General features: G+C 73.5%; 53 protein-coding genes (2 of these 53 running past the window's edge). 22 read left to right on the forward strand and 31 right to left on the reverse strand.

What is annotated here, in order from left to right; translation table 11 throughout:
- Positions 1 to 504: the 5' portion of a GntR family transcriptional regulator gene (locus AC3RJ7_RS14635; protein WP_491456579.1), read on the reverse strand. 168 nt of this gene lie to the left of the window's left edge; the window shows 504 of its 672 coding nt (coding positions 1-504); the start codon lies at positions 502 to 504; its stop codon lies off the left edge, out of view.
- Between the two features lie 125 nt (positions 505 to 629).
- On the opposite strand from AC3RJ7_RS14635, the gene AC3RJ7_RS14640 reads away from it, so the two are divergent.
- Both AC3RJ7_RS14640 and sufU read left to right on the forward strand, forming a co-directional pair.
- Positions 630 to 1,943, forward strand: coding sequence for an aminotransferase class V-fold PLP-dependent enzyme (locus AC3RJ7_RS14640; RefSeq protein ID WP_491456580.1), 1,314 nt, complete (start codon positions 630 to 632; stop codon positions 1,941 to 1,943).
- Positions 1,940 to 2,407, forward strand: a complete 468-nt coding sequence (sufU, locus tag AC3RJ7_RS14645; protein WP_491456581.1) for a Fe-S cluster assembly sulfur transfer protein SufU — start codon at positions 1,940 to 1,942, stop codon at positions 2,405 to 2,407. Before AC3RJ7_RS14640 ends, sufU begins: the two co-directional genes overlap by 4 nt.
- Here sufU and AC3RJ7_RS14650 read toward each other — a convergent pair.
- A complete protein-coding gene (locus AC3RJ7_RS14650; protein ID WP_491456582.1) occupies positions 2,404 to 3,453 on the reverse strand; it encodes an enoyl-CoA hydratase/isomerase family protein in 1,050 nt (349 codons plus the stop codon). The genes sufU and AC3RJ7_RS14650 overlap by 4 nt on opposite strands.
- A gap of 128 nt (positions 3,454 to 3,581) precedes the next feature.
- On the opposite strand from AC3RJ7_RS14650, the gene AC3RJ7_RS14655 reads away from it, so the two are divergent.
- The gene (locus AC3RJ7_RS14655; RefSeq protein ID WP_491456583.1) at positions 3,582 to 3,968 is read left to right on the forward strand and encodes an ArsR/SmtB family transcription factor; all 387 of its coding nucleotides are present in this window, start codon (positions 3,582 to 3,584) and stop codon (positions 3,966 to 3,968) included.
- A gap of 287 nt (positions 3,969 to 4,255) precedes the next feature.
- Positions 4,256 to 4,894, forward strand: coding sequence for a LysE family translocator (locus tag AC3RJ7_RS14660; RefSeq protein ID WP_491456584.1), 639 nt, complete (start codon positions 4,256 to 4,258; stop codon positions 4,892 to 4,894).
- 117 nt (positions 4,895 to 5,011) lie between these two features.
- On the opposite strand, the gene AC3RJ7_RS14665 is transcribed toward AC3RJ7_RS14660, so the two are convergent.
- Entirely contained in the window at positions 5,012 to 5,569 is a 558-nt protein-coding gene (locus AC3RJ7_RS14665; RefSeq protein ID WP_491456585.1) for a YbhB/YbcL family Raf kinase inhibitor-like protein, read from the reverse strand.
- A gap of 69 nt (positions 5,570 to 5,638) precedes the next feature.
- On the opposite strand from AC3RJ7_RS14665, the gene trhO reads away from it, so the two are divergent.
- Positions 5,639 to 6,547, forward strand: coding sequence for an oxygen-dependent tRNA uridine(34) hydroxylase TrhO (gene trhO / locus AC3RJ7_RS14670; RefSeq protein WP_491456586.1), 909 nt, complete (start codon positions 5,639 to 5,641; stop codon positions 6,545 to 6,547).
- On the opposite strand, the gene AC3RJ7_RS14675 is transcribed toward trhO, so the two are convergent.
- A complete protein-coding gene (locus AC3RJ7_RS14675; protein WP_491456587.1) occupies positions 6,536 to 7,117 on the reverse strand; it encodes a TetR/AcrR family transcriptional regulator in 582 nt (193 codons plus the stop codon). The genes trhO and AC3RJ7_RS14675 overlap by 12 nt on opposite strands.
- Before the next feature lie 107 nt (positions 7,118 to 7,224).
- Between AC3RJ7_RS14675 and AC3RJ7_RS14680 the strand changes: the two genes are divergently transcribed.
- Positions 7,225 to 8,481 carry an FAD-dependent monooxygenase gene (locus AC3RJ7_RS14680; protein ID WP_491456588.1) on the forward strand — a complete coding sequence of 419 codons (1,257 nt, stop codon included), beginning with the start codon at positions 7,225 to 7,227 and terminating at the stop codon, positions 8,479 to 8,481.
- Positions 8,482 to 8,511: 30 nt separating this feature from the next.
- On the opposite strand, the gene AC3RJ7_RS14685 is transcribed toward AC3RJ7_RS14680, so the two are convergent.
- The gene (locus AC3RJ7_RS14685) at positions 8,512 to 9,957 is read right to left on the reverse strand and encodes an LssY C-terminal domain-containing protein (RefSeq protein ID WP_491456589.1); all 1,446 of its coding nucleotides are present in this window, start codon (positions 9,955 to 9,957) and stop codon (positions 8,512 to 8,514) included.
- Positions 9,958 to 10,024: 67 nt separating this feature from the next.
- Between AC3RJ7_RS14685 and AC3RJ7_RS14690 the strand changes: the two genes are divergently transcribed.
- From AC3RJ7_RS14690 to AC3RJ7_RS14710, 5 genes are all read left to right on the forward strand, one after another.
- On the forward strand, positions 10,025 to 10,795 hold the full coding sequence (locus tag AC3RJ7_RS14690; protein ID WP_491456590.1) for an isocitrate lyase/PEP mutase family protein: 771 nt from the start codon (positions 10,025 to 10,027) through the stop codon (positions 10,793 to 10,795).
- Positions 10,796 to 10,943: 148 nt separating this feature from the next.
- On the forward strand, positions 10,944 to 11,843 hold the full coding sequence (locus tag AC3RJ7_RS14695) for an ATP-binding cassette domain-containing protein (RefSeq protein WP_491456591.1): 900 nt from the start codon (positions 10,944 to 10,946) through the stop codon (positions 11,841 to 11,843).
- A complete protein-coding gene (locus AC3RJ7_RS14700) occupies positions 11,840 to 12,673 on the forward strand; it encodes an ABC transporter permease (protein WP_491456592.1) in 834 nt (277 codons plus the stop codon). Before AC3RJ7_RS14695 ends, AC3RJ7_RS14700 begins: the two co-directional genes overlap by 4 nt.
- Positions 12,674 to 13,837 (forward strand): winged helix DNA-binding domain-containing protein, encoded by a 1,164-nt coding sequence (locus AC3RJ7_RS14705; RefSeq protein ID WP_491456593.1) that lies wholly within the window; start codon positions 12,674 to 12,676, stop codon positions 13,835 to 13,837.
- Positions 13,838 to 13,929: 92 nt separating this feature from the next.
- Positions 13,930 to 14,313, forward strand: a complete 384-nt coding sequence (locus tag AC3RJ7_RS14710; RefSeq protein ID WP_491456594.1) for a DUF1304 domain-containing protein — start codon at positions 13,930 to 13,932, stop codon at positions 14,311 to 14,313.
- Positions 14,314 to 14,356: 43 nt separating this feature from the next.
- On the opposite strand, the gene AC3RJ7_RS14715 is transcribed toward AC3RJ7_RS14710, so the two are convergent.
- From AC3RJ7_RS14715 to hemQ, 17 genes are all read right to left on the reverse strand, one after another.
- Positions 14,357 to 14,959, reverse strand: a complete 603-nt coding sequence (locus AC3RJ7_RS14715) for a hypothetical protein (RefSeq protein ID WP_491456595.1) — start codon at positions 14,957 to 14,959, stop codon at positions 14,357 to 14,359.
- Positions 14,956 to 15,795: a PP2C family protein-serine/threonine phosphatase gene (locus AC3RJ7_RS14720; protein ID WP_491456596.1), complete on the reverse strand. Its 840-nt coding sequence runs from the start codon at positions 15,793 to 15,795 to the stop codon at positions 14,956 to 14,958. Before AC3RJ7_RS14720 ends, AC3RJ7_RS14715 begins: the two co-directional genes overlap by 4 nt.
- Positions 15,792 to 17,249 (reverse strand): DUF5684 domain-containing protein, encoded by a 1,458-nt coding sequence (locus AC3RJ7_RS14725; RefSeq protein ID WP_491456597.1) that lies wholly within the window; start codon positions 17,247 to 17,249, stop codon positions 15,792 to 15,794. The genes AC3RJ7_RS14720 and AC3RJ7_RS14725 overlap by 4 nt, the downstream gene beginning before the upstream one ends.
- Positions 17,246 to 19,807, reverse strand: coding sequence for a transglutaminase domain-containing protein (locus AC3RJ7_RS14730; protein WP_491456598.1), 2,562 nt, complete (start codon positions 19,805 to 19,807; stop codon positions 17,246 to 17,248). Before AC3RJ7_RS14730 ends, AC3RJ7_RS14725 begins: the two co-directional genes overlap by 4 nt.
- Entirely contained in the window at positions 19,804 to 21,192 is a 1,389-nt protein-coding gene (locus tag AC3RJ7_RS14735; protein WP_491456599.1) for a DUF58 domain-containing protein, read from the reverse strand. The genes AC3RJ7_RS14730 and AC3RJ7_RS14735 overlap by 4 nt, the downstream gene beginning before the upstream one ends.
- Positions 21,189 to 22,154 carry an AAA family ATPase gene (locus AC3RJ7_RS14740; protein WP_491456600.1) on the reverse strand — a complete coding sequence of 322 codons (966 nt, stop codon included), beginning with the start codon at positions 22,152 to 22,154 and terminating at the stop codon, positions 21,189 to 21,191. Before AC3RJ7_RS14740 ends, AC3RJ7_RS14735 begins: the two co-directional genes overlap by 4 nt.
- Before the next feature lie 68 nt (positions 22,155 to 22,222).
- Complete coding sequence (locus AC3RJ7_RS14745; protein ID WP_491456601.1) at positions 22,223 to 28,177, reverse strand: Ig-like domain-containing protein; 5,955 nt, start codon at positions 28,175 to 28,177, stop codon at positions 22,223 to 22,225.
- The gene (locus AC3RJ7_RS14750) at positions 28,177 to 29,316 is read right to left on the reverse strand and encodes a serine/threonine-protein kinase (RefSeq protein ID WP_491456602.1); all 1,140 of its coding nucleotides are present in this window, start codon (positions 29,314 to 29,316) and stop codon (positions 28,177 to 28,179) included. The genes AC3RJ7_RS14745 and AC3RJ7_RS14750 overlap by 1 nt, the downstream gene beginning before the upstream one ends.
- Before the next feature lie 219 nt (positions 29,317 to 29,535).
- A complete protein-coding gene (locus AC3RJ7_RS14755) occupies positions 29,536 to 29,931 on the reverse strand; it encodes a hypothetical protein (RefSeq protein ID WP_491456603.1) in 396 nt (131 codons plus the stop codon).
- A gap of 21 nt (positions 29,932 to 29,952) precedes the next feature.
- Positions 29,953 to 31,293 carry a glutamate-1-semialdehyde 2,1-aminomutase gene (gene hemL, locus AC3RJ7_RS14760; RefSeq protein ID WP_491456604.1) on the reverse strand — a complete coding sequence of 447 codons (1,341 nt, stop codon included), beginning with the start codon at positions 31,291 to 31,293 and terminating at the stop codon, positions 29,953 to 29,955.
- Positions 31,290 to 32,288, reverse strand: coding sequence for a porphobilinogen synthase (hemB, locus tag AC3RJ7_RS14765; RefSeq protein WP_491456605.1), 999 nt, complete (start codon positions 32,286 to 32,288; stop codon positions 31,290 to 31,292). The genes hemL and hemB overlap by 4 nt, the downstream gene beginning before the upstream one ends.
- Before the next feature lie 171 nt (positions 32,289 to 32,459).
- Complete coding sequence (locus tag AC3RJ7_RS14770; protein ID WP_491456606.1) at positions 32,460 to 33,815, reverse strand: heparan-alpha-glucosaminide N-acetyltransferase domain-containing protein; 1,356 nt, start codon at positions 33,813 to 33,815, stop codon at positions 32,460 to 32,462.
- Positions 33,812 to 34,852, reverse strand: a complete 1,041-nt coding sequence (locus AC3RJ7_RS14775; protein ID WP_491456607.1) for a DMT family transporter — start codon at positions 34,850 to 34,852, stop codon at positions 33,812 to 33,814. Before AC3RJ7_RS14775 ends, AC3RJ7_RS14770 begins: the two co-directional genes overlap by 4 nt.
- Positions 34,849 to 35,649, reverse strand: a complete 801-nt coding sequence (locus tag AC3RJ7_RS14780; RefSeq protein WP_491456969.1) for a uroporphyrinogen-III synthase — start codon at positions 35,647 to 35,649, stop codon at positions 34,849 to 34,851. The genes AC3RJ7_RS14775 and AC3RJ7_RS14780 overlap by 4 nt, the downstream gene beginning before the upstream one ends.
- A 14-nt stretch (positions 35,650 to 35,663) precedes the next feature.
- Positions 35,664 to 36,623, reverse strand: coding sequence for a hydroxymethylbilane synthase (gene hemC, locus AC3RJ7_RS14785; protein WP_491456608.1), 960 nt, complete (start codon positions 36,621 to 36,623; stop codon positions 35,664 to 35,666).
- Complete coding sequence (locus tag AC3RJ7_RS14790) at positions 36,620 to 37,702, reverse strand: ferrochelatase (protein WP_491456609.1); 1,083 nt, start codon at positions 37,700 to 37,702, stop codon at positions 36,620 to 36,622. The genes hemC and AC3RJ7_RS14790 overlap by 4 nt, the downstream gene beginning before the upstream one ends.
- The gene (gene hemQ, locus AC3RJ7_RS14795) at positions 37,702 to 38,439 is read right to left on the reverse strand and encodes a hydrogen peroxide-dependent heme synthase (protein ID WP_491456610.1); all 738 of its coding nucleotides are present in this window, start codon (positions 38,437 to 38,439) and stop codon (positions 37,702 to 37,704) included. Before hemQ ends, AC3RJ7_RS14790 begins: the two co-directional genes overlap by 1 nt.
- A gap of 74 nt (positions 38,440 to 38,513) precedes the next feature.
- Between hemQ and AC3RJ7_RS14800 the strand changes: the two genes are divergently transcribed.
- Complete coding sequence (locus AC3RJ7_RS14800; protein WP_491456611.1) at positions 38,514 to 38,972, forward strand: pyrimidine dimer DNA glycosylase/endonuclease V; 459 nt, start codon at positions 38,514 to 38,516, stop codon at positions 38,970 to 38,972.
- Here the strand turns inward: AC3RJ7_RS14800 and AC3RJ7_RS14805 are convergent.
- Positions 38,963 to 39,562 carry a MarR family winged helix-turn-helix transcriptional regulator gene (locus tag AC3RJ7_RS14805; RefSeq protein ID WP_491456612.1) on the reverse strand — a complete coding sequence of 200 codons (600 nt, stop codon included), beginning with the start codon at positions 39,560 to 39,562 and terminating at the stop codon, positions 38,963 to 38,965. The two genes, AC3RJ7_RS14800 and AC3RJ7_RS14805, sit on opposite strands and share 10 nt — an antisense overlap.
- 82 nt (positions 39,563 to 39,644) lie before the next feature.
- Here AC3RJ7_RS14805 and idi point away from each other — a divergent pair, with 82 nt between their 5' ends.
- From idi to AC3RJ7_RS14840, 7 genes are read left to right on the forward strand one after another with little or no spacing between them, the layout of a single operon-like run.
- Positions 39,645 to 40,202: an isopentenyl-diphosphate Delta-isomerase gene (gene idi / locus AC3RJ7_RS14810; protein ID WP_491456970.1), complete on the forward strand. Its 558-nt coding sequence runs from the start codon at positions 39,645 to 39,647 to the stop codon at positions 40,200 to 40,202.
- Entirely contained in the window at positions 40,199 to 41,263 is a 1,065-nt protein-coding gene (locus AC3RJ7_RS14815) for a polyprenyl synthetase family protein (protein WP_491456613.1), read from the forward strand. Before idi ends, AC3RJ7_RS14815 begins: the two co-directional genes overlap by 4 nt.
- Complete coding sequence (locus AC3RJ7_RS14820; RefSeq protein WP_491456614.1) at positions 41,260 to 42,186, forward strand: phytoene/squalene synthase family protein; 927 nt, start codon at positions 41,260 to 41,262, stop codon at positions 42,184 to 42,186. Before AC3RJ7_RS14815 ends, AC3RJ7_RS14820 begins: the two co-directional genes overlap by 4 nt.
- A complete protein-coding gene (gene crtI / locus AC3RJ7_RS14825) occupies positions 42,183 to 43,748 on the forward strand; it encodes a phytoene desaturase family protein (protein WP_491456615.1) in 1,566 nt (521 codons plus the stop codon). Before AC3RJ7_RS14820 ends, crtI begins: the two co-directional genes overlap by 4 nt.
- A complete protein-coding gene (locus AC3RJ7_RS14830; RefSeq protein ID WP_491456616.1) occupies positions 43,745 to 44,077 on the forward strand; it encodes a lycopene cyclase domain-containing protein in 333 nt (110 codons plus the stop codon). The genes crtI and AC3RJ7_RS14830 overlap by 4 nt, the downstream gene beginning before the upstream one ends.
- Complete coding sequence (locus tag AC3RJ7_RS14835; RefSeq protein WP_491456617.1) at positions 44,074 to 44,379, forward strand: lycopene cyclase domain-containing protein; 306 nt, start codon at positions 44,074 to 44,076, stop codon at positions 44,377 to 44,379. The genes AC3RJ7_RS14830 and AC3RJ7_RS14835 overlap by 4 nt, the downstream gene beginning before the upstream one ends.
- Positions 44,369 to 45,256 (forward strand): prenyltransferase, encoded by an 888-nt coding sequence (locus tag AC3RJ7_RS14840; RefSeq protein WP_491456618.1) that lies wholly within the window; start codon positions 44,369 to 44,371, stop codon positions 45,254 to 45,256. The genes AC3RJ7_RS14835 and AC3RJ7_RS14840 overlap by 11 nt, the downstream gene beginning before the upstream one ends.
- On the opposite strand, the gene AC3RJ7_RS14845 is transcribed toward AC3RJ7_RS14840, so the two are convergent.
- Genes AC3RJ7_RS14845 through AC3RJ7_RS14860 form a run of 4 tightly spaced genes read right to left on the reverse strand, consistent with a single transcriptional unit; the run spans position 45,246 to position 47,135 of the window.
- Positions 45,246 to 45,917: a GntR family transcriptional regulator gene (locus AC3RJ7_RS14845; protein WP_491456619.1), complete on the reverse strand. Its 672-nt coding sequence runs from the start codon at positions 45,915 to 45,917 to the stop codon at positions 45,246 to 45,248. The two genes, AC3RJ7_RS14840 and AC3RJ7_RS14845, sit on opposite strands and share 11 nt — an antisense overlap.
- Before the next feature lie 26 nt (positions 45,918 to 45,943).
- A complete protein-coding gene (locus AC3RJ7_RS14850) occupies positions 45,944 to 46,252 on the reverse strand; it encodes a DUF3618 domain-containing protein (RefSeq protein WP_491456620.1) in 309 nt (102 codons plus the stop codon).
- Positions 46,236 to 46,643 (reverse strand): phage holin family protein, encoded by a 408-nt coding sequence (locus AC3RJ7_RS14855; protein ID WP_491456621.1) that lies wholly within the window; start codon positions 46,641 to 46,643, stop codon positions 46,236 to 46,238. Before AC3RJ7_RS14855 ends, AC3RJ7_RS14850 begins: the two co-directional genes overlap by 17 nt.
- Positions 46,644 to 46,676: 33 nt before the next feature.
- Positions 46,677 to 47,135, reverse strand: coding sequence for a hypothetical protein (locus AC3RJ7_RS14860; protein ID WP_491456622.1), 459 nt, complete (start codon positions 47,133 to 47,135; stop codon positions 46,677 to 46,679).
- 157 nt (positions 47,136 to 47,292) lie between these two features.
- On the opposite strand from AC3RJ7_RS14860, the gene AC3RJ7_RS14865 reads away from it, so the two are divergent.
- Complete coding sequence (locus AC3RJ7_RS14865; RefSeq protein WP_491456623.1) at positions 47,293 to 47,853, forward strand: GNAT family N-acetyltransferase; 561 nt, start codon at positions 47,293 to 47,295, stop codon at positions 47,851 to 47,853.
- Between the two features lie 9 nt (positions 47,854 to 47,862).
- Here the strand turns inward: AC3RJ7_RS14865 and hemG are convergent, their stop codons facing one another.
- Positions 47,863 to 49,386: a protoporphyrinogen oxidase gene (hemG, locus tag AC3RJ7_RS14870; protein WP_491456624.1), complete on the reverse strand. Its 1,524-nt coding sequence runs from the start codon at positions 49,384 to 49,386 to the stop codon at positions 47,863 to 47,865.
- Complete coding sequence (gene hemE / locus AC3RJ7_RS14875; protein ID WP_491456625.1) at positions 49,383 to 50,528, reverse strand: uroporphyrinogen decarboxylase; 1,146 nt, start codon at positions 50,526 to 50,528, stop codon at positions 49,383 to 49,385. The genes hemG and hemE overlap by 4 nt, the downstream gene beginning before the upstream one ends.
- Before the next feature lie 266 nt (positions 50,529 to 50,794).
- Between hemE and AC3RJ7_RS14880 the strand changes: the two genes are divergently transcribed.
- Entirely contained in the window at positions 50,795 to 51,517 is a 723-nt protein-coding gene (locus tag AC3RJ7_RS14880; RefSeq protein ID WP_491456626.1) for a hypothetical protein, read from the forward strand.
- Between the two features lie 63 nt (positions 51,518 to 51,580).
- Complete coding sequence (locus tag AC3RJ7_RS14885; protein ID WP_491456627.1) at positions 51,581 to 52,966, forward strand: glutamyl-tRNA reductase; 1,386 nt, start codon at positions 51,581 to 51,583, stop codon at positions 52,964 to 52,966.
- Between the two features lie 113 nt (positions 52,967 to 53,079).
- Here AC3RJ7_RS14885 and AC3RJ7_RS14890 read toward each other — a convergent pair whose 3' ends face one another.
- Together AC3RJ7_RS14890 and AC3RJ7_RS14895 are read right to left on the reverse strand one after the other, a co-directional pair.
- Positions 53,080 to 55,002 carry a S41 family peptidase gene (locus AC3RJ7_RS14890; protein ID WP_491456628.1) on the reverse strand — a complete coding sequence of 641 codons (1,923 nt, stop codon included), beginning with the start codon at positions 55,000 to 55,002 and terminating at the stop codon, positions 53,080 to 53,082.
- A gap of 44 nt (positions 55,003 to 55,046) precedes the next feature.
- Positions 55,047 to 55,805, reverse strand: the 3' portion of a protein-coding gene (locus tag AC3RJ7_RS14895) for a phospholipase D-like domain-containing protein (protein ID WP_491456629.1). 345 nt of this gene lie beyond the right edge of the window; 759 of the gene's 1,104 nt are visible here — the last part of the coding sequence; the start codon falls outside the window, past its right edge; its stop codon occupies positions 55,047 to 55,049.

A 55,805-nucleotide genomic window follows, 5' to 3' on the forward strand; every position in this document is an offset into this window, starting at 1 on the left:
CCGCTCGGGGTGCTGGCGCGCGAGCCGGCGCACGCGTGCCGAGTGGAGTCTGGCGCTCTGCAGCGCGGCGGCGAGCATCGGGTTGGCGACGGCGGCCTCGATCTCGTCGTCGAGCGCGTCGACGACCTCGTAGTAGGAGCGCAGGCCGTCGTCACCGGCGTCGAGCAGCCGGGGCGCGTCGGCGAGCCGGCGGCGCAGCTCGTCGAAGCGGGCGGGGTCGCGGCGTCGCGCGGCGAGGCGGGCGGCCTGCCCCTCGAGCGCCTCGCGCACCTCGTACAGCGAGACGATGCTCGAGGCGTCGAGCGCCGAGACCTGCAGCACGCGCGCCGAGGCGGCGGTCGCGAGCCCGTCGGCCTCGAGGCGGGCGAGCGCCTCGCGCACGGGAGTGCGGGAGACGCCGAGCCGGGTCGCCTGTTCGACCTCGGCGAGCGCGGTGCCGGGCGCGAGCACGCCGTCGAGGATCTCCTCGCGGAGCGCCCGGTAGGCGCGTTCACTCGCTCGCATGCTTCCCTCCCCTCCTCATGTATACGCTGGTGCGTCATTCGATGCAAATGACGGCCTCCCTGAGCCTCTGTGTATACATGCGGTTCTCAGCCGATGCGCGCTCGAGGCGTGGGACGATTGAAGGGATGAGCACCACCGACCTCGACCGCATCGGTTCACGTGCGGTCTCAGACCTCCGCGGCGACTTCCCCGCCTTCGCCGACGGCTCGGCCCCGGCGTACCTCGACTCCGCCGCGACCGCGCAGCGCCCGCGCCGGGTGCTCGACGCCGAACGCGACTACCTCGAACGCCACCTCGCCCCCGTGCACCGCGGTGCGAGCGCGGCGGTCGGCCGCTCGACGACCCTCTTCGAAGACGCCCGTGCCACGGTCGCCCGCTTCGTCGGCGCCGGCGAGCGCGAGATCGTCTGGACCGAGAACGCGACCGACGCGCTCAACATCGTCGCGCTCGGCATGGCGGATGCCTCGGCCGGACTGGCCGGCCCCGAGGCATCCCGGTTCGCGCTCGAACCCGGTGACGAGATCGTCGTGACCGAGGCCGAGCACCACGCGAACCTCATCCCGTGGCAGCGGCTCGCCGCGCGCACGGGTGCCAGCCTGCGCGGCGTGCGCGTCGACGAGCACGGGCTGTGGTCGCTCGACGCCCTCGCCGACTCGCTCTCGTCGCGCACCAGGGTCGTCGCGTTCGCGGAGGTGTCGAACGTCACGGGCTTCATCGCGCCCGTCGCCGACGTCGTGGCCCTCGTCCGCGAACGTGCTCCGCAGGCGCTCGTCGTGCTCGATGCGTGCCAGTCGGTGCCGCACCGCCCGACCGACTTCGCCGCGCTCGGGGTCGACTTCGCCGCGTTCAGCGGGCACAAGATGCTCGGCCCGAACGGCATCGGCGTGCTCTACGGCCGCGCCGAGCTGCTCGACGCGCTGCCGCCGGCCCGCACCGGCGGATCGACGATCACCCGGGTGACGCTCGAGCACGCCGAGTTCCTGCCGGCGCCGCACCGGTTCGAGGCGGGCACGCAGCCCGTGTCGCAGGCGGTCGCCCTCGCCGAGGCGGTGCGCTACCTCGAGGCGATCGGCATGGAGGCGGTCGCCGCGCACGAGCAGGCGCTCGCGGATCGCGTCGTCTCGCAGCTCGCGGAGCTGCCCGGCATCCGGGTCGTCGGGCCGCAGGCGGGGTCGCCGCGCGCCGGCCTCGTCGCGGTCGCCGTGGAGGGTGTGCACGCGCACGATGTCGGACAGTTCCTCGACGACGCCGGCGTCGTGGTTCGGGTCGGCCACCATTGCGCGCAGCCGCTGCACCGCGCGCTCGGGGTGACCGCGACGACGCGCGGCAGCGCGCACGTCTACACGACGGCCGACGAGATGGACCGCTTCGTCGACGCGCTCGGCGCGGTGCGCGGGTTCTTCGGCGTGGCCTCCGACGCCGCGGCGGTGATCGCGTGAGCGGGCTCGAGGGGCTGTACCAGCAGATCATCCTCGACCAGTCGAAGCGTCGCAACGGCGACGGGCCGCTCGAGGGCGCCGACGCCGAGCATCACGAGTACAACCCGACGTGCGGCGACGAGATCACGGTGCGCGTGAAGCTCGCGCGAGAGGGCGGCGACGACGGCACCGCTCGCATCGCCGAGCTGGCCTGGCAGGGCGACGGCTGCTCGATCTCGATGGCGTCGGCCTCGACGCTCACCGAGCTCGTCGCGGGTCGCACGGTCGACGAGGCGCGCGAGCTCATCGAGGCGTTCCGGGCGATGCTGCGCTCGCAGGGCGCGGGCGAGCCCGACGAAGAGGTGCTCGGCGACGCGATCGCGTTCCACGGCGTCTCGAAGTACGTGATGCGCGTCAAGTGCGCGATGCTCGCCTGGGTCGCGCTCGAGGCGTGCCTCGCCCAGGCGTCGCCCGCTCGGGCCTAGTCGAAGACGCGGCCCGCGCTCGGGTCGTCGAGCACTCGGGCGCCGAGGTCGAGGGGCAGGTCGCGCAGCTCGGGCGGGTTCCACGTGGGGTTGCGGTCCTTGTCGATGACCTGCGCGCGGATGCCCTCGTGCAGGTCGTGCTGCCCGAGGAACCAGTTGACCGCACGGAACTCCTGCTCGAGCGCCGCTTCGAGGTTCGGCAGGGTGCGTGCCCGGCGAACCGACTCGAGCGTCACGGCCATCGCGGTGGGCGAGAGCACCTCGAGCTCGTCGGCTGCGGCCGCGGCGTCGGCGTGGGGGTGCGCGCGCAGGCGCGCGATGATCTCGACCACCGTGGGCGCGGAGTAGCAGTCGTCGATCCATTCGCGGGCGAGCGCGAGCGAGGATGCCTCGGCCGGCGTCTCGTCGAAGAGCATGACGATCTCGGCGGGGCTGCCGGGGTCGGCGCGCTCGGCGAGGGCCTGCAGCAGATGCGGGAGGTCTCGCGAGGGCACGTAGGAGTCGGCGAAGCCGGCGTAGAGTGCGTCGGCGGCGGTCATGGTGCGCGAGTTGAGCGCGAGGTGCACGCCGGTCTCACCGGGCGCCTTCGCGAGCAGCCAGGTGCCGCCGACGTCGGGCGTGAAGCCGATGCGAGTCTCGGGCATCGCGAGCTTCGACCGCTCGGTGACGACGCGGATCGCCGCGTGCCCCGAGAGGCCGATGCCGCCGCCCATGGTGATGCCGTCCATGATCGCGACGACGGGCTTCGGGTAGCGCGCGATCGCGGCGTCGAGCCGGTACTCGGTGCGGAAGAAGTCGCGCGCCTCCCCGTGCCCGCCATTGGTCGCGTAGCCGTAGAGCTCGCGGATGTCGCCGCCCGCGCAGAACCCGCGGTCGCCGGCGCCGTCGAGCACGACGACGCCGACCTCGCTGTCGTCGCGCCATGCGTCGAACACGCCGGTGAGCTCGCGAACCATCTCGTAGGAGAGGGCGTTGATGGCCTGAGGACGGTCGAGCGTGACGTGGCCGACGCCGTCGGCGACCGTCGCGGAGATGTGGGCGCTCACGTGTGCCACCGTATCGCCCCGACCCGTCCTCCACAGGTGCGGATCGGTCGCGTGCACCCCAGAGCAGATGACGCGCCGGCGTTCCACGGCGGCGCCGCGCCTAGCCTGCGACGATGAATCCATTCGAGATGATGGCCGAACCGGTGCGCCGTCGCATCATCGAGGTACTCGCCGTCGGATCGCACCCCGCGGGAATGCTGACCGACGTCGTCGTCGGCGAGTTCGGAGTGTCGAGATCGGCGGTCTCGCACCACCTGAGGATTCTGCGTGAGCACGCGGTCGTGAAAGTCATCCCGGATTACACGCAACGCCTCTACACGCTTGAAGAGGCATTTCTCCTCGAGCTGGATGAGGCGGTCGGCGAACTGTTCACCCTCTGGGACCACCGATACGGCTTCGGCACCGACGGCGATCTGCTGCGGCGCGACCAACCGTCACGGACGCCGCACGCCTCCCGCTCGCGCACCCGGCGCCTGCACCGGGCAGGAGGCAAGGGACGCCGCGGGCGGCGATGAACGCCGCTGGACCAGGGCCCCGCAGCACCCATGCCTGCCGCGCCCTCCGTTCCCCGCAACGATTCCTTTCGACCAATGCCAGTTGCGCCTCATCGTGTGAGGCGCAACTGGCATTGGCGAAACGAGAAACCATCGCGGGCTGCGCGCCCCCGCCGGCGGAGAGGTGTTGGAGGAACGAGCGCGCAGAACACGTGCAGATGGATTGAGCCTGAAGCGTGGAGCATCGAGCGGGAGAAGGCGGCGGAGGAGGTGGGGTGAAGAGGTGGGATGAGGCGTACGATTCCGGGATGGTCCCCGCATCGAACCTCTGGGCGTTCGTCGTCGCGTCGGTCGTGCTGATCGTCATTCCGGGACCGAGTGTGCTGTTCGTCATCGGGCGGTCGCTCGCGCTCGGACGGGTCGGCGGACTGCTCAGCGTCGTCGGCAACGCGATCGGCATGCTGCCGCTCGTCGCCGCTGTGGCGCTCGGCGTCGGGGTGATCGTCGCGCAGTCGGTCGTGCTGTTCACCGCGATCAAGATCGCGGGCGCGCTGTATCTCGCCTACCTCGGCATCCAGGCGATCCGGCACCGGGCTGGCGCCTCGGCCGCCGTCAGCGGCACCGTCGCTCGCCGCTCGCCGTGGCGGCTGCTCGTCGAGGGGTTCATCGTGGGCGTCTCGAACCCCAAGACGATCGCCTTCTTCGTCGCCGTACTGCCCCAGTTCGTCGACTTCGGCGCCGGTTCGATCCCGCTGCAGCTCGCGGAGCTCGGGCTCGTGTTCGTCGTGCTCGCGCTCGCGTGCGATTCGGTGTGGGCGCTCGCGGCCGGGTCGGCGCGCGACTGGTTCGCGAAGTCGCCGAAACGCGCCGAGCACCTCGCCGCCACCGGGGGCGTCATGATGATCGGCCTCGGCGGCGTGCTCGCCCTCAGCGGCGCCAAGCACTGACGCCGCCGCTCACCCCCGCCGGTCGAGTAGCGTGCGACGAAGGAGCACGGTTATCGAGACACATCACGCCACGTGGTCTCGATACGGCGCTCCGCACCTACTCGACCGACCGTCGGATCACGCGTCGGCCGGGTTCACGTCCGTTCCGACGAGGATGCCGCGCGCGACGCTGTTGAAGAAGCACTGGGCGCTCAGCACCGTCGGCGTCGTCGTCGACGGGTCGACGGCGAGCCGGGGCACCGCGAGCGCGTGCACGACGAAGAAGTAGCGGTGCACCCCCGTCCCGGGAGGCGGGCCCGAACCCCGGTACCGCGGCTCGCGGTACTCGTTCTCGAGCACGGTCGCGCCTTCGGGCAGGAGGCCCCGCGACAGCGCATCGGGCGCCCCCGCGCCGGCCTCGAGCGAGGTCGTCGTCACCGGGATGTTCGCGATGGCCCAGTGCCACCAGCCCGCCCCGCTCGGCGCATCGGGGTCGAAGCACGTCACGGCGAAGCTCTTCGTCTCGGCGGGGAACCCGGACCAGCTCAGCTGCGGCGAGACGTCCTGACCGCCCCGCCCGGCGCTCCGCTGCGGTGCCGCGAGCCGACCGCCGGGCTCGAGGTCGGCGCTCGTGACGGTGAACGAGCCGATGGGCTTCAACGCCTGCAACTGCGCGTACGGATCGTGGTCGAACATCGGTGTCCTCTCCGGGCCCGGGTCGTGGCATCCGAGCCGTTCGTCAGCCTACGCCCGTAAGATCTGCGGGTGCCCGTCGCGAAGATCCTGCTGTACTACGCCTTCACGCCGCTCGCCGACCCCGAGGCGATCCGGCTGTGGCAGCGCGACCTCACCGAATCGCTCGACCTGCGCGGGCGCCTCCTGATCTCGCGCGACGGGCTCAACGGCACCCTCGGCGGCGAGCTCGGCGCCCTCAAGCGCTACGTGCGGAAGACCCGGGAGTACCCGCCGTTCAAGCACGTCGATTTCAAGTGGAGCGAGGGCTCAGGCCTCGACGAGGCCGGCCGCAGCCTCGACTTCCCGAAGCTCAGCGTCAAGGTACGCGACGAGATCGTCTCGTTCGGCGCGCCCGGCGAGCTGCGCGTGGACGAGTCGGGCGTCGTGGGCGGCGGCACCAGGCTCGACCCCGATGCGCTGCACGAGCTCGTCGGCGAGCGCGGCGACGAGGTCGTGTTCTTCGACGGGCGCAATGCCCTCGAAGCCGGGATCGGCCGATTCCGCGGCGCGATCGTGCCGCCGACCGAGACGACGCGCGACTTCGTCGGCCTGCTCGACTCGGGCGCCTACGACCACCTCAAAGACCGACCGGTCGTCACATACTGCACCGGCGGAATCCGTTGCGAGGTGCTCTCGAGCCTCATGAGGAGCCGCGGCTTCGGCGAGGTGTACCAGCTCGACGGCGGCATCGTGCGCTACGGCGAGCGGTTCGGCGACGACGGCCTCTGGGAGGGCTCGCTCTACGTCTTCGACGGGCGCGGCTCGATCGACTTCAGCGACCACGCCGCCGTCATCGGGCGGTGCGCCAGGTGCGGTTCGGCGACGAACCGCACCGCCAACTGCACGGATGCGTCGTGCGACGCCGAGTTCGTGCTGTGCGAGCCGTGCGGGACCGCGCCCTGCGCGGCGCACCTGGGAGCCTCGCCCTCAACCCGCTGAGGTCGGCGCCCCCGCGAGCGCCGCGACCGCGAGCGCGAGCTCGTCGCCCGTCGGCACGAGCGCGGGGTCGACGAGCCACATGATGCCGAGGCTCTGCGTGAGCGCGAAATCGAGCTTCGCGATCGCGGCGACCTGCGCCTCGTCGAGCTCGGGGCGGGCCGCCCGGAGATGTTCGGCGATGCCCCGTTCGGCCTCGTTCGTCGCCGCGGCGAGGTCGCGCGCGCCGCCGGGACCGCGGAGCACGCGCACCGTGTTCTCGAGGCTCGCGATGAGTGCCTCGCGATTGTCGGCGAACACCTCCGGCATGCGGTTGAAGAGCGCCGCGAACCCTTCGAGCAGCGGAAGCGCCGTCGTGTCGCGGATGACCGCCTCCATGCGGTCGCCGATGCCCGAGCCGAGCGACTCGGTGAGCGCCTCGGTGATGAGTTGCTCCTTCGACCCGAAGTGGTAGCCGATCGCCGCGAGGCTGACACCGGCCTCGGCCGCGATGTCGCGCGCGGTGGCCTTGGCGACGCCGCGCTCGAGGATGACCTTCCGAGCGCCGGCGAGGAGATCTTCACGATTGCCCATGCCGACATCCTAGCCATCGATTCAGACATCTGTATTAGACAAACGTCTGAATCGGGTGTAGAACATCTGTATCAGACAGATGTCTCACTCGAAGAAGGAGCACGACGATGAGCACGACCTCCGCACCGCACGTCCTGATCTCCGGCGCCGGCATCGCCGGGCTCGCCCTCGCACTGCAGCTCACCCGCAGCGGCATCCGCTCGACCGTCGTCGAACGCGCCGATGCCCCGCGCCCGGGCGGCCAGGCTGTCGACCTGCGCGGCGCGAGCCGCGAGGTCGCCGATCGCATGGGCCTGATGCCGGGCATCGACCCGCGGCGCGTGCACGAGATCGGCATGTCGTACGTCGACGCGCGGGGCCGCGTGTTCGGCCGCATGTCGATGGCCGACTTCGACGGCGAGGGCGCCGTCGCCGAGATCGAGATCGCCCGCGGCGACCTCGCCGCCGCACTGCAGGAGGCCCTCGATCAGGCGGCGGCCAGCGCGCCCGGCCTCGTCACTGTGCGATACGGCGACCGCATCACCGCGATCGAGCAGCACGACGAGCGGGTCGCCGTCGAGTTCGAGCATGCGGCGCCGGCCGAGTTCGACCTCGTCGTCGGCGCCGACGGCGTGCACTCGGCCACCCGCCGACTCGCCTTCGGGCCCGAGGAGCGGTACGCGACCCCGCTCGGCGGCTACGCCGCCTTCTTCACCCTCCCGACGCCCGCCGACCTCGAGCCCGGCTGGTTCGCGATGCGCTTCGTGCCCGGCATCGCGTTCGGGCTCCGGCCCGACCGCGACCCGATGACGTCGAAGGCGATCCTGACCCTTCGGGTGCCGCGTGATCCCTCGCTGCGCGGCGACCGCGCCGCGCAGGCGGCGCTCGTGCGCCGAGCCCTCGAGGGCGCCGGGTGGCACGCCGACACGATCGTCGCGGCGATGGCCGAGGCATCCGACTTCTACTTCGACGAACTGGTGCGCATCGACCTCGGCGACCCCGTGAACGGCCGCGTCGTGCTGCTCGGCGACGCCGCGTCGTGCGGATCGCCGCTCACCGGCATGGGCACGGCGACCGCGCTCATCGGGGCGTACCTGCTGGGCGAGCGCATCGCCGCCGAACCCGGCGACCTGCCGGCCGCGCTCGCGCGCTACTCGTCGGACATCGCACCGTTCGCCGAGGCGGGCAAGGCGATCCCGTTCGGCGGGCTCGAGCGCATGGTCCCCGGGAGCCGGTTCGCCGCCGCGATGGCGCGAGCGTCGACTCGGGCGATGCTGTCGAAGCCGCTCCTGCCGATCGTGCGACGCATGTTCTCGGCCGGGACGCCCGAACTCGCACTGCCGGTGATCGAGCGGCCGGCCGGGCGGGCGGCCGCGGCGGTCTGACCCCTCGATCCGCGAGCCGACGCGCGCGACTCAACCGGCGGATCGCTTGCGCGGCAGCCGCGACCAGGTGCGTGCGGCGCGGCTCGACAGGGCGAGCAGCACGAGGATGTCGACCGAGAGCGTGAGGAGCGTCGTCTGGAGCGTGATCTCCTCGCCCCCGATCCAGTAGTCCATCGCCGAGACGAGCGTCGACAGCACGGCGACGACCATCACCGTGATGCGGGCCCAGTTGCTGCCGCGGAAGACGAGCCACGCGAAGACGAGCTCGGCGAGCAGCACGACCGCCCCGACGCCGACGATGACCCACAGCACGATCTGCGCCGCGTCCTCGTCGGACACGTCCTCGATGTGGATGTCGGCCGCCTCGCTCACGATCGTCGGCCACTGCATCGCGAGCGAGATCAGCCAGATCACGCCGAGCAGCACCCGCACGACGATGAGCCCCGCGCCGAGCGAGATCGCGATCGGCCGCCGCACGGCCTCGGCCCGAGGCATCCCGCCGCCGTCGCGCTCGGCGAGCCGGGCGAAGGGCTCGAACGACGAGCGCTTGCCGACCTCGCCCGACGCGGTGTCGGCGGCGAGCGCGGCCTCGAGTTCGTCGCGTCGTGTCCGCGCTGCGGCGTCGGCGGCCCCGGGGGGCACTCCGAGCGCGTCGCCGAGCACGACGACCGGCAGGTCGCCGTCGGTGCGGATCGTGTCGCCGCCGCCGTTGCGCGAGTGGTAGCCCGTCGAGAAGTCGTCGATCACCCCGACCTCGACGGGCGCGCCCGATTCGACGAGGGTGCGCACGATATGGTCGCGCTCGACGTCGGTGTCGGCGTCGATCTTGTGCGTGACCTGCAGCGTGAACAGCGAGAAGCCGACCGACCGGTCGAAGGTGCCGGCGGCGAGCCAGTCGACCCGGCGGCCGCCCGGCAGCAGCCAGCCGTCGGGCGTGCGCCAGAAGCGCACGTGGTGGCGCTTCGCGGGGTTGCCCGCGACCTCCTGCTGGTAGGCGAAGTCCTGCATGCGACCGAAGAGGAAGAGCGGACTCACCGGCGCCTCGTCGTAGCTCTTGCGCGTGAGCGTCGACGCGATGATGCGCCAGCTCGAGCGGGCGTCGACGTCATCGGCCCGAGTCCAGCCCGCCGCGGCCATCGCCCCGTGCAGCGCCGCCTCGTCGCCGCGCAGCGCGAGGTTCACCGGGTCGCCGAGCAGCCCGTCGCTCGTGCGTGCGCGCCCGATGAAGTAGTCGGGCACGTAGATCGTGGTGAGGATGCGGTGCAGCCGCGGCAGCACGAGGTAGGCGAGCAGCGCCCAGAACACGATGAAGAAGAGCAGCCCGAACCAGCCCCAGTCGAAGCTCTGCTCGAGCACGAGCCACGCGAGCCAGATCGAGGCGAGGCCGGCGTACACGAAGAAGAACCCGTCGAGCAGGGCGGTCCGCGACACCCGACGGGCGGGCGGCACGGATGCCTCGCGCGAGCGCTCCCCCATGTCCGAATGCTACCCGCGGCGGGTCACGACCGGACCTCCTGGTCGCAGCCGACCGTAGATTGGGACCATGACCCTCGCAGAGACCGCCGCCGAACTCCGCCGACTCCACGCCGCCCCCGAACTCCTCCAGGTGGTGAACGTGTGGGACGTGGTCAGCGCCCGCACCGTCGCCGCCCTCCCCGAGACCCGCGCCATCGCGACCGCCGGCCACTCCATCGCCGCGTCGTTCGGCTACGCGGACGGCGAGATCCCCGTCGACATCATGCTCGACATGGCCGGGCGCATCGCCCGCGCGGTCGAGGTCCCGGTGAGCGCCGACCTCGACGACGGCTACGGCGACGCGGGCGAGACCGTGCGCCGCGCGATCGGCGAGGGCATCGTCGGAGCGAACATCGAAGACCGGCTGAAGCCCCTCGCCGAGTCGGTCGCCGTCGTCGAGGCCGCCGTCGCCGCGGGCGACGCCGAGGGCGTGCCGTTCGCACTCAACGCCCGCACCGACGCCTGGCTGCGCGGCCACGACCGTCCCCGCGAGGTGTGGATCGCCGACGTGATCGAGCGCGGCCGGGCCTTCCTCGACGCCGGCGCCACGAGCGTGTTCGTGCCCGGCGTGTTCGGCGAGGCCGAGATCGAGGAGATCGTCGCCGGCATCGGCGAGCAGAAGCTGGCTCTCATCGGCCTGCCCGGCGTGCCGGCTCCCGCCCAGCTCGAAGCGCTCGGCGTCGCACGTCTCTCGTACGGCCCGACGACGCAGCGCATCGCCCTCGGCGCCCTGCAGGACGTCGCGATCCGGCTCTACACGGGCGGTGTGCTGCCCGACGGCATCCGTCCGCTCAACTGACCGCTCGGCACGCGACTCCCCGTGCGGCGGATGCCTCACCGTCGACTCGCTCGCTAGGGTGAGCGTGTGACGGCCCCGGGCCGTCGCGCGGGCCGAGCGGGGGCGCGGCCCATCACGGCGGCAACGGCCCCCGACGTGAGGAGCGCGCATGGCCGACGGCATCCCCATCGAGATCACGGGTCTCACGAAGCGCTTCGGCGCGGTCACCGCGGTCGACGACCTCGGGTTCACGGTCGAGCCCGGCAAGGTCACGGGCTTCCTCGGGCCGAACGGGGCGGGCAAGACGACGACGCTTCGGGTGCTGCTCGGGCTCGAGCGGCCCGACGCCGGCACGGCGACGTTCGGCGGCACGCCGTACGCGGCGCTGCCGCGACCGCTCGAGACCGTGGGCGCCTCGCTCGACGCGAGCTTCCACCCCGGCCGATCGGCCCGCAACCACCTGCGGGTGTACGCGACGGCGGCCGGCATCGACCGGGCCCGCGTGCCGGCCGTGCTCGCGCAGGTCGGCCTCGAGGAGTTCGCCGACCGCCGGGTCGGCGGCTACTCGCTCGGCATGCGGCAGCGTCTCGCGCTCGCCTACACGCTGCTCGGCGACCCCGGCGTGTTCGTGCTCGACGAGCCGATCAACGGGCTCGACCCCGAGGGCATCAAGTGGATCCGCGGCTTCCTGCAGGCTCTCGCCCGGGAGGGCCGGACGGTGCTCGTCTCGTCGCACCTGCTCAGCGAGGTGCAGCAGTCGGTCGACGAGGTGGTCATCATCACGAAGGGCCGGCTGGTCAAGCGCGGCACCCTCGCGAGCCTCGAGCTCGACTCGGCGCCGCGCACGATCGTCGACTCCCCCGACCGGCCCGCCCTCGCGGCGGCGCTCGACGCGGCCGGACTCGAGTACACCGAGGGCCGGGGCGGCTTCATCGTCACGGAGCCCGATCCGGCGCGGGTCGGGCACGCCGCCTTCGTCGGCGGCGTCGAGCTGAGCGCCCTGCACCGCCTGAAATCGGGGCTCGAGGAGTCGTTCCTCGCCCTCGTGAACGGCGGTGACGCCTCGTGAGCCTGTTCGATTCGATCTCCGCGGAGTTCCGCAAGGTCTTCACCACGCGCATGTGGTGGCTGCTCGCGATCATCCTCGTCGCGTACGTCGGGCTCATGGCCGGCGGGCTCGGCGCCTTCCTCGGCTGGGCGACCACGAACCCCGAGGCGGCCGCCGAGGCCGGCGGGAGCACGGGGGTACCGCCCGGCACCGACCTCGCACCGCTCATCTACAGCTTCGCCTCGTCGATCGGCTACGTCTTCCCCGTGCTGCTCGGGGCGCTCGCGGTCACGAGCGAGTACCGGCACAAGACCCTCACGCCCACGTTCCTCGCCGCACCCCACCGCCAGGTCGTGCTGTGGTCGAAGTTCGCGACGCAACTGGTCGTCGGCGCAGGGCTCGGCGTGCTCGCGTTCGCCGCCTCGGTCGGTGCCGGCGCCGCGGCGCTCGCGGGCTTCGGCCTCGACACCGGGCTCGACTCGTCGGACACCTGGGCGCTCATCGGCCGCGGCGTGCTCGCCCTCGCGCTCTGGGGCGCCATCGGCGTCGGCCTGGGCGTGCTCGTCGTGAACCAGGTCGCCGCGATCGTCATCGTGATCGTGTTCGCCCAGTTCATCGAGCCGATCCTGCGCATCGTGGCGTCCTTGAGCGAAGTGACCGCGACGATCGGCAAGTTCTTGCCCGGAGCGGCGAGCGACGCACTCGTCGGGGCGTCGTTCTACACGATGGCGACGCCCGGCGGCACCGCGCAGGCGCTCGAGTGGTGGCAGGGCGGCCTCGTGCTGCTCGCGATCGCCGTCGTCGCGACCGCGATCGGCGGTGCGACCACCTGGCGGAGGGACGTGACGTAGGTGCGCGCCGCCGAACTGCGCTCGCGTCGCCTGTTCGCGCAGGGCCTTCGCGGGCCGGGCGGCACCGGGCCGGATGCCTCGGGGCCCGCGCCCGCGACGGCCGCCGACGTCGTGCGGCGGGCGCTCGCGGTGCAGGCGCAGGAGTACCTGCCGGCGCAGTGGGGGCTCGCCCAGCGGATCGCGGGCGCCGTGCGGCCGGATGCCGCAGCGGTCTCCGGGACGATCGATCGCGGGGAGGTCCTGCGCACGCACGTGCTGCGGCCGACCTGGCACTTCGTCGCGCGAGAGGACGCGCGGTGGCTGCTCGAGCTGTCGGCACCGCGGGTTCGCCGCCAGATGGCCGGGACCATCCGCAAGGCCGGATGGGACGGCGACCCGGGCGTGCGGGCCGTCGACGTCGTCGCCCGCGAACTCGACGGAGGCCATCGCACGCGCCACGAGATCGCCGAGGCGCTCCGGCGCGCCGGCCTGCCGTCGACCGGGCTGCTCTTCGTGCTCCTCGTCGCCGAGCTCGAGCTCGTGGCGATCTCGGGCGCGAGCGCCGACCGGCAGCGCACGTACGCCGCGTTCGACGAACGGGTGCCCGCCGCGCCGCCGCGCCCGCGCGAGGACGCGCTCGCTGAGCTCGCCGAACGGGCGCTCACGACCCGCGGACCGGCGACGGTCCGCGACCTCGCATCGTGGTCGGGCTTCACCCTCAGCGACGTGCGAGCGGCCCTCGCCGAGGCATCCGAGCGCACCGGTGGCCGGGTGGAACGGATCGACGACGACGAGGAACTCTGGCACGACGCCGCGGTGACAGCCGCCTGGGCGGCGCGTGCCGCCGAGCGGGCCGAGGACGACGACGACCCCGCCCGCATCGATCTCCTCCAGGGCTACGACGAGTACGTCATGGGCTACGCGGCGCCGCGCGCCTACCTGCAGCCGCCGGGCATCGAGAAGCCGATCATCCCCGAGTTCCCGCTGCACGCGATGCTCGCGGGCGGGGTCATGGCCGGCCGCTGGGCGCCCGTCGTGCAGGGCGGGCGGGCGACGCTGCGGGTCGTGCCGTGGCGGGAGCTCTCGCCCGCTGAGGAGCGGTCGCTCGATGCACGCCTCGCCGAGGTGACCGCATTTCTCGGCGTTCCCGCCGAGGTTCGGCGCGAGCCGGTCACGACGGTCTGAGCCCGGTCGCGCGAGAGGTCCTCGGCCGAGCTCGCACGCCCGGTCGCGCGCGGCGACCGGCACGAGCCATCCGCGGCGCGTACGATCACGGCATGGCCGCCCTCATCGGAACCGTCGTCGTCGCCCTCGCCGCGCTGCTGCACGGGTACATCTTCCTGATGGAGAGCGTCTGGTGGACGCGCCCCTCGACGTGGAAGCGCTTCGGCGTCGCCGACCAGGCACAGGCCGACGCGACCCGCCCGATGGCGTACAACCAGGGGTTCTACAACCTCTTCCTCGGCATCGGCGCCGCGCTCGGACTCGTGCTGTACTGGGCCGACGCGATGCCCGTCGGCAAGACGCTCGTGCTCTTCACGACCGCCTGCATGACCCTCGCGGCCGCCGTGCTCACGACGACGGGCCGCGGCTACCTCAAGCCCGCATTCATCCAGGGCACGCTGCCGCTCATCGGCTTCGTGCTGTTCGCGTTCGCCTGAGTGCCCCGCGGCCGCGTCGGCCGGGCTGCCGGGCGGGCCCCGGTCAGCCGAGCAGTTCGCCGAGCACGACGACCGCGACGGCGGCCAAGCCGGCGACGGCGACGAGGCACGCGCCCGCGAAAGCGGCGATCGCGACGACGGCGCCGCGGCGGCTGCGGCGTGCGACCGAGGGCAGCGGCTCCGACGTGTCGCGGGTGGCGGGCGGCCCGTCGGCGAACCGCGGCGGTGCGGCCGGGGCGGATGCCTCGGGCTCGCGCACCTCGTAGCGTTCGAGCGGCCCGGGGCCGGCCGCCGGCTCGACCGTGCGCAGCACGTCGTCGGAGACGGGCGCGGGCGCCGGCCTGCGCCGATCGCGCCGGCGGGGCGCGTGCATGACCGGCTCGCCGTGGGTGAAGCGGCGATCGGCCTGGGCGCCGCGCTCGACCACGCGGGTCGCGTCGTCCGGACCGGCGGGTCGCGGCACGACGACGGTCGCGTCGTCGGCTGCGACGGCGACGTCTTCCGGTGCAGGGGCGGCGCGGGTCCGATCGCGCTCGACGATGATCGTCGCGTCGGGGTCGCCGACCGCGGCGCTCACGACGGTGGCGTCGTCGTCGCGGCGCACGACGACCGTCGCGTCGACGCCCTGCTCGGTCTCGTCGCTCATGCTCGGCCTCGCACGGGGATGGTCGTCTCGTCGTCGACCTCGGGCTCGTCGGACGGCGTCGGCCGCGGCAGCCCGGTCGTGGCGTCGCCCGGCTCGTCGATGCCGCCCGAGACGACGTCGACGACCACGACGGTGATGTTGTCCCGGCCTCCGGCCTGGCGGGCCCGCTGCACGAGCGCGGCGGCCGCCGACTCGGGTCGACCGCTCATCGTGAGGGTCGCCCGGATGCCCTCGTCGCTCACCTCGGAGGTGAGGCCGTCGCTGCAGATGAGCAGTCGCTCGCCGTTCACGACGGGCAGCAGCCAGCTGTCGGCCGTCGAGTCGGGCGCGCCGATCGCGCGGGTGATGACGTTGCGTCGTTCGAAGGTCGCGAGGTCCTCGGGCTGCATCGCCCCGCTGTCGACGAGCTCCTGGCCGAGCGAGTGGTCGACGGTGAGCTGCTCGAGCACGGTGCCGTGGTGGCGGTAGACCCGTGAATCGCCCACGTTGAACACGAGCCAGGCGGGTTCGCCCTCGTCGTCGACGAGCGCGATGCCCGCGACCGTCGAACCCGCACCCCGTGCGGTCGAGGCCGCGACGTCGGCGACCGCGTCGCTCGCGGCCTCGAGCGCCGAGCGGACCGCAGCGACCGTCGCGAGCGGCCGCCCGACGACGTGCTCCCGGAAGGCCGAGACGACGGCGGCGCTCGCGCGGTCGCCGGCCTCGTAGCCGCCCATGCCGTCGGCGACGAGGTAGACGGGCCACTCGGCCAGTGCGGCATCCTCGTTGGCGCGCCTGACGAGTCCGACGTCGGTCGCGGCGGCGGCGGAGAGGTTCACGGCGGGAGTGTCGGTCATCGGCCGCCCGGAGTCTCGCCGACGCGCTCGAGCCGGACCGCGAGGGTGCCGAGCACGAACCGGTCGCGGACGGGGGTGGGGACGCCCGCATCGACGAGCCGGTCGGTTCCCGATGCGTCCGGCACCATCACGCCGTTCGTCGAGTCGAGGTCGGTGATCGCCCACTGCTCGCCCTCGAGGCGCAGCACCGCGTGCGTCTTCGAGAGCGTGCGGCTCGGGTCGGGCACCACGAGGCGCTGCTCGCCCGTGAGCGCCTCGCGCGGGTTGCGCCCGAGCACGACCACGACGGCGTCGAGCGCGAGCGGGGTGCCGTCGTCGAGGACGAGGCGCCACGGCACGACGGGCCGGCGGGTCACGACGACGGTGCGGTCGAACGGGTCGTCCTCGCCGTCGCCGGTGACGATCGTCTCGGCGTCGGCCGGGTCGTACCCGGCAGCCGGCGCGGCGGCCGTCGTGGCCGGCGCGGCAGCCGCGGCGAATCCGGGCGGCGGGGCGACGGGCAACGACGGCAGCGGGACGGGGACCGCCGGAGCGGCCGCAGCCGGTGCGACGGCGGCGGGTGCGACGGGTGCCGCAGGTGCGGTCGGCGCGACCGGCGCGGCGGCCGGGGGCACGATCGCCGCGGGCGGCGGCGTCACGGGCACGGGCGGCAGGGGCTCGATGCGCCCCGCGACGCGGGCGGGCGGCTCGACCGGAGCCGCCGGCGGCGCGTCGCTCGGCGGAGCGAACAGCGAGGCCAGGGCCGACGATCCGCCCGTCGTGCCGACGGAGCCCTGGTCGGACGGCGCGGCGGGCACGGCCGGTGCGGCGACCGCCGAGGCGCCGGCCGCCGCCGCGGTGCCCGGAACCGGAGGAGCGGCCGGCGCCGACCACGACTGGGCGGCGGGCTCGGCCGACGGCTGGTCCGCCGGCGCGGGCGGCACGATCGGCGCCGGCGCGGCGCCGGGCTGCGAGAGGAACCAGCCCTCGGCGCCGGGCGCGGGCGGAACGGGCGCGGCGTCCGCGAGCGGTCCGGTCGGGGCGACCGGCGGGATCTCGCCGGCCGGGGTGCCCCGCGCGGGCATGCGCCCCTGCTCGGGGTCGGGCGACGGGCCGAACGCCAGCACGGTCGCCCAGACCGGCGGCAGCAGCACGCCGAGCACGGTCGTGCCGATGCCGCGCCAGCTCTGCCTGCTGATGCGGTGCAGGGCCAACACCTTGAAGACGAGGCCGACGATCTGCACGAGCGGCACGTAGAGCAGCAGTGCGAGCCACGGCTGTTGGCCGCCGACCTTGAAGAGCTGCATCTCGTTGTAGACGGGCACCCAGGCCGACCAGGCCGGCTGGCCGAAGCGCTTCAGCACCTTCGCGAACATCGCCGCGTACCAGACGTACACGCCGATGCCGACGAGGAACGAGACGCCCATCATCATGAGCGAGAGCGCAGCGAGCTGCTGCGTGTCGGCGGTGGTCATCGTGCGGGCTCCTCGGTTGATGCGCGAGCAGGGCGGAATGGACGGACGAGTGAGGCGAAGGACAGCCTCGCGGAAAGTCGGCGCCTCGCGCGAGCCGCCGCGCGGAGGTCACGGCGTTCCGCGTCGACGATCGCCCACGCGGCGTCCGCGTCGGCGGCCGTCGGCGGGTCGCCCGCGAAGACGGCGCGATCCACGAGCGCGGCGAGCTCCGCCGCGGCGGGCCGGGCGGCGGTGCGCGCGGTGTCGGCCCGGGCGTCGCGCTCGGCCTCGAGCACCCCGTGGTCGGCGTAGAGGTCGATCAGCTCGTCCCACGCGCCGACGATGCGGAGCTCGGGGACGGGGTCGTTGCGGCGGCGCCGCGAACGGAGGCCCTTGGCCACGAGGAGTGCGAGCAGCGGCAGCACGAGGCACAGGAGCGCAGCGAGGCCGAGCGCGACCCAGCGCAGCACCGCGAACAGCGAGGATCCGATGACCGCGTCGTCCTGCGCGGGCGCGGCCGCCGCGTCGCTCGACTCGCTCTGCGCCGACGGCGGGTCCACCGTCGCGGTGTCGGGACGGTCCGGGGTCGTCGGGTGCTGCGGCAGCTGCTCGCCCTCCTGGATGAGGCTCGGCGCCACCTCGAACTGGGGGGTCGCGTCGACCGGCACCCAGGCGTCGTCGGCACCCCCGTCCGACACCTCGGTCCACACCGTGAGCGAGCCGCCCGTGCAGACCTCCGAGCAGGCGGCGACGCCGGGCACCTCCTCGGCGCCGGGCAGCCGGAATCCCATCACGACCCGCGAGTCGTAGCCGAGCGCGCGGGCGATGAGCGCGATCGCCACGGCGAACTGCTCGTCGTCGCCGACGCCGGCGACGAGCGCCGCGTCGGAGGCCTTCGGTCCGGCCAGCCGCTGCTGGTCCACGAGCTGGGTGAACAGCGCCTCGATGCGCGCCTTCGAATGGCCCGAGTAGCTCGGCAGGAACGAGTATCCCGCGCCGAGCTGTCCGATCCAGCCCGCGGAGTGGGGGCCGTCGACGGCGGCGTGACTGAGGTACCCGCGGGCGCGGAGGCGCTGCACGAGCTCCTGGAATCCGGCCGCCGAGCGCGGCTGGTCCTGCAGCTCGAGCCAGGCCGTGAGCGCCGGGTACTCCTCGGGGTCGAGCTGCGGGCTCGCCCCGGGCTCACCGACCCCCGGCGCGGCGTCGGGTGCCGAGACGACTTCGTACACGTCCCCGGGCGCGAGGCCCCGCGTGACGCTCGGCGGTGCGGACGAGGCATCCGGGATCTTCGCGATGCTGATCGCGGTCGCCCCGTCGGCCGACCGGTGGAAGCCGTCGTCGAGCGCCGCCTGACGCGATCCGCCGAAGTCGGGGGCCGCGCGCAGGCCGAGCGGCGCGGGCACCCAGATGCCCGCATAGCCGTCGCCGACGCCGACCTCGAAGGCGACGTCGCCCGGGGCGCGCACCGCGGCCCGCGGCAGACGGCTGAACCGGGACGACTCGCCCTCGGTCGCGACGTGGAAGGTCTCGCCGTCGTACTCCTCGAGGGTGGCGAATCGCAGGCGCTGCACGCCCGTCGTGTCGCCCGTGAGCTCCAGCCAGGGCTCGTCGATGCGATCGGCGCCGAATGCGGCGCGGTAGCTCGAGAGCGGGGTCGCGGTCTGCCGCACCACGACCTCGGGCTCGATCCGGTCGCGGAGCGCCGTGCGTTCGGCGAACGAGGCTGCGGCGGGCGTCACCACGGCACCGGCGACGAGCGCGAGCACGACGAGCACGCCCGCGAGTCCGCGGCGCCGCCACGCCGGCCAGCCCGACAGGCCCGCCCGCTGCACGGTGCCGGCCGTCGCCCGGCGCAGCGCCACCGCTCGGATCGAGCGCGAGCGCAGCAGCAGCCAGACGAGGGCGGCGACGAGACCGCCGATGCCGACGAGGAGCTCTCGGGGCGCCGGCACGACGACGGGTCCGAGCACGAGCGACGCGCTCAGCGAACTCGAGCCGAAGGCGAGCCCGAAGCCCGACATCGCGAAGCCGACCACGACGGCGAGCGGCGACGCGCGACGGTCGGGCACGACGAGGAGCGCGGCGACGAGCGTGCCGACGAGCAGCACGACGAGGAACGGCACGAGCACCGCCTGGTACTCGCCGAGCGGCAGCGAGAGCGTGAGCAGCTGCTTCCAGCCGACGACGATGCCGACGAACCCGTCGCGGATGCCGCGCAGCCACGCCGCGCCGTCGGTCATCGCCGACGGGATCGCCACGGGAACGACGATGAGCGCGTAGGCCGCGGCGGTGGCGAGCACGACGACCACGACCCTGGCGAACCCCCGCAGGGGCAGCGCGCGGGCGAGGGCGGCGAGGCCGAGGCCCGCGAGGAGTGCGACGGCCACGACGACGAGCATGCGCATCGAGGCGTAGACCGGCCACGCCGCGGCGGTCGCGAGCAGGCCGGCGACGACGACGTAGCCGATGCCGAGCGCGGCGCGCGCCGACTCGCCGTCGCGCACCCGCGAAGCGGTCGAGGCGGTGGACGGCGCGACCGCCGGCGTGCCGGCGGTGCGGGGTCCGTTCGCGGCGGTCATCGCACCGCTCCCCTCGCGAGCAGCTGCGGCAGGTCGCCGAGCTCGCCGAGCGTCAGCACCGTCAGCTCCTTCGAGCGGCGCGCGCCGGGCTCGGCGCCCGGCTCGCAGCGCACCGCGACGACGGTGATGCCCGGGGGCAGCGTGATCGCGGCCCGGCGCAGCCGCTGGAGCGGCACCTGCGAGCCGGTCACCAGGAACGCGATCGAGAGGTCGCCGAACGACTGCGAGACGAGTGCCGCCACCGATTCGAGGCGGATGACGCGGGCGCCCGTACCGGCGGCGGAGCCGCCATCGAGGCCCGACATGCCGTCGAGCAGCACGCGGGGCGTGACGGTCGGCAGCGATCGCATCGACTGCACCGCCCCTCGGTCGGCCGTGTCGAGCCAGGCGCTCACGCCGACGAGCACGTCGCGGCCCTCGTGCACGCCCTGCACGCCGAGCGAGGCGGCCGCGCTCACCGCGGTCTCGAACTCGTCGTCGCTCGAGTAGCCGTCGAGGTCGAGGTCGAGCAGCACCGCGATGCGCGCGTGGCGCGACTCCTCGTACTGGCGGACCATGAGCTTGCCCGTGCGGGCGGTCGACTTCCAGTGCACGTGCCGCTGCGAGTCGCCGACGACGTACTCGCGCACGGCGTGGAACGACAGGTCGGCGTCGACGAGCTGGTTCGACGGGGCGCCCTCGAGGTCGCGGATGAGTCCGGCGCTCGACGGCGGCAGCGCCACCGTCACGGGGTGCACGTGCACCCGCTGCACCTCGGGCCAGCTCATCTCGCGCCGGAGCACCCGCAGCGGGTCGCCGCGCGAGACGGTCATCGGCCCCACGTCGATGATGCCCCGGCGCTGCGCCGCGATCACGAGCTCTTCGCGGTGGTGGCCGCCGCCGCGCAGCAGCGGGATGTGCGCCTCGACGAGGCCCTTGCCCACGGGGATGTCGACGACGCCGGGCAGGGAGGGCCGCGAGCCGCTGTTGACGAGGTCGAGCGTGCCGCGGATCTCCGACCCGGCGACGACCCGGTCGCGGTCGAGTTCGAGCTTCACCCGGTAGTCGTGCGCCCCGAGCAGGAACGGCACGCACACGACGAGCAGGGTCGCGGCCATCGCGGCGACCACCCAGGCCTCGAACCACCCGAACACGGCGCCGCACACGACGCCGACGACGACGAGCCCGGCGAGCAGCATCCCCGCCGGTGAGACCGTCTCCCGCACCCACGCGACCGCGCGTCGGGTCGCGCCGCCCACGGACCGGGCGCCGCGGCGCAACCGGGCCGCGCCCTCGGCCATGCGGCCGCGGCGCGTGCGCGACAGCCGCGTGACCGTCGCACCGTGCGTCGAGGTGAGCGTGTCGGCGGTCGCGGGCTTGTGGAGGAGGTCGGTCGGTTCGGTCACGCCACGCCGTTCTCCCGGGGCGCCGGCACGTCGAGCAGGATCTGGTTGACGACGGCGACGGCGGTCACGCCGTCGAACTCCGCCTCCGGCTCGAGCACGAGGCGGTGCGCGAGCGCGGCGACGGCCAGCTCGCGCACGTCGTCGGGCGTCGCGTAGGTGCGGCCCGCGGCGGCGGCCCAGGTCATCGCGAGGCGCGAGAGCGCGATGGCGCCGCGCACGCTCACGCCGAGGCGCACCTCGGTGGCGCGGCGCGTGGCGTCGACGATGCGCATCACGTAGTCGGAGACCAGCGGGTTCACGTAGACCCCGCGGGCCAGCTCGGTCATCGCGACGATCGTGTCGGTGCCGACGATGCCCTCGAGCCGCGGCTTCGGCGCGCCGACGGCCTGCAGGATGCGCATCGTCGAGGCCTCGTCGGGGTAGCCGATCGAGGTCTTCACCGTGAAGCGGTCGAGCTGCGCCTCGGGCAGGCGGTAGGTGCCGCCCTGCTCGATCGGGTTCTGCGTCGCGATCACGAGGAAGGGGTTGCCGACGGGGCGGGTGACGCCGTCGATCGTGACGTTCCCCTCCTCCATCACCTCGAGCAGTGCCGACTGCGTCTTCGGGCTCGCGCGGTTGATCTCGTCGGCCAGCACGATGTTCGCGAACACCGGGCCGGCGTGGAACTCGAACTGCCCGGCCTTCTGGTCGTAGACCGTGATGCCCGTGACGTCGCCGGGCAGCAGGTCGGGCGTGAACTGGATGCGCGAGCTCGTGCCGTGGATGGTCTGCGCGATCGCCCGGGCGAGCGCGGTCTTGCCGGTGCCCGGCGCGTCCTCGAGCAGCACGTGGCCGCCCGAGATCGCCGTCGCGAGCACGAGTTCGACGACGTGGCGCTTGCCGAGCACGGCCTGCTCGACGTTGTCGGCGATGAGCGAGAACGTCTCGGCGAACCAGGCAGATTGCTCCGGGGCGATCGTCACGGTGGTGGTCCTCTCGAAGGGCGGTCGGTGTTCGAAATCTGCGGATGGCTCGGGGCCGCTGCTCCGCGTCAGGGCGTGGGCTCGGGCGAGGGTGACGGCGACGGCGACGGGTCGGGCGGCGGGCACAGCTGGCCCGTGCGCGGGATCGGCTCGAGCGTGATGAACGCGCCGGTGAACACGAGATCGTAGGCGACGGCGAGCGGCGCGTTCGTGGGGTCGGTCTGACGCCAGTTGCGGATCTCGTACGAGCCGCGGGCCGCCTCGGAGACGGTCACGCCGACCTCGTCCTGGCTCGGGATGCAGCCGGTCGCGAAGTCGACCGTGACCTCGGTCGGCGCGGTCTTCGCCGTGACGGCGACCTCCCCGGAGCACTTCGTGTCGTACCACGACCTCTTGCAGGTCTTCACCCTGATGTCGCCAGGCGTGTCCCACGTCTCGAGCTGGAAGTCCTCACGCCAGTCGCCGTACATGTAGAAGAACGGCGTGAACCCGTTGTCGGCTTCGACGACCGGCGCCTGCGAGAGCCGGTACTCGAAGTGGTCCCCGCTGCCGGCGGGCGACGTCGCGACGGTATAGGTCAACGTGCCGCTCGGCGGATCGACGTCGTGGATCGTATCGGCGCGAACCGTCTCGGTCTCGACCACTCCGAAGCCGTTCGAGGCGCACGCCTTCACGTAGTAGCGCTGGCTGTCCTCCAGGCCGGGGATCGTCGAGGAGCTCGAGACGACCTCGGCACCGGAGGTCTGGAGCGCCCCGTCGCCGTCGGCCCAGCATCGGGCGTCGCCCCGCTGCCATGCGAGGTACACGAGCTCCGACGCCCGGGTGCTGTGGTTGGCGTCGAGGCCGACGCCCGTCACGAGGATTGAGGTGTTGGACGCGGCGGCCGCCGCTATGCCGTTCGGGTTCAGGATGGGCGAGCCGGCCGCGGTCACCGGCACGGCCGAGTTGCCGCCCTCGTTGCCGCCGCGTCCGGTGGGCGGCTCGTAGATGCTGATGGGCACGAGCGTGAGCATCTGCGGGCCGGGCACGAGGGTGAGCTCGGTCGTCGTGGTGGCCCCGCGGCGGTCGATGACCTGGCCGGTCTCCTGCACCCGGAACGAGCGGGCATCGCGGTCGGCCGAGATGCGCAGCTCGACGACGCCCGTGTTCGGGCCGGTGGTTCCCTCGCGGTAGACGGGTTCGGCCGAGGCATCCGAGATGGTCGGGGCCTTGTAGCTCCACGTCTCGACGGGGCTCGTCGCGGTCGAGACGCCGACGCTGTTGACGGCCCGAGCCGCGTACCGGTGCCGCTCGCCCGGGGTGAGCCCGCCGACGGTGCACCACCAGGCGCCGGGCGCGCCCGGCCGGCAGTCGGCGCGCACGGTGCGCTCGCCCTCGAGGATCTCGATGCCCGTCACGGGCGGGTGTGCGCGCAGCGCCTCGCCGAGCGACACCTCGAGCGTCACGGAGCTCGCGGTGTAGTCGGCGGTCGACACCGAGGCGGGCGACTGCGGGAGCCCGAGCAGGTCGACCGTGAGGCGTCCGTCGCCCGTGCGCCCCTGGGCGTCGGTCACCGAGAACGGCACGACGCACTCGCCGCCGAACGCGTTCTTGCCGCTCGGCCAGGTGACCGTGACCGACCGGTCGTCGACCGCCCGGATGCTCGCGACCTGGCAGCTGTTCGCCCCCGAGCCGAGTCCGGCGAGCTTGAGGCCCGCACCCGTCTTGCCGGCGAACGGGTCGTACTCGCCGGAGACGCCGACGACGGCGACCGTGCACGAGGCGCCCTCGCCGACCGAGCACTGCTGCGTGAAGACCGCGCCGCGGGGCGTGTCGGGCGGAGCCTGACCCACGACGAGGGTGATCGCCGAGGTGAGCCCGCCGAAGGCGCTCACGCTGACGGTCGCCGTCTCGCGGGTGCCGGGTCGGGCGTCGGCGTGCGCCTCGAACGTCACTCCGTCGCCCTTCTGCTCGACGGTGAATGCGCTGCCCGAGTACGAGACCGAGTAGTCGAGCTTCGCGCGGTCGCCCTCGCGTCCGCCCTCCCAGGTCGTCATCTCGTCGTAGAGCTTCACGCTCTCGGAGGCGCCCGGCGGCACCGTGCGGCTCACGGCGGAGAGGATGGCCTGCGGGTCGCGCGGGACGACCGAGATCGGCACGCCCACCCACGACCAGCTCTTCTGCCCGTCGAGTCGCACGGGAACGAGGCAGTGGTCGCTCCAGGGGGCGTCGCGCCCCGCCGCGTACTCGGCCCGGCCGCCGCCGGTCGGCCGGCAGCTCGCGTTCGCGCGCTGCACCGTGTAGCCGTCGGTGCCGACCTCTGCGGCATCGCCCGACGCGAGGTCGAGGAGTTCGCGAACGTCGAAGGCGACCTTCTGGTCCTCCTTCACCTCGAGGCCGTCGAGGTCGGCGCGCAGCTGCACGCGCAGGTCGTCGGTCGCGGGCACGACGAGGAAGCCGAACGCCTCGGTCTCGCGTCCGGCGCGGTCGGTGCCGTGCACGCGGAACGGCACGAGCGCACCGCTGTCGGAGAGCGGCCCGATGATGCGGTGGCCGTCCACGCGGAAGCCCGCGGGCGCCTTGCCCCAGAGCTCGAGCTCGAGCGCGGCGAGGTCGCCGGACGCCCACGTGACGTGCCCGGCGACCACGTCGAGCCCCTTCTCGGGCAGCTCGGCGCGCGAGCGCGCCGTGACGACGGTGTCGGCGACGATCGGCGCGTCGGGCGATTCGCCCTCGGTCACCTTCACGACGATGAGGCCTTCAGCGGTCGACGACGTGCGCTCGGAGCGCACGGTGTACCGGTACGAGTTCGAACCGGCGATGTCGCCGGGGTGCAGCACCACCCGGCCGGCGGCGGGGTCGGTCGACGGGTCGATCAGCTCGGCGAGGCGATCGTATTCGGGGCTGCCCTCGGGCGCGTTCGGCACGACGCCGACGAGCTCGAGCTCGCCCTGCGCGGGGTCGAGGTCGTTGCCCGCGGGCTCGAGCGTGACCGGCGTGGAGGACGACTGCTGCACGCGCACGTAGTCGCTGAAGGTGACGGGCGCGGCGTCGGTGACCGCGGCCGTCAGCACGCCCACGCGCACCCGGCCCTCGCCCTCGGAGCCCGAGGCGTCGCGCACGGTGTACTCGAACGACGGCTGCCCGTCGCCCGTGCCGTTCTCGGGCGCCGTGTAGACGATCGCGTCGCCCTCGGCCGAGATCGTCGCGATGCCGAGGCCGGCCTTCGGCTGGGCGACGCCGACGAGCACGGTGCGGTCGCCGTCGGGGTCCATGCCGGTCGACGGCACCGGGATGCGCACGCTCTGGCCGCTCAGCACGCGGGCGACGAGCGGGTGCGGCTCGGGCGCGCGGTTGGCGCCCTCGGGCAGGACGGTCACCGTCACCGTCGAGTGGTCGAGGCGCTCGGGCGCCTGCGCGAGGCCGACGGCGTAGCCGAGCTCGTAGGTGCCGGGCGTCTTCGGTGCGAGGTAGCGCACCTCGTCGCCCGAGGCGAACGCGAGCTCGCCGTCGGCGCCCGTGCTCGTGACCTCGGGGTGCACGACGAGCGCCTCCGCGCGGGGGCTCACGTCGTTGTCGGTCACGGGGATGGAGCTCAGCTCGCCGACGCGCATCGTCACGGTGTCGGGCATGGCGATCGGGCTGAGTCCGGCCGACGGCGCGACCAGGAACACGCTGAGGTCGCCGACCGCAGTCGCCCCTGCGCCGTCGGCGACGGTCACCTTGGCCCGGCCCACGAGTCCCGGCTGCCCGTCGCGGGTCACGCCCGTGACCCGCACCTGCGACTGGGCGACCACGCCGACGCCGAGTTCGGGCGAGGCCGACACCGCGCCCGTCACGACGAGCACGCGCCCGCTCGTGTTCTGCGCGGCGCCGAGCACGTCGACCATCGTGTCCTCGCCGGCGCGCACGAACGCGGTCATGGGAGCGAGCGCGATCGGGGCGCCGGGCGCCGCGACGGTCACGCGGATCGTCGCGGTCTGCTCGGCCCGCGTCACGAGGTCCTGCACGGTGAACGTCGCGAGGTAGGCGCCGGGCTTCTCGGCGCTGAGCTCGACCTCGCCGGCAGCGGCGTTCGGCACGACGACGAGCCCGGCGCTCGCGGCGGCGGCCGTCGGCACGGCGTCGAGCAGGCGCAGCGAACCCGAGCCGCCGCTCACGTGCTCGGCGATGTCGACGATCGCGGTCTCGCCCGCACCGGCGGTGACCGCGACCGGCGCGACCTCGAGCGACGCGTTCGTCGTGACCCGCACGTCGAGGGTGGCCTCCGCGGTGGCGCCGTTCACGTCGGCGACGGCGAGCCGCACCTGCACCTTCTCTGCCGCGGCGTTCGGATCGGTGTGGCGGATCGCGACCCGGCCGTCGGCCATCGGCACGACCGACACCGGGGCGCCGGGATCGACCGGCTGGGCGTCGGCGAGCACGAACGCGTCGCCCTCGGGGTCGACCCAGCCGGGGAGCACCGAGACGAGCGCGGTGCCGCCGGGCATGAGCTGCGGTTCGGGCCAGGTCTGCAGGCAGTCGTCGACGCCGCACCAGACGGGTGCGGAGTTCACGTCGCCGGGGACGACGTCGAGCGTGACGGTCACGGGCGCCGAGCTCGCCGACCCGTCCGTGACCGCGTAGGTGAAGGTCGTCGACCCCGAGGTCGCGCGCACGCGCACGGTCGGCGTCTGGTCGTTCGAGGTGAGCGCGAGCTCGCCGAACCCGGCGTCGGCGAGGCCGTCCGCGATCGAGGCCGGATCGACGGTCAGCACGTCCTTCGAGTTCGGGTCGTGGTCGTTGTAGAGCACGGGCAGCTCGACCTGCTGGCCGGCGCGCACGCCGAAGTGGTCGGCGACGGCGACAGGCGGCTCCTGGCGGGCGAGGTCCTCGACCTCCTCCGTGCCCACCCGGTCTTCGATCTCGTCGTCGAGCTCCCACTGCTCGAGCGGCACCATCCGGCCGTCGGGCACGGTCCAGACGAGGCCCGACGACGTCTCGTTGAGCACGGCCCGGTCGCCGTTGCCGCGGAGCACGGGCGTGAGCGACTGGGGGCCGTCGCCGGCCCGTTCGCCCTCGGGCACCTCGAGGGGCACGGCCTCGTCGCCGCCGCTCGTCCAGACGACGCCGCCGTCGGTCGAGAGCCAGGCCGCCACGAGCTCGTCGCCCACGACGATCGGCTGCGCGGGCGCACCGTTCGCGTCGACGACGCGATCGGCGTCGCCGCCCTCGAGCGGCAGTTCGACGAGCCCGGCCGAATCGGCCACGTGCACGGATGCCTCGGGGCGGGCGCCCTGCTGCAGTCGTGCGTCGGGCGCCACGTCGAGCTCGACCGGCGCATCGCGCCCCGACAGCCAGGCCCGGCCGCTCGCGGCGTCGAGCATGATCCACCGCTCGCCGATCACGGTCAGCTCGAGCCGGGCGTCGGCGGCCGGGGGGTCGGGTACGGCGATCTCGCCGCCCGTGAACTCAGCGGTCGACGCGTCGTAGAGGCGCACCGCCTCCTCGCGCGCCGAGTACATGGCGATGAGGCCCGCCGGAGAGACGCCGACGGCGGTCGCGGCGTACGTCTCCTCGTCGCCCTCGCCCTCGCCGCGCTCCTCGGCATAGGGGTCGACCGGGAAGGCGTCGTCGACCTCGACGCGGCCGGCGTGGACGGTGCCCGTGTCGGTGCGATACGCGACCCAGTCGCCCGCGGTGACGACGTCGCGGGTGCCGGTCGGCGTCGGCGCGGATCCGCCGCCGTCCTCCGACACGAGGTCGACCGGCGCGGCCGGGTCGATCGCCCAGCGCTGCCGCAGACCCTGGCTGTACACCGCGGCCGTCGAGCCCGACTGCACGACGGTGCTCGGGTCGTCGACGTCGCGCACGAGGTCGATCTCGGCGAGGTCGGTGTTGACGCGGGCGTACTGGCCCGCTTCGCGCGTGACCCAGACCGAGGTCTCGAGCTGGGGCACCTCCTGGGCCTCGTAGCCGTTCGCCGTGACGGCGAGCGTCACGACGGTCGCGACGACGGCCACCCCCGCGATCGCGCCGACGATCGCCCCCCGGCGGCGCGCCATCAGATCAGGCCCGACATGACGAGGCCGACCGCGGCGAGCGCGATGACGACGACCGCCGAGCCGACGCCGATCAGCAACGGCTTGAGCACCCCGCCGCGGGCGGGCGCGGGCGCGAGCCCGCCGTCGTCGATCCGCGGGCCGGCGGGCCGGGCCGCGGCGACGGCCGCCGCACGACCGGCGCGACGCGAGTCGGGATTCACCGTCGTGACGACGGGGCCGCGGTTCGAGGCATCCGCGAAATCGAGCGGGGCCGCCGCCGCCCACTCGGGCGAGGCGACCTCGAGGCTCGTGGGCGCGACGCCCAGCTCGTACTGCGCCCAGCGCAGCGCCTCGCCGAACTCGGCCATCGTGCCGTAGCGGCGGGCCGGGTCCCGCTGCATCGCCGTCGAGAGCACGGTGTCGATGCGCGCGGGCACGCCGCGCGGCGCGAGCGGCGTGTACTTCGCGCCGAGCACGCGGCGTGAGAGCTGATCGACGGTGTTGCGGCTGCGATCGGGCAGCTCGAACGGGCTGTGCCCCGCGAGCAGCGTGTAGAGGGTGGCGCCGAGGCTCCAGATCTCGGTCGCGACCGTGCCCGTGGTGCGCTCGCCGAGCACCTCGGGCGCGCTCCACGGAATGGACATCGCGAACGTGTCGCCCGCTCCCCCGTCGCTGATCGCCCCGGCGATGCCGAAGTCGGCGAGCACGGGCGCGCCGAGCGAGTTCACGAGCAGGTTCGACGGCTTGATGTCGCGGTGCAGGAGGCCCGACCGATGCGCGGTCTCGAGGGCGCCGGCCATGCGCACGCCGATGTCGAGCACCTCGCCCACCGGCATCGGTCCGCGCTTCGAGCGGGCGCCGAGGGACTCGGGGCAGTACTCCATGACGAAGTACGGGCGGCCGTCGGCCGAGATCGAGGCCTGGTAGATCGTGACGATCGAGGGGTGGGCGCTCAGCCGGGCCATCGAGTCGGCCTCGACCGTGAACGACCGGCGTGCGTCGTCGTCGACGACGTCGACGAGCAGCACCTTGACGGCGGTCACCCGGCGCGGCAGGTCCTGCTCGTAGAGGAACACGTCCGCGAATCCGCCGGTGCCGAGCGGGCGCACGTAGCTGTATCCGGACAGCACGGGTGGTGCCGACGGCAGACGTTTCGCCACGCTGCGCCCCTCCTGCCAGCTGGTTCGGGTCACCGGCGGGGCCGGCGGGTGTTCGGGTGACGGATGCCTCGCCGGAACCGTCGGTGCAGTGGAACATCCCCCGGCGGCGGCGCGGCCGAGCCGCAGCATCCGGGGGACATCCTAGACGAGGGCGGTCGAGCGGCCGAATCGGCGTCTCGATGGGGTGCCGCGGGCGGAGCGGCCGCCGGGCGACGAACCTCAGTTCTCGCCGGAGCCCTCGGCGGGTTCGTCGACGGGCCCTTCGACGGGCGTGAGCCGCAGGCGGTCGATGAGCTCGGCGGCGTGGTTGGTGCTCAGGATGATGCGGGCGAACTCGCCGCCGGCGAGCTCGAGCACGACGGCCTGGCGCTTGCCCTTGACGATGACGAAGTCGCTGCCGCCGTGGTACTTCCACACGCCGACGGCGACGACGAGCGGCACCTCGGTGCCGCGCCGGCGGATGCCGCGGATCCAGATCCACGGGTCGTCGGTGATGGTCGCCGAGCGGATGTCGTCGCGCTGCACCACGAGGTCGTCGGCGCGGAGCGCGAGCGACTTCTCGGCCGCGGTGAGGTGGACCTCGACCCGGTCGTGATGCACGCGGAGCTTCGCCATGTACCCATCCTGCCCGAAACGTCAGCCGATCGCGGGTGCTTCCGCCGCCGCGGCCGCCTTCGCCGCCGCCGGCAACGCCTCGACGATGCGCGAGATCGCGGCGTCGTCGTGCGCGGCCGTCACGAACCACGCCTCGAAGACGCTCGGCGGCAGCGAGACGCCGGCGTCGAGCATCGCGTGGAAGAACGGGGCGTAGCGCCATGCCTCCTGCCGCTGCACCGTCGCGTAGTCGCGCACCTCGGCGCCCGCGAGCTCGGCGCCGAACACGAAGCTGAACAGGTTGCCCGCGCGCTGCACGCGGTGGGCGACGCCCTCGGCGTCGAGCGCCGACGACACCGCGCCCGAGATCGTCCCGGCCGCGGCATCCAGCTTCGCGTACACCTCGGCGTCGGCGGCGCGCAGCGTCGCAATGCCCGCGGCGACCGCCACGGGGTTGCCCGAGAGGGTGCCGGCCTGGTAGACGGGTCCGAGCGGGGCGAGCCGCTGCATGATCTCGGCGCGACCGCCGAGCGCGGCGACGGGCATGCCGCCGCCGATGACCTTGCCGAAGGTCATGAGGTCGGGGGTGTACGCGGATGCCTCGTCGCGGGCCTCGATGCCCCACCAGCCGGCCTCCGAGACGCGGAAGCCGGTGAGCACCTCGTCGCTGATGACGAGCGCGCCGTTCGCGTGGGCGAGCTCGACGAGCGCACGGTTGAACCCGGGCGCGGGCGGCACGACGCCCATGTTCGCGGCCGACGCCTCGACGATGACGGCGGCGATGCGGTCGCCGTGCTCGGCGAACACGGCGCCGAGCGCGTCGAGGTCGTTGTAGGGCACGACGAGCGTGAGCCCGGCGATCTCGGCGGGCACGCCGGCCGAGCCGGGCAGCGCGAACGTCGCGAGGCCCGAGCCCGCCTCGGCGAGCAGGCCGTCGGAGTGGCCGTGGTAGTGCCCGGCGAACTTCACGAGCAGGTCGCGGCCGGTGAAGCCGCGCGCGAGGCGGATCGCGCTCATCGTCGCCTCGGTGCCGGTCGAGACGAGGCGCAGCTGCTCGACGGGGGCGACGCGGCCCTCGACGAGCTCGGCCAGTTCGGTCTCGGCGGGCGTCGACGAGCCGAACGAGAGGCCCTTCGCCGCGGCATCCTGCACCGCCTGCACGACCCGCGGGTCGGCGTGGCCCAGGATCGCGGGACCCCACCCGGCGACGAGGTCGACGTACTCGCGGCCCTCGGCGTCGGTCAGGTAGGCGCCCTTCGCGGAGACGTAGAAGCGCGGCGTGCCGCCGACCGAGCGAAACGCGCGCACGGGCGAGTTCACCCCGCCCGGGATCGCGGCCTGCGCGCGGGCGAACAGTTCGGCGTTGGTCTGCGTGGCGGTCACGCGGCGTCTCCCTTGCGGATCCAGTCGGCGAGCTCGGTGGCCCAGTACGTGAGCACGGCGTCGGCGCCGGCCCGCTTGATCGAGCGCACCGACTCGACGACGGCGCGCTTGCGGTCGATCCAGCCGTGGGCGGCGGCGGCCTCGATCATGGCGTACTCGCCCGAGACCTGGTACGCCCAGACGGGCACCTCGCTCGCGGCGGCGACGTCGGCGAGCACGTCGAGGTAGCCGCCCGCGGGCTTCACCATGACGACGTCGGCGCCCTCGTCGATGTCGATCAGCGCCTCGCGCAGGCCCTCGCGACGGTTGCCGGGGTCGAGCTGGTAGCTGCGCCGGTCGCCCTCGAGGGTCGACTCGACGGCGTCGCGGAACGGGCCGTAGAAGGCGCTCGCGTACTTCGCCGAGTACGCGAGGATCGCGACGTCCTGGCGGCCGGCGTCGTCGAGCGCGTCGCGAACGGCGGCGACCTGGCCGTCCATCATGCCGCTGAGGCCGAGCAGCTCGGAGCCGGCGCGCGCCTGTGCGAGCGCCATGGCGGTGTACCGCTCGAGCGTCGCGTCGTTGTCGACGCGGCCGCGCTCGTCGAGCACGCCGCAGTGCCCGTGGTCGGTGAACTCGTCGAGGCAGAGGTCGGTCTGCACGACCAGGCGGCCGGCGGATGCCTCGGCGGCGACGCCGGTCGCGACGTTGAGGATGCCGTCGGGGTCGGTCGCACCCGAGCCGCGCGCGTCGCGCACCGCGGGCACGCCGAAGAGCATCACGCCGCCGAGCCCGGCGGCCGCGGCCTCGTCGACCGCCTCGGGCAGGCTCTCGAGCGAGTGCTGCACGACACCCGGCATCGAGCCGATCGGCACGGGGGCGGCGGCGCCCTCGCGCACGAAGATCGGCAGCACGAGGTCGGCGGGGTCGAGGCGGGTCTCGGAGACGAGGCGGCGCAGGGCCGGGGTCTCGCGGAGCCGGCGCGGTCGGACGCGGGGAGGGGGCGCGGAACTCACCGGACCAGCCTACGCGCGCCCGGCTGGGCGGTCTCCGGGAGTGCGTCGGGCTCGCGCGCGGGTACGGCCGCAACCCGAGGCGATCGCTGCGCCGCTCCGTTCAGAGGGTGCCTTTCCGCAAGAAGCCACCCCGAACCACACCCGCGGTTGCGCGAATGCACCCCCGAGGCATCAACGCGGGGGCTCCGCGGAAGCTGCGGGCGGCTCGGCGGAGGGCTCGGCGACGGGCTCGGGCTGCTCGGCGTGCTCGGCGGTTCCGGCCGGCGCCCGGCCGGCGAGCCGGGCGAAGCCGCGGCCGGTCCACGTGACGAGCGTCTCGAGCGGGCCTCGGCGATGCAGCCGGGTGAGAACGGCTCCGACGACGAGCGCACCCACGACGTGGAGGCCCCAGATCCACGGACTCGAGAGCATCCACGGCACCGGCCCGGTCGCTTCGACGAGCCAATCGGACACGACGAACTCGAAGACGAGCCCCGCGGCGACCACGTGCAGCGTGTAGATCGTGAGCGGGGCGGCGCCGGCTCCGGCGACCGGGCGGAGCACCCGGGCGGCACGCTCGGACAGCGCGGTCCGCAGGGCCAGGCACGCACCGATCACGGCGACGGCGAGGCCCGCGGTGATCGCGAGATCGAAGAAGGTGCCGGTGTGCGGTGCGGGTGAAGCCAGCCAGCGCAGATCACCGGGCGGCGCGTAGTGCATCTCGAAGTAGTACGTGAACTCGATCTCCTCGGGCGACCCGTAGGCGGCGTAGTCCTCCTGCAGCCGGGCGAGCGCCCCGAGGGGCACCGTCAGGAGCCAGCTCAGCGCCCAAGCCGCCGCCGCGACGGCGGCACCGGCCATCAGCAGCCGCAGCGCGAGTCGCCGCATCCCCCCGCCCTCCCGTGCGCGGAGCACGAGCCGGCCGACCGCCAGTCCGACGATGGGGTAGACGATCCAGGTCAGCACCGGGTAGACACCCGTGACGAGCAGGCCGGCGACGAACCGGCCCGGATCGGCGAGTTCGAGCCAGTTCGCCTCGATGAAGTCGAACGGATCTGCTGCGTCCTGCACGACGAACCGCAGGAAGCTCGACGCGACCGGCCACGCGATCGCCCAGACGACGGCGAGCGCGAAGAGGGTCGGCACCCGGCGGCGGAGCAACGGGATGACGAACCAGAACGCGACGCCGTAGAAGACGAGGATGACGGCGATCGACCCGGGCATGAGCCCGAGCGTCATGCCGATCACGACGAGCGCGAGTCCGCGGCCGAACACCGTCAGCCCGGCCGATGCGAGGCGCCCCGTCGAGATCGGCCCGTCGGTGACGAACGCGATGCCGACACCGGCGAGCACGGCGAAGAGCGCCGCCGCCTTGCCGGCGATCACCTCGCTGATGAGCGGCATCGTCCAGAAGTCGTCGGTGTTGGAGGCCCACAGGTGGGTCGCCATCATGCCGACGAGCGCGAGGAACCGGGCGTCGTCGATTCCGAGGATGCGGTCGCGCACGTCGGTGTGCGCGTGGCCCCGCGAGGGTTCGGGTGCGGTCACTCCTGCATGATAGGTGCGTCACGGCCGTCGTGGGCGGGAGATCCCGACCCCGGCTTCCGCGCCGCGCGCGCCGGGCGGGGCATCGCGAAGATCCAGGCGCCGACGAGCACGAGGGCCGTGCCGACGGCGTGCCAGAGGGTGAACGGCTCGCCGAGCAGCCACACCGCGAACACGATCGTGATGACGGGCGAGACGTTGCCGATGACCGCCGTGCGCTCGGAGCCGATCATGCCGATCGCCCCGGAGATGCAGTACGCGGGCAGCACCGTCGAGACGAGCCCGATCGCGATGACGAGCGGCCACGCGTCGGCCGGCACCGCGAGGTCGGAGACCGGGTGCGTGATCGCGAAGTGCACGAGGATCGCGACGCCCGCGCCGCTCATCGCGATCGACGTGAAGAGCCCCGCCCCCATCCGGTCGATGAGCGGCTTCGCGAGGATCTGGTACACCGCGTACGCGATCGCCGCACCGAGCACGAGCGCCGAACCGAACAGCACGTGGTCGCCCGCGAAGCTCAGGTCGCGCCAGAAGATGAGCGCGATGCCGAGGTAGCTGAGCACCTGCCCGACGACCATCACCCGGGTCACCCGGCGGCGGAAGAACACGACGCCGAACAGCACCACGAAGAACGGGTAGAGCAGCAGGATGAGCCGGTCGAGCTGCGCCGAGATGTACTCGAGCGCGGTGAAGTCGAGCAGGCTCGCGAGGTAGTAGCCGATCATGCCGACGCCGGCGGCCTGCAGCACCGCCCCCGGGGCGAGCACCCGCTCCCCCGTCGGCGTGCGGGCGTCACGGTGGCGCAGTACGCCCGCGAGCCCGACGGCCGCGAACACCGGCACGGCGACGATCATTCGCCACGTCAGGGTCGTGAGCGAGTCGACGCCCTCCGCGAGCGCGAGCTTGACGACGATGCCCTTGGTCGCGAACGCGGCGGCGCCGGCCACGGCGAGCACGATGCCGACCGTGCCGACGACGGGCACCCGGCGGCGGGGCGCTTCGAGCGAGGCGGATGCCTCCGACGAATCGGTTCGCGTCACGCGAGGGCGGTCGCGGCGTCGACGACGGCGTCGATGAGCGACTCGGCCGAGCGCTCGCGCGCCACGACGTCGACGCGCAGGCCCACCTTCGCGGCGTCCTTCTTGGTCTGCGGGCCGATCGCGGCGACGAGGGTCGACTCGGGCAACGGCCCGAGCTGCTCCTGCACCTGCTCCGCGACGCTGCCCGAGGTGACGAGCACCGCGTTCACGAGCCCCGCGCGCACGTCGTCGGCGACCTTCGCCGAGACGGGCACCCCGACGGTGCGGTACGCGACGACGGCCTCGACGTGGTGGCCCATGCGTTCGAGGCCGATCGAGAGCACCTGCTTCGCGATCGCCGAGCGGAGTGCGAGCACGCGCAGGCCCTTCGCGCCGCCCGTCGCGGCCTCCCACTCCTCGAGCATGCCGCGCGCCGAGTTCTCCTCCGCGGGCACGATGTCGGCGTGGTACCCCGCGGCGACGAGCGCGGCAGCGGTCGTCTCGCCGACCGCTGCGACCTTCGTCGTCTCGGGGATGACGGCGCCGTACGAGGCGAGCACGTCGACCGTGGTCGCGCTCGTGACGGTGAGCCAGTCGAACCCGCCCGACGCGAGCTTCGCGAGCGCGGCCTCGAGCGCGGGCTGGTCGTCGGCGGGCGCGAAGTTGATGAGCGGGGCGATGACCGGCGAGGCCCCGCGCGAGCGGAGCGCCGCGGCGACGCCGTCGCCCCAGGGGCCGCCGCGCGGCACGAGCACGCGCCATCCGGCGAGCGGCTTGGCACCGCCGGCCGACGCGGGCAGCTTGATGGCACCCGTCATCGGTTCGAATTCACTCACGGCTGCTCCTCTGGGGGAACGAGGTCTGCGGCGCCGTTGCCGAGGAGTTCGTCGACGACGCGGTCTGCGACGTCGTGCGCCGCGTCCGCCAGATCGGCGGCCGAGCGGCTGTCAGGTGTGGCCGCGTGCGAACTCGTGAGTCGCCGCGTCCCGTCGGCACTGTACACGCTCGCCGTCAGGAACAGAAGTTCGTCCTCGATGAACGCCGTCGCCCCGACCGGGGCGGCGCAGCCGGCCTCGAGCCCGGCCAGCACGAGCCGCTCGGCGAGCGCGGTCGCCCGCGAGGCGCCGTGGTCGATCGCCTCGAGCGCCTGCTCGAGCGACCGCTCGCCGCGTTCGCGGCGCACCTCGATCGCGAGGGCGCCCTGGCCGGGTGCGGTCGGCCACTCGCTCAGCGGGAAGTGGTCGGTCGCGGCATCCAGCCGGCCGAGGCGACCGAGACCCGCGGCGGCCAGGATGACCGCGTCGAGATCGGCCTCGTCGCCGAACACGCGGCCGAGCCGGGTGTCGACGTTGCCGCGCAGGTCGACCGCGACGATGTCGGGGCGAGCGGCGCCGAGCTGGGCGATGCGACGCGGCGAGCCCGTGCCGACGCGGGCGCCCTCGGGCAGCTCGGCGAGGGTGAGCCCGTCGCGCGCGCAGAGCACGTCACGCGCGTCGACCCGCTTCGGCACGGCGCCCAGGCGGAGGCCCGGGTGCTCGGCGGTCGGCAGGTCCTTCAGCGAGTGCACGACGAGGTCGCACTCGCCCGCCAGCAGGGCCTCGCGGAGTGCCGCCGCGAACACGCCCGTGCCGCCGATCGACGAGAGCGACGCGCGCGAGGTGTCGCCCTGCGTCGTGATCGGCACGAGCTCGATCTCGGCCTTGGCGGCCTTCGCGATGCGCTCGGAGATCTGGCGCGTCTGCGCCATGGCGAGGGCGCTTCCGCGGGTGCCGACCCGGATGACGGAGGTCATCGCGACGTCGCCCCCTGCGCGGGCGTCTCGAGCACCGCACCGCCGGCGATGCGGGCATGGTCGGGCCACGGGCCGAGGGCGGTGAGGTGCGGCCGCTCGGCGTCGGGCACGTCGTTCACGCGCTCGAGCACGAGGTCGACGAGACCCGCGACGTAGGCGGGGTGAACGCCCGGCGTGGGCACGCGGCGAACCTCGAGCCCGTGCTCGCCGGCCGTCTCGACCGCCTCGTTGTCGAGGTCCCACATGACCTCCATGTGGTCGGAGACGAAGCCGAACGGCACGATGACGACCGCGTCGGTGAGCCCGCCGACCGCCAGCTCTTCGATGGCGTCGTTGATGTCGGGCTCGAGCCACGGCGTCGACGGCGCGCCGGAGCGCGACTGGTACACGAGCGACCACGGCGACGACGAGGCGGCGGCCTCGTTGATGACCTGCGCCACGGCCAGGTGCTGCGCGACGTACGCGCCGCCCTCGCCCGTGCCGACCCGGTCCTCGAAGCCCGCGCCCGACTCCTGCGACGCGCGCGTCGGGATCGAGTGGGTGACGTACATGATGTGGGTGCGGTCGGCGGCAACGCCCTCCGCGGCGAGCTCGGCCGCGGCATCCCGCACGCCCTCGATGAAGGGCTGCACGAAACCGGGGTGGTCGAAGTACTCGCGCACGCGATCGATCGCGACGCCGGTGCCCGCGGTCGCCTTCTGGAAGTCCTCGCGGTACTGGCCGACGCCCGAGTAGCTCGTGTAGGCGCTCGTCACGAGGCCGAGCAGCTCGGTGTGGCCGTTGCGCTCCGCCTCGGCGACGACGTCGCCGAAGTACGGGGCCCAGTTGCGGTTGCCCCAGTAGACGGGAAGGTCGATGCCGCGCTTCGCGAGCTCGGCCTCGAGGGCGGCCTTGAGCTGCCGGTTCTGCTCGTTGATCGGGCTCACGCCGCCGAAGTGGCGGTAGTGGTGGGCGACCTCTTCGAGGCGCTCGTCGGGGATGCCCCGACCCGCGGTCACGTTCCGCAGGAACGGGATCACGTCGTCCTGCCCCTCGGGGCCGCCGAACGACGACAGCAGGATCGCGTCGTAGTGCGCCATTACTGCAGGACCTCCACGAGTTCGGCGGTCGAGATGCGTCGACCGGTGTAGAACGGCACCTCTTCGCGGACGTGCATGCGGGCGTCGGTGGCGCGGAGCTCACGCATCATGTCGACGAGCTCGGTGAGCTCGTCGGACTCGATCGGCAGCAGCCACTCGTAGTCGCCGAGGGCGAAGGCGGCGACCGTGTTCGCGATGGCGCCGCGGAACGACGCCCCCTTGCGACCGTGCTCGGCGAGCATGCGGCTGCGCTCGGCGGAGTCGAGCAGGTACCAGTCGTAGCTGCGCACGAACGGGTAGACCGTGAGCCAGCCCTTGGGCTCGAGGCCGCGGAGGAACCCGGGCACGTGCGCCTTGTTGAACTCGGCGTCGCGGTGCACGCCCATGGCGTTCCAGGTCGGCAGCAGCGACTTGAGGAGGCGCGCGCGGCGCAGCTCGCGGAGCGCCCACTGCAGGCCCTCGGCGGTCGGGCCGTGCAGCCACAGCATGACGTCGGCGTCGGCGCGGAGGCCCGAGACGTCGTAGATGCCGCGGAGGGTCACGCCCTCGTCCTCGATCAGCGAGATCACGCCGTCGAGCTCGGACACGACGCGCGGAACGTCGTGGCCGTCGAAGTCGTCGGGACGAGCGGGATCGCGGCGGAGCACGGCGAACACCGTGTACCCCTCGAGCGTCTGCGCTGCGTCGGAATCGGTCTGGAACGCGTCGGCTGCCGCTTCGGCAGCGGGGGAAGACATGCCTCCAGTCTCCCCCTTTCGGACCGAACGGCCAAAAGCGCGCGGTCGGCACGCCCGCGCATAGGCTGCCTGCCATGCGGATCTGGTCGGTGCATCCCCGGTACCTCGACCGGCAGGGCCTCACCGCCTGCTGGCGCGAGGCGCTGCTCGCGCAGGCGGTGCTCGAGGGTGCGACCCGCGGGTACACGCGGCACCCGCAGCTCGAGCGGTTCCGCGCGGCGGGTCGCCCGCTCGAGGCGATCGGCGACTACCTCGCCGCCGTGGCCGACGAGGCGGGCGCCCGCGGCTACCGCTTCGACGCGGCCAAGGTGCACCGGCGCGGCGCGGGAGGGTCGATCGAGGTCACGAGCGGCCAACTGGAGCTCGAGTGGCGGCGCCTCCGCGCGAAGCTCGAGGCGCGCAGTCCCGAGGTCGCCGAGCGATGGTCGGGCGTGGTGACGCCCGACCCGCACCCGCTGTTCACGGTCGTCGACGGCCCGGTCGCGTCGTGGGAGCGCGCGGTCGGGGCGCCGGAGGACCCCGGTCAGGCCTGATCGGGGCCGGGCTCCGCGGCGGATTCCGGCCGGGGCTCCGCCTCCTCGTCCGACTCGGTCGCGCTCAGCGCGTCGAGGAAGCGGATCACGGTCTCCCGCTCGGCGGGCGTCAGCGCTGCGGCGACGGCGAACCGTCTGGCGTGGAGCCGGCCGACCGATTCGCGGGCCGCTGCGCGCGTGGCATCGGTCACCGAGATCGCGAGCGCCCGACGGTCGGTCGGGTGCGGCGCGCGCACGATGTGGCCGCCGTGCTCGAGCCGGTCGAGCAGCTTGGTCGTGGAGGCGCTCGAGATGCCGAGGTAGGCGCTGAGGGCGCCCGGCGTGGCGATCTCGCCCTGGTTGCGAGCGGCGATCAGGTAGCGGATCGCCCGCATGTCGGTCTCGTTGAGCTTCATGTAGCGCCGGGAGGCCTCGCTCATCCGGCGCTGCGTCTCGTGCCAGCCGCGAAGGCTCCGCATCACGCGGACGACCTGGTCGAGCTCGGCGTCGTCGAGGCCCGACCGATCGACGAGGGCGCCGTCGCGGTCCGAGATGCGGGGGTCGTGCATGCCCCGCGCGACCTCCCGCCACGACGCCGATTCATCTGCCATGTCGTGATTCTAGCCAACCTGGCATATAGTTCGCTAAGCTAGCTTCTAGCCAATGCAGGTAGATCGAGGAGTCGCCGTGACGATGCCCCAGACCGAAGAGGTCGTGCTGCTTGACGCCGACGACCGGCCGATCGGACGCGCTCCGAAGGCGAGCGTGCACGGGGCCGACACGGCCCGACACCTCGCCTTCTCGTGCCACGTGTTCGACGAGGCGGGCCGCCTGCTCGTGACCCGCCGGGCACTCGCGAAGCGGGCCTGGCCGGGCGTGTGGACGAACTCGTTCTGCGGGCATCCGGTCCCCGCCGAGACACTCGTCCACGCGATCCGACGCCGCGCCGAGTTCGAGCTCGGGCTCGAGCTCCACGGCATCGAGCCGGTGCTGCCGGCGTTCCACTACCGCGCGGTCGACGCATCGGGCATCGTCGAGAACGAGCTCTGCCCCGTCTACACGGCGCACACCCGTTCGACGCCCGATCCCCACCCGAACGAGGTCATGGAGATCGCGTGGGTCGACCCCGCCCGGCTCGCCGGCGCGATCCACGACGCTCCGTGGGCGTTCAGCCCCTGGCTCGTGCTGCAGGCCCGGCTCCTGCCGTTCCTCTCGGGGGCGACAGACGAACCGCAGGCGATCGCATCATGACGGGGCTCGTACTCGAGCGCCCGGCGCGGCTCGACACGGCCGCGGTCGAGGCGTTCCTCGCGGCGTTCTTCGCCGAGCGGACCGCGAGGGCGGCGTCGTGCGGCGACGCCTACCGGCGGCTCTGGGCGTCGGCGAAGGCGAGCGCCACGGGCGGCAAGCGGCTCCGCCCCGAGCTCGTGCTCGCCGCGCACTCCGCCTACGCCGGCCGGGAGGACGCCGCGGCCGTCGGGCTCGCCGCGGCGTTCGAGCTCCTGCACACCGCGTTCCTCATGCACGACGACGTGATCGACCACGATCTCGTGCGCCGCGGCGCACCGAACGTGACCGCGCACTTCATGCACGAGGCGCGCGCACGCGGTGTGGCGGCGGCCCGCTCGCGCGAGTACGGCGAGGCGGCGGCCATCCTCGCCGGCGACCTGCTCATCAGCTCGGCGCACCGCATCGTCGCCGGGCTCTCCGCTCCCGCCGCGGTCCGGACCGCGCTCCTCGACGTGCTCGACGAGTGCGTGCTGCTCACCGCGGCCGGGGAGCTCGCCGACGTGCGCCAGGCGACCGCGGCGCCGTCTCCGCGCGAGATCGTCGCGATGATCGAGCTCAAGACCGCGGTGTACTCCTTCAGCGGACCGCTGCAGGCGGGCGCGCTGCTCGGCGGCGCCTCGGCGTCGTCCGTCGCCCGACTGGGCGAGGTCGGGCGTCACCTCGGGGTCGCATTCCAGCTCCGCGACGACGTCCTCGGGGTGTTCGGCAGCGAACTGCTCACCGGCAAGACGGTCGCCGGCGACCTGCGCGAGGGCAAGCAGACCCTGCTGATCGCCTTCGCCCGGGATCACGCCGCCTGGCGGGCGGTGGCCGACGACTTCGGCCGCGCCGACCTCGACGAGTCGGCCGCGGGCCGGCTGCGCGAGGCGATCGTCGCGAGCGGGGCGCTCGGCCGGGTCGAGGCCGAGATCTCCGAACGCTGCACCGGGGCGGTCGCGGCGATCGAGGCGGGCGGGTTCCCCGAGGCCCTCCGTGCGGAACTCGCAGCGACGGCCGCGCGGTGCGTGGAGCGGGTGCGATGACGGCGACCGGTCTCGACCTCTACCACCGCACCGCCCGGCTGGGGTCGGCGCGGGTGATCACCGAGTACTCGACCTCGTTCGGCCTCGCGAGCCGGCTCTGCTCGCGCGGCGTCCGCACGCACGTGGCCGCGATCTACGCCCTCGTGCGGATCGCCGACGAGATCGTCGACGGCCCGGCCGAGGAGGCCGGGCTCGACCGCGACGCCCGCCTCGCCGTGCTCGACGCCCTCGAGGCCGAGACCGAGCGGGCCGTCCGATGCGGTTACAGCGCGAACCTCGTGGTCGACGCGTTCGCGCAGACGGCCCGTGCGACGGGCTTCGGCGACGAGTCGACGCGGCCGTTCTTCGCGTCCATGCGCCGCGACCTCGACCCGGTCGACTTCGACGACGACGAGTTCGAGGCGTACGTCTACGGCTCGGCCGAGGTGGTCGGGCTCATGTGCCTGCGGGCGTTCAGCGAGGGCCTGCCGCCCGATGACGCGCGCGACCTGCGATGGCAGCGGGGCGCCCGGCATCTCGGCGCGGCGTTCCAGAAGCTCAACTTCATGCGCGACCTCGCCGACGACTACGGCGAGCGCGGACGCCGCTACCTGCCCGGCATCGATCCGGCCCACCTCACCGAGGGGCAGAAGGCACGGGTCCTCGACGACATCGACCGCGACCTCGCGATCGCGGGCGACGTGATCGCGGAGCTGCCGGGCGGGTGCCGTCGGGCGGTCGCCGCGGCGCACGCGCTCTTCGCCGAACTCTCCGCCCGACTCCGGCGGACGCCGGCGCAGCGGCTCGTCCGGGAACGGGTCCGCGTTCCCGCTACGAAGAAGGTCGCGCTGCTGCTCCGCTCGGCCGCGGCGCCACGACGCGGGATGCCTCGGCCGGCAGCCGCGGCCGGACCCACCGCGCTCGCGCGGGAGGCGCGGCCGTGAGCCGGGCCGTCGTCATCGGCGCCGGCATCGCGGGGCTCGCCACGGCGGCGCTCCTCGCGCGCGACGGCCACGAGGTGACCGTGTACGAGGCGCGCGAGTCGGTCGGGGGGCGGGCGGGCCGGTGGGAGGCGGAGGGCTTCCGCTTCGACACCGGTCCGTCGTGGTATCTCATGCCGGAGGTCTTCGAGCACTTCTTCCGGCTCATGGGCTCGAGCACGTCGGACGAGCTCGAGCTCGTGCGGCTCGCGCCGGGCTACCGCGTGTTCTTCGAGCGCGGCGACGCGGCGCTCGACCTCCACGCCGACCGCCGACGCGCGGCCGCCGTGTTCGAATCCATCGAGCCGGGTGCCGGCGCGGAACTCGAGCGCTACCTCGACTCGGCCGAGTCGACCGCGCGCCTCGCGATCGACCACTTCCTCTACGACGACTTCTCGTCGCCCGGTTCGCTCGTCGCCCGCCCGGTGCTCCGCCACGCCGGTCGCCTGGCACGCCTGCTCGCCGAACCGCTCGACCGGCTCATCGCCCGTCGCTTCCGCGATCCGCGGCTCCGCCAGGTCCTGGGCTACCCCGCCGTCTTCCTCGGCACGTCGCCGTCGGCGGCGCCGAGCCTGTACCACCTCATGAGTCACTTCGACCTCGACGACGGCGTCTTCTACCCGCGGGGCGGGTTCGCCGAGCTGATCGATCGCATCGCCGCCCTCGCCGAAGGCGCGGGCGCACGGGTGGTGACCGGTGCCCGGGTGACCGGCATCCTCGTCGAGGACGGCGCCGCCCGAGGCATCCGCTTCATCGATGCCGACGGCCGGGAGCGGGTGGCGGCGTCCGACCTCGTCGTCTCCGCCGCCGACCTGCACCACACCGAGACGGAGCTCCTCGCGCCCGAGCACCGCAGCCGATCGGCCGCGTCGTGGCGGCGGGCCGACCCCGGCCCCGGAGCCGTTCTCGTGATGCTCGGCGTCCGGGGGCGCCTGCCGCAGCTGCTGCACCACAACCTGCTGTTCACCGCGGACTGGCACGAGAACTTCGCGCGCATCTTCGGACCATCGCCCTCGGTGCCCGACCCGGCGTCGTTGTACGTGTGCCGGCCCAGCGCGACCGATCCCGCCGTCGCCCCGGCCGGCGACGAGAACCTCTTCGTGCTCGTGCCCGTTCCGGCGGACCCCGCGCTCGGTCGCGGCGGCGTCGACGGTCACGGGGATCCCGCCGTCGAGCGCGTGGCCGATGCGGCGATCGCGCAGATCGCGGCGTGGGCGGGCATCGACGACCTGGCCGACCGCGTCGTCGTCCGCCGGACCGTCGGCCCCGGCGACTTCGCCGCCGACTTCAACTCCTGGCGCGGCTCGGCTCTCGGGCCGGCGCACGTCCTGCGGCAGAGCGCGTTCCTCCGCGGCCGGACGACCTCGAAGAAGGTCCGCGGGCTCTGCTTCGCCGGGGCCACGACCGTGCCCGGCATCGGCCTGCCCATGTGCCTCATCAGCGCCGAACTCGTCGCCAAGGCGGTGCGCGGCGAGCACGGCGCCGCCCGGTTGCCGGAGCCGCGGGGCGGGAGGGTGCCGGCATGAGCCTCGCCTACCTCGGCGCGCTCGCGGCGAGCCTCGCGTGCCTCGTGCTCGTCGACGTGCGGTTCCGCCTCGTCTTCGCCGCCCCCGGTCGCGCGCGACGCGCGGCCGTCGTCGTCGCGGCGGGGGTCGCGTTCTTCCTCGTGTGGGACCTCGCGGGCATCGCGCTCGGTATCTTCCACCGCGCCGAGAACGCGGTGAGCACGGGCCTGCTGCTCGCCCCCGAGCTGCCGGTGGAAGAGCTCGTGTTCCTCGCGTTCCTCGCCTACCTGACGCTCGTGCTGTACACGGCGGCGCTCCGCGTCGCGTCGACGCGGGAGGCCCCCAGGTGACCTATCTCGCGCTCTCGGCGGTGTTCCTGGCGGCGGCGATCGTCGTCGCCGTGATCGGCGCACGACGCGCACCCCGGCGGCACTGGCCCGCCGTGATCGCAACGAGCGGCATCCTCATCGTGCTGACCGTCGTCTTCGACTCGATCATGATCGCCGCCGGACTCTTCGACTACGGCGACGCGCACATCTGGGGCGTGCGCGTCTGGCTCGCCCCCGTCGAGGACCTGGCCTACCCGATCGCCGGGGTCCTGCTGCTCAGCGGCCTCTGGAACCTGCTCGACGAGCGCGGCCATGCGCACTGACGCCCGCCCGCGCAGCGCGCTCGCCGACCTGCTCACCGCATCTCGGCCGCTGAGCTGGGTGAACACGGCGTACCCGTTCGCCGCGGCGTACCTGCTCACGACGCGCGAGGTCGACGCCGCCCTCGTCGTCGGCACGCTCTTCTTCCTCGTGCCCTACAACCTCGCGATGTACGGCGTGAACGACGTCTTCGACTACGCCTCGGATGCCGCGAACCCCCGCAAGGGCGGGGCGGAGGGCGCCCTGCTCGTGCCCGGCCGCCATCGGCTGACGATCATCGCGGCGATCGCCGCCTGCCTGCCGTTCGTGGTGGCGCTCGTGCTGCTCGGCGACCTCGCGGCGTCGGCGGTGCTCGCGGCGTGCCTCTTCGCGGTCGCGGCGTACTCGGTCCCGGGGCTCCGCTTCAAGGAGGTGCCCGGGCTCGACTCGGTCACCTCGAGCGTGCACTTCGTCGGCCCCGCCGTGTACGCACTCGTGCTGGCCGGGGCGGCGTTCACGCCGCCGCTCATCGCCCTGCTCCTCGCGTTCTTCGCGTGGGGCGTCGCGAGCCACGCCTTCGGCGCCGTGCAGGACATCGTGCCCGACCGGGCCGCCGGCATCGCGTCGATCGCCACGGCACTCGGCGCGCGGCGCACCGTGCGCCTCGCCATCGCGCTGTGGGCGGTCGCCGGCGTGCTCATGCTCGCGACATCGTGGCCCGGGCCGCTCGCCGCCCTGCTCGTCGTGCCCTACATCGTGGCGGCGGCGCCGTTCGTCGACGCCACCGACGCGACGTCGGGCCGGGCGAACGCGGGGTGGAGGCGGTTCCTCGGCATCAACTACGCCGTCGGCTTCGTCGTGACGCTGCTGCTCATCTGGTACGCCGCGATCACGGCGTGACGTCGTCGGCGACCTCGCCGAGCAGCAGGTCGGTCGAGTGGCCGAGGTGCTCGCGCATCGCCTCGGGCCCCTGGACCTGGAGTTCGACGAGGAGTTCGCGGTGCTCGTCGATGAGTGCCTCGAGCGTGTAGTGGGGGCGCACGTGCAGGAGGAACAGCAGGAGTTCGCTGCCGAGGGCGTCGTGGGCCTCGATGATGCGCGGACTCGCCGACGCCGCGACGATCGCGCGGTGGTAGTCGGCGTGGAACCGCTCGACCTCGAGCCAGTCGGGATCGGCGTCCTCCGCCGCGTGGAGTGCGGCGAGCCGGTCGAGCACCGCCTCCGCCGGCGCGAGCACCTCGGGCGGCCAGTCCTCGCCGTACCGCTCGGCGATGATGCGCACCGCCTCGCCCTCGAGCGCCGCCCGCAGCTGCTGCAGGGCCCGGATCTCGTCGCGATCGAAGCTGACGACTCGCACGCCGCGATACGGCTCGGCCTCGGCGAGTCGCTCGGCCACGAGTCGCTGGAACGCCGAACGCACCGTGTGCCGCGAGACGCCGTGCCGCTCGGCCGCGGCCTCCTCGCGCAACGGCGAGCCGAGCGCGATCGCGCCGCTCAGGATCTCCGCCCGGATCGCGTCGGCGACCCGTTCGACGGCGGTGTCCGCTGCGGACGTCGACACCGGTGCCGGCCCTCGCCTCGCGCCGCTCAGTCGCCGAGCCGCGACCGCACGGCGAGCCACACGAGGCCGCCGACGGCGACGGCCACGCCGACGGCCGCGGCGATCGCGACGCCGGGCTGCTCGTCGTAGAAGGCCTTCAGCGACACCTTCGCCCGATCGACCCGGATGCCGACCTGCTTCGGCACGTTGAGCTTGTCCTCGAGCTGGTCGAGCGTGCGCGCGAACTCGTCGCGCGCCTGCCGGGAGGCGGCGCGCGCCTGCACCCGGGTCAGGTTGCGCTCGCGCTGCGCCGTCTCGCGCTTCGAAGGACGGGGCGCATCAGTAGCGGCGGTCATAGTCACCAGTTCCCTTCAGGGCGTCGAGGTCGGCCTTGAGGCTCTCGACCGATTCGAGGGGCTCCGAGCCCCGCTGGAAGTTCACGATGCCGATCCACACGAGCACCGCGATGATGACGACGAGCACGCCCGAGACGACGAGCGCGGCCGCCCATGCGGGCATCACGAGCGCGAGCGCGAAGATCGCCGCGGCGAGCAGCGTGAAGATCAGGAACGGCAGCACGATGAGCGCCACCACGAAGAACCCCGAGCCGATGCCGAAGTGCTTGACCTTGTAGGTGACCTCGGCCTTGATCTGGTCGATCTCGGCGCGCACGAGGTTGGAGATCGTGTCGGGCAGCTCGCCGATCAGCGTGAAGAGCGAGCGGTCGTCGTTGGTCGGTGCGGCCATCGCGCGGTCGCCTCCCGTCTGTGCCTGAGAATCCTACGAGTCGGATGCCGCGGGCTTGCCGCCGCGCGACGTGGAGCGTTTCTGCGCGGGCTTCGCCGGCTTCGCCGCGCCCTTCGCCACCTCTGCGGCCGAGTCGATCGCGTCGCTCAGCGTGTCGGCGACCCCGTCGACGGCGGACTTCGCCGCCTTCGCGCCGTCGGAGACCCCGCGCTTCGCGTTCGCGGCGACGTCGGCGACGTCGCTCTTGGTCGCACCCGAGCCGCGCGTGGCGTTGCCGATGAACGACTTCACGCCGTCGAGCACCGAGTCGGAGAGGTCGCCCACCTTCGACGCGGCGAAGCCCTTCACCTGGTCGACGCCCTGCTGCACGGCAGGCGTGTTCCACACGCCCTCGGCGGCGCGCTTGATCTGCTCGTAGCGCTCGCGACCGGCGCGCGTGCCGAGCACGTAGCCGACGCCGAGCCCCACGACGAAGAGGATCTTGCCCTTCATGTGCACCCCGTCTTCCCCCGCTGTTCAGCCACAGCGACCTTTCCAGCGTAGACCCCGCGCCGAGGCGCGCAAGGGGGTTGCGACGAAATATTCCGTTTCGGCTATGCGATGCATCGACCGTCGCGACGGCGTCGTCGGCCGCGCCTAGACTCCCCGCATGACCCGACGCACCGCCCGGCTGCTGCTCGACGAGACCGTCGAGGCCGACCTCGCGCCGCTCCATGAGATCTACGGCGACCCGCGCACGTGGCGGCACCTGCCGTCGGGCCGGCACGCCGCACTCGACGACACTCGGGCCGTGCTCGATCGCTGGCTCGCCGACTGGCGCACCGTCGGGTTCGCCGCATGGACGGTGCGCGCCGCCGCCGACCCGGCGACGGTGATCGGTCACGGCGGCTGCGCGATCCGCGGCATCGCCGTGCCCGGCGGCGCGTACTGGAACCTGGGCTACCGGTTCCGCCCCGAGGCGCACGGCCACGGGTACGCGACCGAGCTCGCGATCGCCGCGATCGACGGGGCCCGGGCGCACCGGCCCGGACTGCCCGTCGTCGCCTACCTGCTCGAGCACAACCTCGCCTCGGCGCGGGTCGCTGAGAAGGTCGGCCTCGAACTGCGCCACCGCGCACCCGACGCCGGCAACCCCGACCCCGCGGCGATCCGGCTCGTGTACGCCGACCGCGAGCTCACGAGCGATCAGCTCGAGGCCGCGCTCGCCTGAGGGTCCGAGTCAGCCCTGCTCGCGCCGGCCGACCGCGCGATGACGCACTCGGGCCGCCGCCTCGCGCGCGTGCGGGACGACCGAGGCGAGCCCGGTGCCCGCGACCCACGAGCCGGTGACCTCGATGCCGGGCTCCGCCGCGATCGCGTCCTCCAGGGCCCGCACGCGGTCGCGCTGGCCGATGGCGGCGTGCGACACGGCGTCGCGCCACGCGGTGCGACCCGACGCGCGGAGCATCGCGGCGTCGAGCGTCACGCCGAGCAGGCGGCTCGCGTCGGCGAGCGCGAGCTCGGCGACCTCGGCGTCGGTGCGCCCGTCGAGCGGATCGGGCTGGCCCGCCCGGCCGTACGAGAGGCGCACGACATGGCGGCCGCCGGCCTGTTCGGCGAGCCAGGCCCACTTCGCGGTCGAGTGGGTGAGCGCCTTCGCGGCGACGCCCGCCGTGTCGGCGGCGACGAGCACGCCAGTTCCACGCGGGGCCGCGTCGAGTGCAGGCGCGTCGAGCACGAGGGTGACGAGCTCGACGGTCGCGGCCTGCGGCCAGTCGCCCGTCGACCCCCAGCCCTCGACCGCCTGGTCGAGCAGGCGCAACGACGTGTGCGCGGGTGCGGCCAGCACGACCTCGGGCACGATGAAGTCGAGCTCGGTCGCGCCGTCGTCGGCGCCGCCGGCCGCGTCGGCGGCTGCCGCGTCGGCCGTCTCGGCCTGTGCCGTCGCGCGCACGCGCCACCCGGCGTCGCCGACCCGCTCGAGCGCCGTCACCTCCACCTCGGTCCGGGTCGTCACGTCGAACCGGTCGAGCTCGCGGACGAGCGCGTCGACGAGGGTGTGCATACCGCCGCGGAGGCCGCGCACCGCGCCACCCGCCTTCCGCTGCTCGACGAGCTGGCCGACGCCGCCCGAGAGCGAGCCCATGCGCGTCATCGCCTCGTTCAGGCCGGGCGCGACGACGTCGAGGTCGAGCAGGTCCGGGTCGGCCGAGTAGACCCCGGCCGAGATCGGGGTCACGAGCTTGTCGAGCACCGCAGCGCCCATACGCGAGCGCACGAGCTGACCGAGGCTGTGCGCCCGGCCGATCCGAAGGATGGGCATGAGTCGATCGGCATACGCGCGGACGGCGCCGTTCCAGCCGATGATGCGGCGCACGTCGTCGCCGAGGGGGTTGGCGGGGATGCCGAGCACGCCGGTCTTCGGGAGGGGTGCGGCGTCGAGCGCGTCGTTCACGGCGCTCCCCCACACGAGCCAGGCGCCGGCGCGGTCCGGGTCGACGACCTCGTCGTCGAGTTTCAGGGAGTCGATCAGCTCGGCGACCGTGTCGCCGCGGGTCGCGAACGACTCGGCTCCCGAATCGAGGGTGAGCCCGTCGAGCTCGATCCGCCCGACGCAGCCGCCGAGCGCGTCACGGCGCTCGAGCAGCGTGACCCGCAGGCCGATCCTGGCGCACTCGAGCGCGGCGACCATGCCGGCGACGCCGCCGCCGATCACGACGACGTCGGCGGTCTCGACCTCGATGCGCGGGGCCCCGTCGGTCACGCCGCACCCGCCTCGTGCACGAGCTCCACCACGCGGGTCAGCACGGTCGGGTCGGTCTCGGGCGGAACGCCGTGGCCGAGGTTGAAGACGTGCGCGGGAGCCACCCGACCCTTCGCGAGCACGTCGCGCACGGCGGCCTCGAGCACGGGCCACGGCGCCGCGAGCAGCGCGGGATCGAGGTTGCCCTGCAGCGGGACGTCCGCACCGACGCGCTCTGCGGCGACGTCGAGCGGCACCCGGTAGTCGACGCCGACGACGTCGACCCCGACCTCCTTCATGGCACCGAGCAGCTCGCCCGTGCCGACGCCGAAGTGCACCACCGGCACCGCGCGGGTCCGGCCGGAGGCATCCGCGACCTCGTACTCGAGATCGTGCACGAAGCTCAGCGCGCGCGCCGACGCCGGGGCGACATGGGTCGCGTAGTCGGCGAGCGAGAGCGCGCCCGCCCACGAGTCGAACAGCTGCGCGGCCGAGGCGCCGGCGACGATCTGGGTTCGGAGGAACCGGCCGGTGAGCTCGGCGGTCCACTCCATGAGCGCGCGCCATGCGCCCGGATCGGCGTGCATGAGGGTGCGCGCGGCGAGGTGGTCCTTCGAGGGACCGCCCTCGGCGAGGTAGGCGGCGAGCGTGAACGGGGCGCCCGCGAAGCCGATCAGGGGGGTGGCGGTGCCCGACCCGTTGTCGGTCGTGTTCAGCTCGGCGATGGTCAGCGCGACCGCCTCGGCGATCGGGCCGGAGGCCTCGTCGAGCCGGGCGGGGTCGATCGCGGTGAGCTCGGCGACGGCCGCGGCATCCGCGTAGCCCTTCGTGAAGACGGGGCCGCGCCCCGGCTGGATCTCGACGCCGACCCCGACGAGCTTGAGCGGCACCACGATGTCGCTGAAGAAGATGCCCGCGTCGACCCCGTGGCGCCGCACGGGCTGCAGGGTGATCTCGCTCGCCATCGCCGGGTCGAGGCAGGCGTCGAGCATGCGCGTGCCGACCCGCAGGTCGCGGTACTCGGGCAGCGAGCGGCCGGCCTGGCGCATGAACCAGACGGGCGTCGTGTCGGCGCGTTCCCCGCGGTAGGCGCGCACGAGGCGCGATTCGCTGGTGAGGCCGGCAGAGAGGGGATGCTGCGGGGAGAGGATCACGCCCGACATTGTCTCGCACCGGGCTGGGAAGGACCGGTCCGCCCGGCGATCGCAGCCCGACCGCACGGTCGGTCGGATCGGAAGGAATGCTCACCGACTCTTCCGCTCGGCGTCCGGCGAGCGCTAAGGTCGGAGGCGTTGTGCGCCACCCACGCACGACGACGCGCCCAGCCGGCGCGCCTCCGCCCCCACGGAGCGAGCATGTCCCGAACGATGTCGTCCACCCCGTCCGTCGCGCCCGCGCATCGCGGAATCGGCCGCCTGCGAGGCCTCCGATGAACGACGCCGCCCCGCACCGGGCGAAACTCACCGCGCTCATCGCCCTCATCGCCGTCCTCGTGGTCGCGGCGCTCGTCCTCGGCGCCGGCCGAGTGGAAGAGGTCGTGCCGCGGCTGCCCGCCGTGCCCGGAGGCCGGTCGACCCTCGCCGTGATCGCGGCCGCCGCACTCGCCGGTGCGATCTGGGCGCTCGTGCGTCTCGCCCGTGCCGGCCGCGGCCGCGCACGCCGCCGGGCGCTCGAGGCGAGCGTGCGCGGGCAGGTGAGCTGCGGCATCCGCACCCGGGTGCTCGTCGCCGCGCTCAACGAACTGCGCGTCGACGAGCCGCACGCGATCCACCTCGCCGGGCGGTACTCGATCGTCGTCGACGAGCTCGGCGTCGCGTTCTGGAACGGCGGCCACCGGCCGCGACGCGCGATCTTCTTCCCGTGGCGCGAGGTGCGCAACATCCGGGCCGACTCGATGGTGATCGGCGGCTCGCTCGTCTCGGTGCTCGTGCTGCGAGTGCGCCGGGGCGGCACGAGCGTCGAGCTGCCGATCGTGTTCAGCGCACCGCGCCCCGGCGCCTACGCCCTGTCCGACGCCCCGTTCTTCGCGCTCGTGCGCAGCTGGAAGGCGCTGCACCGCGAGGCGCTCAAGGCCGAGGGCATCGAGCCGCCGCCCGTGACGGGGGCGATCCCGGTGATCCGGCCCGGTGCTGTCTACGCCGGGGTTCGCTGACCCGCATCCGAGCCTGTTGCGCCCCGAGTCATCCTCGCTTTCGACCCCGGGTAGAATCGTCTGGTGCTCATCTGCTTGACCGCGAGCCACAAGAACGCCGCATTCGACACCCTCGAACGGCTTTCGGCGCACGCGGAATCCGCCGCGCCGCGCATCCTCGACCGTCATGACTCGCTCCAGGGCGCGGTCGTCGTCGCGACCTGCAACCGCTTCGAGGCCTACCTCGACCTCGACACCGCCGAGGGCGACTCGCCCGTACCCGCGGTGCACGCCGCGATCCGGGCGGTCGGCGACGTCGCGGGCGTCGAACCCGATGAGCTCAGGTCGACCTTCGGCTTCGTGCACGGCAACGCCGTCGCCGGCCACCTGTTCTCCGTCGCATCCGGGCTCGAGTCGGTCGTCGTCGGCGAGGGCGAGATCGCCGGCCAGGTGCGGCGCTCGCTCGAGCGCGCCCGCGCCGAGGGCACCACGACCCCCGAGCTCGAGCGCCTCTTCCAGCGCGCCTCGCAGACCTCGCGCAAGGTGAAGAACGAGACGGGCATCGGCGGCGCCGGCCGCTCGCTCGTGCGCCTCGCCCTCGAACTCGCGTCGAGCCGCGTCGCCGACTGGTCGGCCGCCCGGGTGCTGCTCGTTGGCACCGGCCAGTATGCGGGCGCGACGCTCGCCGCCCTCCGCGACCGCGGCGCCAACGACGTGCGCGTCTACTCCCCCTCCGGCCGCGCGGCGAAGTTCGCCCGCAACCACGACCTCACCGCCGTCTCGCACGCGGGCTACGCGATCGCCGCGGCGGCCGCCGACGTCATCATCACATGCACGACGGCCGAGCACCACGTCGTCGACCGGGTCCTGCTCGAGGGCGGGCGGGCGACGCTCGCCTCGTCGCACTCGGCGATCGCCGACGCTTCGGGTTCGACCGGCACGTATGCCTCGGCGTCGGCGCATGCGGCCCTCGCCGAGTTCCGCGCGTGGTGCCCCGTGCCCGAGGCGGCGCAGGGGGCCCGGCAGCTCGTCATCGACCTCGGCATGCCGCGCAACGTCTCGACCGACGTCGTCGACGTCGACGGCGTCGAACTGCTCGACCTCGAGACCATCCGCCGGCACGCGCCGCTCGAGGAGCTCGGCGCCTCCGACGACGCCCGCGTGCTCATCGAGCGAGCGGCCCGCAACTTCGGCGCGGTGGGCGAAGAGCTCGACCTCGCGCCCTCGGTCGTCGCGCTGCGCGCCCACGTGCAGGGCGTCCTCGAGGCCGAGATCACCCGCGCCCGATCGCGCGGCACCGGCGACGAGGCGGCCGACGAGCGGGTCGAGGCCGCGCTGCGCCACATGGCCGGCGTGCTGCTGCACACGCCGATGGTGCGTTCGCGCGAGTACGCCCGCGCGGGCGAGCAGCGCGCCTGGATCGACGGCCTGGAGGCCGTGTTCGGCGTGCGCGCCGACGAATCGCACTGAGCGGGCCCGGTCCGCGCGCCGACGAATCGCACTGAGCGGACTCGGTCGTCTCCGCCGTCTCGGTCGTCTCTACCGTCTCGGCCGTCTCTGCCGTCTCCGCCGTCTCCGCCGTCTCAGAGCCCGAGCCGGCGGGAGGCGACCAGCCGGTCCGCGGCGAACCCCTCGAGCCGCAGCTCTCCGCCGGCGTCATCCGGCAGCTCCAGGTCGAGCACGGTGATCCCGTCGTTCGTGTCCGACGTGCCGATCGGACGCCCGTCGAGGTAGACGTCGACGCTGTCGATGCCGCCCGTGCGGATCGTGAGCGTGCGGACGTCTCCCGCGGGCGGTGCGAGCTCGGCGTCGAGCATCCGGACCGAGAGCCCCGCCAGCAGGGCGCCCGCCGCGTCCATGAGGTCGGCGTTGCCGTCGGTGAGGTCGTGCTCGGTGAGCCGATGCACGTGGTCGGGGACGACGCCGAGATCCTCGACCGGTTGGCCGAAGCGGTCGCCGACCCGGAGGCAGCGGCGCAACGACACCCGGTATTCGGCTCCGGCCGGAAGGGATCGCAGCGGTCCGCCGGTCCAGTCGGCGCGGAGCGCCGCGTGGGTCAGCACGTTGGCCCCGCCCGCGCCGGTGTTCTCGTCGACGCCGAGCACGGGCCCGATCGCGTGGTCCTGGAAGCCCGCGGCGAAGATGTCGGTGGCGCTGTAGCAGAGCGCATCGGTGACGAGCACGACGGGTCCGTGGTAGAGCTGGCCGACGCTGTTGACCACGTCGTCGTCGTAGAGCGGCACCGCGCTCGAGAACGGCGCACCGGTCGTGACCGACTCGTCGATCGACGGCTTCCACGCGCGGTAGTCCGCGACGCGACCGCAGAGGTCGGCGGTGAGCCGGGTGCTGATGAACTGCATCGGCTCGGGCCTGACCCGGCGCGGCGTGAAGAACTGCAGCAGGAACTCCGAGGCGATGATGTAGCCGCCGCCGTTGCCGCGGACGTCGAGGATCAGCCCGTTCTGCGGCAGCACCGAGATCAGCCTGGCCACCTCGTCGATGAACGCCTCGATGCCGGCGTCGCGCATGTGGAAGGTGAAGATCCGCAGGTGCCCGAAGGTGCCGCTCGGCGTCTCGACGGTGCGGGCCTTGAGCTCGGCGGGCCTCGTCGTCGGCACGATGCCGGCCTCCTGCTGGGCCGGCGTCGCCTCGGGCGCCGCCGCCTCGCTCCGCGCGACCCGCTCCTCCTCCTCGATCGAGGCCGGTGCGAACAGCCGCCGCTTCATGAGCCGGCTCAGCTCGGTCTTGAGGTCGAGGCCGACGAGATGCGACACGGGCGCCGCGACTCCGAGAGGCGAGGCCGCCGTCGCCTCGCCGCCCGTCACCTCGCCGGTCGATTCGAACACCCGCCAGGGCAGCCGCGTCTCGTGCTCGACGCCGCCGACCCGGTACGTGAGGTCGACCCAGTCCTCGTCGGGCGGCAACGACATGCCGACCGGGCGGAGCGTCATGTTCTCCAGTCCTCGGGCGAGGCTCGCCGCCTTGTTGCTGCCCGCCTCGCGCGCCGCGTTGCGCTCGACGGCGATCGCCATCGGCGTCCCGTTCCAGTGCGTCACCTCCGCGCCGACGACGAGCGCCGGGTCGACGGTGAGGTGCTCGAACGTCTTGGTGACGATCCAGTGCGGCCCGTCCGCATCGAAGCAGCGCTCCACGAGGATGCCGATGAACGCGAAGCCGGCGTAGCGCGCGGGGAGGATGTAGTTCGTGTGCAGGTCGCGAAGGCCCAGCACGATGCGCTGCAGTGCCGCGTGGAACTCGGGCTCGCTGAGCTCGGGCAGCCGGTGGCGCAGCAGCCTCAGGCTCTGCAGCGGGTCGACGGCGTGCATCGCCCGCTTGAGCGGCAGGTGGACGTACAGGCCCTCGAGCAGCACCTCCGCCTGGTCGACGAGCCGTCGGCGGTCGGCCTGCGAGAGGGTGCTCGGCCCGACGTGGGCGCGGAACTCCGGCATCGTCCGCACGGTGCCCAAGCCGTGATCGGCACCGAGTCCGCTCGTCGAGATCGACATGATGGGTTCCTCCTCCGAAGGTCCGGCTCCCGCGGCGCGGGGACTCAGGCGGGGATCGGCGCGGCGAGGTCGGCGATGATGCGCTCGATCTCGGCGAGCGCGTAGCCCGCGAGTTCGCGCTGCGCGGCCTCCGCCGCGGCATCCGTCTCCTCGAGGTCGCCGATCACGATGATGTTCTCGTCGTTCAGCGTGTTCGCCGGCGCGGTGTAGTTGAAGCTGCCGACGATGAGCAGTCGCTCGTCGATCACCATGAGCTTGTGGTGGAGCTTGCGGACGCCCGTCTTCGGCTTGTTGACGTAGAGGTCGACGTCGCCGTCCGCGAGGTCGGCGGTCGCCGCCCACTTCGCGCCGCCCTGTTCGCGGTCGAGCACCCCGCGGATGCGCTGCACGAGCGGGCGGAGCCGGATCATGGTGTCGTCGATGCCCGACGACTGCGCGAAGGTGAACATCGCGAAGTCGACCGACTCGCGCGCCTTCAGCATCTGCTTCATGATCTCCATCTCCGGTCCGTGCCGGGGCGCGAACAGCGGCTTGACCCGCACGGCCGGCAGGTCGAACTCCTTCGGCTTCGGCTCGATGCGCTCGTGGCGGTCGCCGAACGTGCCCGAGCGCATGCGCTCGAACTCGTGGATGTACTCGGTGGCGGCCCGCTGGCCGTGGAGCACGACGACGTGGTTGAGGTTCTGGCCGGCGCCGCGGCCGGAGGTCGCGTTGGTGCCGGTGTCCGTCAGCGTGAAGTTCGTCGAGCCGGTGAGCACCGCGGCCTTCGGCTTGCGGGTGTCGCGCACGATGAACTTCTGGTG

The sequence above is a fragment of the Agromyces solani genome (genome assembly GCF_058349925.1).

Bases quoted from the DNA above. Each gene is read 5' to 3' on its own strand.
- AC3RJ7_RS14745 (WP_491456601.1), bottom strand. From the start codon at position 28,177: ATGGCGCGCCGCCGGGGGGCGATCGTCGGCGCGATCGCGGGGGTGGCC.
- AC3RJ7_RS14860 (WP_491456622.1), bottom strand. From the start codon at position 47,135: ATGAAGGGCAAGATCCTCTTCGTCGTGGGGCTCGGCGTCGGCTACGTG.
- AC3RJ7_RS14690 (WP_491456590.1), top strand. From the start codon at position 10,025: ATGACCCTCGCAGAGACCGCCGCCGAACTCCGCCGACTCCACGCCGCC.
- hemC (WP_491456608.1), bottom strand. From the start codon at position 36,623: ATGACCTCCGTCATCCGGGTCGGCACCCGCGGAAGCGCCCTCGCCATG.
- AC3RJ7_RS14665 (WP_491456585.1), bottom strand. From the start codon at position 5,569: ATGTTCGACCACGATCCGTACGCGCAGTTGCAGGCGTTGAAGCCCATC.
- AC3RJ7_RS14815 (WP_491456613.1), top strand. From the start codon at position 40,199: ATGACGGGGCTCGTACTCGAGCGCCCGGCGCGGCTCGACACGGCCGCG.
- AC3RJ7_RS14830 (WP_491456616.1), top strand. From the start codon at position 43,745: ATGAGCCTCGCCTACCTCGGCGCGCTCGCGGCGAGCCTCGCGTGCCTC.
- AC3RJ7_RS14640 (WP_491456580.1), top strand. From the start codon at position 630: ATGAGCACCACCGACCTCGACCGCATCGGTTCACGTGCGGTCTCAGAC.
- AC3RJ7_RS14805 (WP_491456612.1), bottom strand. From the start codon at position 39,562: ATGGCAGATGAATCGGCGTCGTGGCGGGAGGTCGCGCGGGGCATGCAC.
- idi (WP_491456970.1), top strand. From the start codon at position 39,645: ATGCCCCAGACCGAAGAGGTCGTGCTGCTTGACGCCGACGACCGGCCG.
- AC3RJ7_RS14755 (WP_491456603.1), bottom strand. From the start codon at position 29,931: ATGGCGAAGCTCCGCGTGCATCACGACCGGGTCGAGGTCCACCTCACC.
- AC3RJ7_RS14695 (WP_491456591.1), top strand. From the start codon at position 10,944: ATGGCCGACGGCATCCCCATCGAGATCACGGGTCTCACGAAGCGCTTC.
- AC3RJ7_RS14800 (WP_491456611.1), top strand. From the start codon at position 38,514: ATGCGGATCTGGTCGGTGCATCCCCGGTACCTCGACCGGCAGGGCCTC.
- AC3RJ7_RS14715 (WP_491456595.1), bottom strand. From the start codon at position 14,959: ATGAGCGACGAGACCGAGCAGGGCGTCGACGCGACGGTCGTCGTGCGC.
- AC3RJ7_RS14725 (WP_491456597.1), bottom strand. From the start codon at position 17,249: ATGACCACCGCCGACACGCAGCAGCTCGCTGCGCTCTCGCTCATGATG.
- hemQ (WP_491456610.1), bottom strand. From the start codon at position 38,439: ATGTCTTCCCCCGCTGCCGAAGCGGCAGCCGACGCGTTCCAGACCGAT.
- AC3RJ7_RS14855 (WP_491456621.1), bottom strand. From the start codon at position 46,643: ATGGCCGCACCGACCAACGACGACCGCTCGCTCTTCACGCTGATCGGC.
- AC3RJ7_RS14720 (WP_491456596.1), bottom strand. From the start codon at position 15,795: ATGACCGACACTCCCGCCGTGAACCTCTCCGCCGCCGCCGCGACCGAC.
- AC3RJ7_RS14840 (WP_491456618.1), top strand. From the start codon at position 44,369: ATGCGCACTGACGCCCGCCCGCGCAGCGCGCTCGCCGACCTGCTCACC.
- AC3RJ7_RS14655 (WP_491456583.1), top strand. From the start codon at position 3,582: ATGATGGCCGAACCGGTGCGCCGTCGCATCATCGAGGTACTCGCCGTC.
- AC3RJ7_RS14675 (WP_491456587.1), bottom strand. From the start codon at position 7,117: ATGGGCAATCGTGAAGATCTCCTCGCCGGCGCTCGGAAGGTCATCCTC.
- AC3RJ7_RS14710 (WP_491456594.1), top strand. From the start codon at position 13,930: ATGGCCGCCCTCATCGGAACCGTCGTCGTCGCCCTCGCCGCGCTGCTG.
- AC3RJ7_RS14890 (WP_491456628.1), bottom strand. From the start codon at position 55,002: ATGTCGATCTCGACGAGCGGACTCGGTGCCGATCACGGCTTGGGCACC.
- AC3RJ7_RS14850 (WP_491456620.1), bottom strand. From the start codon at position 46,252: ATGACCGCCGCTACTGATGCGCCCCGTCCTTCGAAGCGCGAGACGGCG.
- AC3RJ7_RS14880 (WP_491456626.1), top strand. From the start codon at position 50,795: ATGAACGACGCCGCCCCGCACCGGGCGAAACTCACCGCGCTCATCGCC.
- AC3RJ7_RS14685 (WP_491456589.1), bottom strand. From the start codon at position 9,957: ATGGGGGAGCGCTCGCGCGAGGCATCCGTGCCGCCCGCCCGTCGGGTG.
- AC3RJ7_RS14865 (WP_491456623.1), top strand. From the start codon at position 47,293: ATGACCCGACGCACCGCCCGGCTGCTGCTCGACGAGACCGTCGAGGCC.
- AC3RJ7_RS14820 (WP_491456614.1), top strand. From the start codon at position 41,260: ATGACGGCGACCGGTCTCGACCTCTACCACCGCACCGCCCGGCTGGGG.
- AC3RJ7_RS14660 (WP_491456584.1), top strand. From the start codon at position 4,256: ATGGTCCCCGCATCGAACCTCTGGGCGTTCGTCGTCGCGTCGGTCGTG.
- hemE (WP_491456625.1), bottom strand. From the start codon at position 50,528: ATGTCGGGCGTGATCCTCTCCCCGCAGCATCCCCTCTCTGCCGGCCTC.
- AC3RJ7_RS14790 (WP_491456609.1), bottom strand. From the start codon at position 37,702: ATGGCGCACTACGACGCGATCCTGCTGTCGTCGTTCGGCGGCCCCGAG.
- AC3RJ7_RS14780 (WP_491456969.1), bottom strand. From the start codon at position 35,649: ATGACGGGTGCCATCAAGCTGCCCGCGTCGGCCGGCGGTGCCAAGCCG.
- AC3RJ7_RS14730 (WP_491456598.1), bottom strand. From the start codon at position 19,807: ATGACCGCCGCGAACGGACCCCGCACCGCCGGCACGCCGGCGGTCGCG.
- AC3RJ7_RS14680 (WP_491456588.1), top strand. From the start codon at position 7,225: ATGAGCACGACCTCCGCACCGCACGTCCTGATCTCCGGCGCCGGCATC.